This is a genomic window from Nonomuraea sp. NPDC050556 (assembly GCF_044457355.1).
Classification (GTDB): Bacteria; Actinomycetota; Actinomycetes; order Streptosporangiales; family Streptosporangiaceae; genus Nonomuraea.
In genome coordinates this window covers 567,191-621,364 of the sequence record NZ_JBITGU010000001.1, presented here as the reverse complement: position 1 = coordinate 621,364, position 54,174 = coordinate 567,191, and the positions used below count along the sequence as shown (strand labels likewise).

Genomic DNA, 54,174 nt, shown 5'->3' with positions numbered 1-54,174 from the left:
CCGCGATGGACTGGCCGGCCAGCCACTTCTGGCGGGAACAGGCGGACTTCTACCCGGACGCGAAGGTCATCCTGACCGTCCGCGAGCCGGAACGCTGGTTCACCAGCTTCCAGGGCCTCATGGACATGGGCCCGCGCCGGGCCTCACCGGAGGACATGCCCCCGGCGATGCGCGACTTCTTCGCGCCGATGGCCCGTCTCCAGCCGGTGTTCGAGCTGATGACCCGGAACACGTTCGGCAGCGACTGGACGCCGGAGAACCAGGACGAGAAGGTCGCGATCGAGGCCTTCACCACCCACATCGAGCGGGTCAAGGCGAGCCTGCCCGCCGACCGCCTGCTGGTCTTCGACGTCCGCGAGGGCTGGGGCCCGCTGTGCGAGTTCCTCGGCGTGGAGGCGCCGGACGAGCCGTTCCCGCACCTCAACGACGCGGCGTCGATGCGCAGGATGCTGGAGGACTTCGCCAGGGAAGGAAAGATGGCCTCCCCCTTCGACTAGGAACGGCAGGGCCCCGGCCGGAGCCGGGGCCCATGTCCCGCACTACGGCCGGACGTTGTGGTTGCCCGCGAACAGGTTGGCCGGGTCGTACTCGCGCTTGACCGCCGCCAGTCGCCGGTAGGTCTCCCCCGGGTACACCGCGGCCACGTCCTCCTCGGTGGCGGTCGCCATGAAGTTGGCGTAGGCGCCGCTCACGTGCGGGGCGAGCCGCGCCCAGAGCGCGTCCAGCACCGGGGCACCCGCCTCGACGACGGGCGCGGGACCTCCGGCGCTGGTCACGAACATCAGCTCCGCCTGCCGGTGCGCGTAGGCGGTGGCGTCGTCGGGAACGCGCGACACCGCGCCGCCGACGCTGCGGACCCCGATGAACGGCGCCCCGGCCGACGTCCCCGCCTCGGCGAGAATCCGCAGGACCGCGGGCACCGACTCCTTCTCGACGAACGCGCCCCTGGCGACCAGCCGGATGCCGGGCGGCGGGACCATGCCCTCCACGAGGACGTCCGCGTACGGCATCGGCGCGACGTCGTCGTCGATCACCGTGCCGAGCGCGCGGATCGGGTCGATGGCCCGCGCGGCCAGCTCCGGGTCGTCGCCGTCGAAGGCGACGTGGATCTCCAGCGGGGAGCTCGGCCCACCGGCCATGGGGTTGGCGAAGACCGCGATGGAGGTGAGGTCCTCGGTGGCGGTGCGGGCGTAGTCCGCCCAGCCCTGGAGGACGGTCTCCAGCTCGGCGACCGGGAAGACGACCTTTCCGTAGAAGATGTCCGTGGTCGGGTGCGCCTCGAACTCGAAGGCGGTCACGATCCCGAGGTTGCCGCCGCCGCCGCGGATCGCCCAGAACAGCTCGGGGTTCTCCGTCTCGCTGGTGCGTACGAGCTCGCCGTTGGCGGTGACCACGTCGGCGGCGACCAGGCTGTCCAGGGCCAGGCCGTACTTCCTGACCTTCCAGCCGATGCCGCCGCTCAACGTCAGGCCGCCGACGCCGACGCTCCTGGTGTCGCCGGAGGAGATCGCCAGGCCGTGCGGGGCGAGGGCGTCCGCGACCGGGCCCCAGGTGGCGCCGCCGCCGATCCGCACGAGGTGACGCTCCTTGTCGGTGATCGTCACGGTGTTGAGCCTGCTCAGGTCGATCACGACGCCGCCGTCGTTGGTGCCGAAGCCGGGAAAGCTGTGCCCGCCGCCGCGCACGGCCAGCGGAAGGCCCGCGCCTGCGGCGAACTTCACGGCTGCCTGCACGTCCTCGGCGCTCTCGGGCCGCAACACGTAGGCAGGGCTGCCGAAGGCCAGGACGGTACGGCTGGCCGCGTCGTACTCGGCCGCGCCGGGCTCGATGATGTCGCCGTTGAAGCCGTCAATAACTGAACTCATGATGATCCTCACTTATGCGAACTGGCCGGGCTGGTAGTCACCCGCGGGTTGCTGGACGATGACGTTCATCCGGTTGGTTGCGTTGATAAAGGCGATCAACAGCACCAATGCGGAAAGTTGTTCCTCGTCGTAGTGCTTTGCGGCGTTTGCCCAGATTTCGTCGGGGACGCCGCCCGCGGCGTCGGCGATGCGGGTGCCCTGCTCGGCGAGCTCCAGGGCGGCGCGCTCGGCGTCGGTGAACACGGTGGCCTCGCGCCAGGCGGCGACCAGGTTGACGCGCACCGGCGACTCTCCCGCGTGCGCGGCGTCCTTGGTGTGCATGTCGGTGCAGAAGCCGCAGCCGTTGATCTGGCTGGCGCGGAGCATGACCAGGTCCTGCAGCGAGGTCGGGAGCGTCGAGTCCTTGATGATGACTCGGGCGGCCGAGGTGAAGTACTTCATGGACTTGGTGGCTAGTGGGCTGGTGAAGATGTTCAGTCGAGCTTCCATGCACACAAGATGCCGACGGGCCGGTTTCTGTGACAGCGCCGGTCTGTGATGTGCGTCACGGCCGTGTCAGTGGTGGGCCTTGGGCTTGGTGGCGGGCTGGAACTTGAAGGAGATGGCTTCCATCAGGCTCTGGCGCTTGGTCTTCTGGATGGCGGCCACCCGCCACTGGCCGTCGGTGTCGCGGACGATCGTGTAGGTCTGGACTTTGCCGAGCTTCTTGGGCTTGCCCTTGAAGACGTCGCCGCGGGTGACGGCTACGGCGGTGTCGGGGCCGTAGAAGCGGATGTCGACGATCTCCATGTGCAGCTTGCTGCCCTTGAGGAAGCTGTCGAACAGCGCCTGGTGGGCGTCGCCGATCTCCTGGGCGCCGACATAGACGGTGCCGACGAAGGTGACGTCGGTGGCGTCCTCAGTGAAGGTCTGCCCGTAGGCGGCGCCGTCGCCGCGGTTCCAGGCGTCGCGGGCCTGCTCCAGGAGGGTGTGGATGGCGGTGATGTCGTTCATGTCGGCAACCCTTTCATGATAGCTTCTCGTAAGCAGTTTCTTCTTTGAAGATTTAGCTGCTCTGAAGAAGAGATTAGGGAAGGGCGGAGCCCGTGTCAACACTGCATGTGGTTCACCGGCGCTACCTGTGCGCGGTGATGCTGCACGGCCACGCCAGCGCCAAGGCGTGCAACCTGGGCGCGACCGACTTCTCCGCGCTGAACATCCTGGAGCTGGCCGGGGCGATGACGCCGGGCGAGCTGGGCGCCAGGACCGGGCTGACCACCGGGCCGACCTCGCGGCTGATCGACCGGCTGGAGGAGGCCGGTTACGTACGCAGGGTGCCGTCGGCCGACGACAGACGCAAGGTCATCGTCGAGCCGATGGGGTTGGACGCGGTGATGGCTCCCACCCGGGAGGCGATCAGCGGGATTCTCCGGGGTTACACGCCCGGGCAGATGCGGACGCTCATGGACTACTTCACCCGCGCGACCGACACCTACCGGCGGACCACCTAAGCTACGGCCCATGACGAGGTACGACCAGGTCAAAGCGACCTTCTGGGGCTCCGGCACCTACGGGCGTCAGGCGCCGCTGACCGACGCGGCGGTCGAGGAGGCAGAACGGCTGCTCGGCGTCGCCCTGCCCGCCGCGCTGCTGGACCTTCTCCGCGTACAGAACGGCGGCCAGGTCGCCGAGGACTGGGACGCGTTCCCCGTGGATCAGGAGACCTCCTGGGGTGAGGGTCACGTGCCCTTCGCCGACCTGATGGGCATCGGCCGGGCCGACGGGACGTCCTCCCTGCTGGACAGCCCCTACCTGGTCGAGGAGTGGGGAATGCCGTCGCCGCTGGTGCTGCTCAGCGGAGACGGCCACTACTGGGTCGGCCTCGACTACCGGCTCTGCGGCAGGCGGGGAGAGCCCGCCGTCACCTGGTTCGAGACGGACCTCGAGTCGGAGCTGACGCTGGCCGCGGACTTCCGGTCCTTCGTCGAGGGTCTGACAGCGAGCGGGTCATTCCTGGGCGAGTGACGGTCGCGGTAGGCCAGGACGGCTTGGACGCGGCGGTGGCTGTCCTTGGCGGGGGCCAGGTCGAGCTTGGCGAAGATGTTCGCGATGTGCTTGGCGACGGCCGCCGCCGTTATGTACAGGGCGTCGGCGACGGCGGTGTTCGACAGGCCGTCGGCCATCAGCGCGAGGACCTCGCGTTCACGCCGCGTCAGGCGCTCCAGCCCCTCGGGTTCCGTGATGTGCCCGCCCGTGGACCAAGTGCGCTCGAACAGGTCGACGAGCGCCGCGACGATCCCCGGCGAGGTGATCAACATCGCGCCGGACGCCCGGCGGCCGGGCGCGAGCTGGAGGAACGCGGCCGCCCGATCGATGATGAGCATCTGCTGCACCTGCTCGCCGATCGTCCGGTGCAGGTTGCCCGCCGCGTGCAGCTCCCTGATCAGCGCGGCCTCGTCCGGGTCGTCCAGCATGCCGTCACGGACGATCGTGCGCACGGTCACGCCCCTGCGCAGCGACTCGAGCGTGGCGAGCCGGTTCCGCTTCGCGTCGCGCCAGTCGTCCTCCACGGGCGTGGTGTACACCACGAAGATCTCGCGCGCCGAGGCGGTCGTCTCCTGGATCCGCCGCCAGCAGGCTTCGCCATCCTCGAAGATCTCCCCGGAAACCGACAGGTCGGAGCGCTGGGCGACGATCCGCTGCAGGTCCTCGGTGATGCTCCGCAGCCGCCCGGCCACGTCGGTGAGCCCGTCCTGTTCCACGCCACGAAATCTCGCAACAAGGACGTGATTGGTCAAATTGGTAGTGCTAGGGCTACCTCCGCTCCCCAGGGAATGTCGTCCCAGCACCCGTGTTTCCGCAGGCCGGCGCTGTTTCAATGATCGCCGTAACCAGCACGAGGAGAGCGCAGCAATGATCGACCGCACCACCGACCGTGAGGCCATCGTCAAGCTCATGGACGACATCGCCGACGCCTGGGACCGCCACGACCCCGAGGCGTACGGCGCGGCCTTCACCGAGGACGCCACCTACACCTCGTTCATCGGCACCGAGTACCGCGGGCGCGACGACCTGGCCGAGGGGCACCGGGCGGGGTGGGAGAAGTTCCTCAAGGGCACCAGGATGTACCACGACATCGTCGACCTGCGCTTCTACGGCCCGGACACCGCGATCATCACCACGCACGGCGAGGTGAGCAAGGGCAAGCGCCCGGCGAAGCTGCCCAAGGTGCAGACGATGACGGCCGTGCGCGAGGCGGACGGCCGGTGGCGCGTGGCGGCGTTCCAGAACACCAAGCACCAGACGGTGATGGAGGCCATTTCCTTCCTCTGGGCCCCGGAGACGAAGCCCGCAGCTCAGCAGTGAGGCGACGCACGCTGCTCTTCGGAGTCCCCCCGATCGCGCTGGCAGCGGCGACGGGTGGCTGGTTGTGGGCGGGGGCGGACACCAGCACGGCAGGCAAGGTGTCCTTCGTCAACCGGCTGGCGATCCCGCCCCTGGCCGCCTCGCGCCGCGACGCGGCCGGGAGGCGGGTGTTCGACCTGCGGGCCCAGCGGGGAAAGAGCTCCTTCCTGCCGGGGCCCGCGACCCCGACGTGGGGGTTCAACGGCGACTACCTGGGCCCCACGCTGCGTGCCGTACGCGGGGAAAGCGTGCTGGTCAACGTGACCAACGCGCTGGGCGAGGAGACCACGGTGCACTGGCACGGCATGCACCTGCCGGCCGCGATGGACGGCGGCCCGCACCAGCCGATCGCGCCCGGCGCCACCTGGTCGCCGACCTGGACCGTGCGGCAACCCGCCGCGACGCTCTGGTACCACCCGCACCCGCACGGCGCCACCGCCAGGCACGTCTACCGGGGCCTGGCCGGGCTGTTCATCATCGACGAAAAGGACGGCCTTCTCCCGCAAAACTACGGCGTGGACGACATCCCGGTCATCCTCCAGGACCGCAGTTTCACCTCGGACAACGAGCTGGACGAGACGCAGGGCTTCATGAACGACAGCGGCGTCCTCGGCGACACCATGCTGGTCAACGGCACGGCCGCGCCGTACCTGGAGGTCACGACCTCGCTGGTACGGCTCCGCGTGCTCAACGCCTGCAACGCCCGGGTACTCAACCTGGGCCTGGTGTCGGGAGCCACGTTCACGCTGGTCGGCACCGACGGCGGCCTGCTGAGCACGCCGCACCCCATGCGGCGGCTGCAGCTCTCGCCGGGCGAGCGGGCCGAGATCGTCCTGGCCCTCCCGCCGGGCAGCCGGGACGTCCTGCGCGGCTTCCCGCCCGACCTGGGCGCCGACCTGCTGACCACCCGTTTCAACGGCGGCGAGGACTCGTTCGACATCCTGCAACTGCGCGCCGCGCCGAAGCTGACCCCGTCGCCGCCCCTGCCAGCCACGCTGGCGGCGCCGCCCGCGCTCGGCCCGCCGGTGGCCACCCGCCGGTTCGAGATCGTCAGCTTCTCGATCAACGGCAAACCCATGGACATGGGCCGCGTCGACACCGTGGTGACCAAGGACACCACCGAGGTGTGGGAGATCACCAACATCGACGACCTGCCGCACAACTTCCACGTGCACGACGTGCAGTTCCAGGTGCTCACCGTGGCGGGACGCAAGCCGCCGCCCGAGCTGTCCGGGTGGAAGGACACGGTCTACGTCCCACCGCAGACGACCGTGCGGATCGCGTTACGGTTCGCCGACTTCGCCGATCCCCGCACGCCGTACATGTACCACTGCCACCTGCTGTGGCACGAGGACAACGCGATGATGGGGCAGTTCGTCGTGGTGTCAGAGGGCGGGGGGCAACCGCACCTCGAACACGGCGCCGGGACCGGGACCGGCGAGCACCACTGAGCCGCCGTGGGACCTGGCGATCTCCCGCACGATGGGCAGGCCGAGCCCGGTCCCGCCGCTGTCGCGGTCGCGCGAGGCGTCCAGCCGGGTGAACCGTTCGAAGATCCGCTCCATGTCCTCCGGAGGAACCCCAGGACCGTCGTCGGCCACGCTGAGGAGCACCTCGGGCGTCAGCGTGACCTTGACGGTCGAGGCCGCGTGGCGCTGGGCGTTGTCGAGCAGGTTGGTGAGCAGCCGAGAGAGCTGTACGGCGTCGCCGCGCACGCTCACGTCGGGCGCGAGGGAGAGCCTGATCGGCGCCCGCCGCCCGGCGATCGACTCGGCGACCAGCAGCGTCAGGTCCACCACCGCGTCGGACCTCGGTGCGTCCGAGTCGAGCCTGGCCAGGAGGAGCAGGTCCCCGGCGACGGCCTGGAGGCGCTGCGTGTCCCTGATGGCCTGCCGTACAGAAGCACGGCAGTCGATCTCGGGGTGAGCCTCGGCCACTTCCAGCGCGGCCAGCACCGCGGCGATCGGGTTGCGCAGCTCGTGGGAGGCGTCGGAGACGAACTGCCGCTGCCGGGAGACGGCGCGTTCGAGCCGGTCGAGCGTGCGGTTGACCTCCCCGGCGAGCTCGGCGACCTCGTCGCCCGCGCCGGGCACGGGCACGCGGCGCGACAGCTCGCTGGCGCTGATGCGGGCCAGCGACGTGGTGATCGCGCGGACCGGGATCAGGGCCGTCCTGGTCGCGTACCAGCTGGCCAGCGCCGCCAGGGCCAGCAGCACCGGCGCGCCGACCAGCATGGCGGCCAGCAGGAACCTGATCGTCGCCTCAGCCCTGCCGAAGGCGTTGTGCAGCGCGCCGAACAGCAGCCCACCCGCGACGAGCAGCGCGAGCGAGGTCACCGCCGTCACCGCGACGACGGCGCGGAACGTGATGGACCTAGGCATCGTCGTCCGCGATGCGGTAGCCGACGCCCCTGACGGTCTGGATCGAGCGCCGCCCGAAGGGCGTGTCGACCTTCTTGCGCAGCGAGCTGACGTAGACCTCGACGATGTTGGAGTCGAGCTCGCTCCCCCAGTCCCACACCTCGTCCAGCAGGTCCTGCTTGGACAGCACCTGCCCAGGCCGCTTCATCAGCGCGTGCAGCACGTCGAACTCCCGCGCGGTCAGCTCGATCGGCCGCTCCCCCCGCTTGACCCGTCGCGCCTGCGGGTCGAGCGTCAGGTCGGCCGCCTGCAGCGGCTCGCCGTCCCTGACGTGCCCGGTACGGCGGAGCAGCGCCCTGATCCGCGCGACCAGGACCACGTAGGAGAACGGTTTGGCCAGGTAGTCGTCGGCGCCGATGTCGAGCGCCTCGGCCTCGTCGTACTCGCCGTCCTTGGCGGTCAGCATGAGGATCGGCGTCCAGTCGCCCCGCTCACGCAGCGTCGAGGCGATCGTGTAACCGCTCATGCCGGGCAGCATGACGTCGAGCGTGATGACGTCGTAGTCGCGCGTCGTGGCCAGCTCCAGCCCGGTGTTGCCGTCGTTGGCGACGTCCACCCAGAAGCCCTCGGCCGTCAGCCCCCTGCGCAGCGAGTCGGCGAGCCCGTGCTCGTCTTCGACGACAAGTATCCGCACGTCAACAGCGTCGCACACGTTTCCTGAAGATCCCTTCAGGCTCTTCAGGAAGCCTTCATCGGGTCGGAGCGAAGCTGGGGGCATCGAAGGGGGAGAAATGTCAGAGACAACGCTCGCTCCGCCACCCGTGGGCACGACGGCGAAGACCGGCAAGCTCGGCCTGCCGCACGCCGTGGCCCTCGTGGTCGGCAACATCGTGGGAACCGGGGTGTTCCTGCTGCCCGCCTCGCTGGCCAAGTACGGCACGGTGAGCCTGGTGGCCATGGCCGTGGTGACCCTCGGGGCCATCGCGCTCGCCATGGTCTTCGGGAAGCTGGGCGCGCGCATCCCGGCGGGCGGCGGGCCGTACGCCTACGCCCGTGACGCCTTCGGTGAGTTTCCCGGGTTCTGGAACGCCTGGTCGTTCTGGCTGACGGCCTGGATCGGCAACGCCGCGATGGCGGTGGTGTGGGTCAACTACGTCAACTACTTCCTGCACTGGGAGAACCCGCTCGCCCAGGCCGCGCTGGCACTGGTGGCGCTCTGGATCCCGGCGCTGATCAACCTGACCGGCGTGAAGAACATCGGCGCCTTCACGATGGTCACGACGGTGCTCAAGTTCATCCCGCTGGTGTTCGTCGGGGTGGTGGGCCTGTTCTTCGTCAAGGCGGGCAACTTCGGCCCGTTCAACGCCACGGACGGCAACTGGCTGGGCGCGCTGTCCATGGCCGGGGCGCTCGCGCTGTTCATCTACTCCGGCGTCGAGAGCGTCACGATCATCGCCGACAAGATCAAGAACCCGGCGCGCAACATCGGCAGGGCCAGCTTCTACGGCGTGCTGATCTGCGCCGCGATGTACATGCTGTCCACGGTCGCCATCTTCGGCACCGTCCCGCACGACGCGCTGGTCAACTCCACGGCGCCGTTCGCCGACGCGATCAACAACATGTTCGGCGGCAGCGTCGGCGGCGGCCTGATGGCGGTCTGCGCGATCGTCTCCGGCATCGGCGCGATCAACGGCTGGACGATGCTGGTGGCCGAGATGCCGCTGGCGGCGGCCAAGGAGGGCATGTTCCCGAAGGCGTTCACCCGCGAGTCGCGCCGTGGCGCGCCGTGGTTCGGGATCGTCCTGGGCACCGCGCTGACCTCGCTGGTCGTGCTCTACAACTACTTCGGCACCAGTGACGGCTTCGAGATGATCCTGCTCATCGCGACCTTCACCACCGTCATCCCGTACTTCTTCTCCGCTTGCTCGCAGCTGTTCTGGCTGGTCACGGGGGCCAGGCGGGTGCACGGGACCAAGCTCGGCAAGGACCTGACGATCACCATGCTGGCCATGGCCTTCGCGTTCTGGATGACCTACGGCGCGGGCATGGAAGCGATCTTCATCGGCTTCCTGATGATGCTCGTCGGGGTGCCCGTCTACATCTGGGTCAAGGCCCGCCGCGGCGAGTACGGCCCAACGATTAACAAGGGGGAACTGTCATGACCTTCCACGTCGACTCGGAAGTCGGTCACCTCAAGCAGGTCATCCTGCACAAGCCGGAGCTCGCCCTCAAGCGCCTGACCCCGTCGAACAAGGACGACCTCCTCTTCGACGACGTGCTGTGGGTGCAGCGGGCCATGGAGGAGCACGACGAGTGGCAGCAGGTGCTGCGCGACCGCGGCATCACCGTCCACCTGCTCGCCGACCTGCTCAGGCAGACGATCGACATCCCCGAGGCGCGCAAGCACATCCTGGACTCGGTGGTGGACGAGCGCTGGTTCGGCCCGCTGGCCACCGACGCGATCCGCAACACCCTAGACGCCCTGCCCTCCGTACGGCTGCAGCCGTACCTCACGGGCGGCATCACGAAGCGGGAGATCATGGAGCTGGGCTGCGACCCGCGCTCCATCGCCTTCCACACCGTGGAGATGGACGACTTCGTCCTCGCGCCGCTGCCCAACCACCTGTTCACCCGCGACACCTCCAACTGGATCTACGACGGCGTCTCCATCAACGCGATGCGCAAGAAGGCGCGCATGCGGGAGACGGTCAACATGGAGGCCATCTACCGCTGGCACCCGCTGTTCGCCGCCGGGTACGGCACCGACTACCACGTGTGGAACGAGGGCACCGCGATGGCCCCGGCCACGATCGAGGGCGGCGACGTGCTGGTCATCGGCAACGGCGCGGTGCTGGTGGGGATGAGCGAGCGCACCCAGCCGCAGGCCGTCGAGATGCTGGCCAAGAGCCTGTTCGAGGCCGGTTCCGCGTCGAGCATCGTGGCGCTCGACATGCCGAAGGCGCGCGCGTTCATGCACCTGGACACGGTTATGACGAACGTCGACCACGGCGTCTTCACCCGCTACGCCGGGATGGGCGACCTGCGCTCGTGGACCATCGAGCCGGGCGACAACGAGAAGGAACTCAAGATCACCGACAACGCGCCGGAGCAGATGACGCGGGCCATCGGCCGCGCGATCGGCCTGGACGACGTCAGGATCCTCACCGCCGCCCAGGACGTCCACGCCGCCGAGCGCGAGCAGTGGGACGACGGGTGCAACGTCCTGGCCATCGAGCCGGGCGTCGTCGTCGCCTACGAGCGCAACACCACCACCAACAACTACCTGCGCGAGCAGGGCATCGAGGTGCTCGAGATCCGCGGCAGCGAGCTCGGCCGCGGCCGGGGCGGACCCCGCTGCATGAGCTGCCCCATCGAGCGAGAGGCGATCTGACCATGGCTTTCAACCTGCGCAACCGCAGCTTCCTCAAGGAGCTCGACTTCACGCCCGAGGAGTTCAGGTTCCTGCTGAAGCTCTCGGCCGAGCTCAAGGCGGCCAAGTACGCCGGGGTCGAGCGGCCCCGCCTGACCGGCAAGAACATCGCGCTGATCTTCGAGAAGAGCTCCACCAGGACCAGGTGCGCCTTCGAGGTCGCCGCCCACGACCAGGGCGCCGACGTCACCTACCTCGACCCGACCGGCTCGCAGATGGGGCACAAGGAGTCGGTCAAGGACACCGCCCGGGTGCTCGGCCGGATGTACGACGGCATCGAGTTCCGCGGCAAGAAGCAGGAGCACGTCGAGGAGCTGGCCGCTTACTCGGGTGTTCCCGTGTGGAACGGCCTCACCGACGAGTGGCACCCCACCCAGATGCTCGCCGACATGCTCACGATGAGCGAGCACAGCGACAAGCCGCTGCACGAGATCTCCTTCGCCTACCTCGGCGACGCGCGCAACAACATGGGCAACTCGTTGCTCGTCGCGGCGGCGCTGCTCGGCATGGACGTGCGGCTGGTCGCGCCGAAGTCGCTCTGGCCCGACGAGGACACCGTGGTCAAGCCCGCCCTCGCGATCGCCGACCGCACCGGCGCCCAGATCACCATCACCACCGACGTCGAGTTCGGGGTGCGCGGCGCCGACTTCCTCTACACCGACGTGTGGGTCTCCATGGGCGAGCCCGCTTCCGTGTGGGACGAGCGGATCGCGCTGCTGCGCGACTACCAGGTCAACCAGGCCGTGGTGGAGGCGACGGCGAACCCGCGGGTCAAGTTCATGCACTGCCTGCCCGCCTTCCACAACACCGAGACCTCGGTCGGGCGCGAGATCCACGCCAAGACGGGGATGGAGTCGCTGGAGGTCACCGAGGACGTCTTCGAGTCGCCTCGCTCCATCGTCTTCGACCAGGCGGAGAACCGGCTGCACACCATCAAGGCCGTCATGGTCGCGACCCTGGGAGCCTGATCATGAGAATCGTCGTCGCCCTCGGTGGCAACGCCCTGCTCCAGCGCGGTCAGAAGCCCGACGCCGCCCCGCAGCGGGAGAACGTGGCGACAGCCGTACGCGCCCTCGCGCCGCTGGCCGAGCGGCACGAGCTGATCATCACGCACGGCAACGGGCCGCAGGTCGGGGTCCTGGCGCTGCAGAGCGCCGCCGACGAGAACCTGAGCGGGCCGTACCCGCTGGACACGCTCGGCGCCGAGACGCAGGGCATGATCGGCTACTGGCTGCTCCAGGGCCTGCAGAACGCGCTGCCCGGCCGCCAGGTGGCCGCCATGGTCAACCAGACCCTCGTCTCCGCCGTCGACCCCGCCTTCGACGACCCGACCAAGTTCGTCGGCCAGGTGTACGGCCAGGCCGAGGCGGAGCGGCTCGCCGCCGAGAACGGCTGGACCGTCAAGCGGGACGGCGAGCACTGGCGGCGGGTCGTCCCGTCGCCCGCGCCGCAGCGGGTCGTGGAGACGAGGCTCATCCGCAACCTGGTCCGCGAGGGCGTGGTCGTGGTCTGCGCGGGCGGCGGGGGCATCCCGGTGGTGCGCAACGAGCGCGGCCAGTTGCAGGGCATCGAGGCCGTCATCGACAAGGACCTCACCGGCGCGATGCTGGCCGAGGCGCTGGAGGCGGACGTCTTCATGGTCCTCACCGACGTGCCTGCCGTCATCGACGGGTACGGCACGCCGCAGGCCAGGGAGATCGGCCACGCCACGCCGCACGAGATGCGCGCGATCGGCTTCCCCGCCGGCTCGATGGGGCCCAAGGTGGAGGCGGTGTGCCGTTTCGTGGAGACTACGGGCGACATGGCGGCGATCGGGCGGCTGGCGGACGCCGAGGACATCCTCATCGGCAAGTCGGGCACCATCGTCACACCGAACGCCACCTGGCCGCTGTCGAGCACCCTCTGACCCCTGCGCGCGACCGCCCGCTCCACACCATCCCGCCGCCGAGCCCGACCACCGCGTCGTAGAACCCGTCGGCGGGATCCCGGGGGTTCACCTGGTTGTGGAGTGCGGCCGTGTCGCGTCGCGGAATATCCGCCCATCGTAGGGTTGTGGGAATGGATCTCTTCTCGCAGTCGTGGGCGGCCTTGCTCAAGGCCGTCGCAGGGCTTTCCGACGAGGACTTCGCCCAGCCGTCCGGGTGCGCCGGATGGCTGGTGCGGGACCTCGTGTGCCATCTGGTCATCGACGCCCAGGACGTCCTGATCACCCTCGCCACCCCCGTCGACGCGGAACCGACCCGCAACTCCGTGACCTACTGGGAGGTCCTCGACGCCCCGCCGACCGGGGACGATCCGCTCGACGCGCTGACCGTCCGGCTGGCCGCCGCCTACGGGGAGCCCTGGCTGCTCAGGTTCCACCTCGACGACGTCGGCTCAGCCGCCGGTCGCGCCGCCGCGCTCGCCGACCCCGCCCAGCGGGTGGGCACCCGCGACGAGGTCCTCACCGCGGGCGACTACCTGGACGCCTACGTCCTGGAGTGGACGCTGCACCACCTCGACCTCGTCGCGCACCTTCCCGGTACGGCGGGGCCGCCCGCGGAAGGGCTGGCCCGCACGCGCGCGATGCTGGAGGAGATCGCCGGGACCCCGCTCCCCGCGTCGCTCTCCGACACGGACGCCCTGCTGGCCGGCACGGGACGGCGGCCTTCGGACGAGGTGGTCCCGCTCATCCTCGGGTGAGGATCGCCCGCGCCGGGCAGATGCGGGCCGCCTCCAGGACGTCGTCCTGGAGCTCGGGCCCCGGTTCGCCCTGGAGCAGCACGGCGATGCCGTCCTCGTCCCGCTGGTCGAACACGTCGGGGGCGATGAGCACGCACTGCCCGGAACCTGCGCAGGCGTCCTGGTCGAGGGTGATCTTCATGGCGTTTCTCCTTCGGTGTTTCACCAGGTGACGGGCAGTTCGCGGACGCCGTAGAAGACGGCGTGGTCCTTGAAGTCCAGCCGCTCCAGCGGTACGGCCAGCGCCAGGGTGGGGATGCGCCGGTAGAGCGTGCCGTACACGACCTGCAGCTCCACCCGGGCCAGCGGCTGCCCCAGGCACTGGTGCACGCCGTAGCCGAACGCGACGTGATGGCGGGCCTTCCTGCGCACGTCGAGCGTGCCGGGGCCGGGGAACGCCGCCGGATCCCGGTTGGCGACGCTCTTCACCACGACGATGCCCTCGCCCGCGCGGATCAGCTGCCCGCCCACCTCGAGGTCCTCCAGCGCGACGCGGCGGGCCTCGGTGTGCGTGATGGACAGGTAGCGCAGCAGCTCCTCGACGGTGTTGGCGACCAGCGCTGCGTCACCGTCGCGCACCGCGGCGAGCTGGTCCGGGTTCGCCAGCAGCGCGGCCGTACCCAGCGCGATCATGTTCGCGGTCGTGTCGTGCCCGGCCACCAGCAGGAGCTGGGCCATCGTGCGGATCTCCGGCCGGGTCATCGCGCCGCCGCCCGCCAGCCTGCCGAGGATGCCGTCGCCCGCCTCCTCCAGCAGGCCGTCGAGGTAGCCGTCCAGCTCCTCACTGGCCGCCACGGCGCGTGCCGGGTCGCCCTCGTCCATGACGAGCTCTCCCGCCACCCGCTGGAAGAAGGCCCGGTCACCGTACGGCACGCCGAGCAGCTCGCAGATCACCAGCGAGGGCAGCGGAAGCGCGAGCGCCTCCACCAGGTCGGCCGGGCGCGGCCCGGCAAGCATCGTATCGATGAGGTCGTCGACGAGCCGCTGGATCCCCGGCCGCAGCCCTTCCACCTTCCTGACCATGAAGTCGGCGGTCAGGAGCCGACGGTAGAAGGTGTGCTCCGGCGGGTCCATCTGCATGAGCGTCTTCATCCGCGCGTCGCGCCCTGCTCACCGCGTTGGTGTGCGGGAAGCCGGGCTGGGCGACGTCGACGCTGACCCGCGGGTCGGACAGCACGGCGCGGGCGTCGGCGTAGCCGGTGACCAGCCACGGCGTGCTGCCGTCCCACAGCCGCACGCGGGAGACCGGCGGCAGAAGGCCCATGCCGGGCGCGGGGTCGAACGGGCATGCGGCGTCGCGAGGCATCGGGAAGTCAGGCACGGTTCCCCCTGGCGGAGGTGAGGGCACCGACGGCGCAGACGGCGGCGAGGCCGAAGAACATGTTCCGCGCCGCGTCGAGCGTCGAGGCGCCGCCCAGGTTGACCAGGGCGCCCGCGACGGCTGTGCCGTACGCGATCGACAGGCTCGTGACGGTGGCGATCCCGGCGGCGGCCCGCCCACCCTCCTCCGGGTCCTGCGTGCTGGACATCGCGGCCACCGACAGGTGCGGGTAGGCCAGCCCGATTCCCGCCCCCGCGAGGAACAGGACCGGCACCCACACCAGCGGGTTCTCCCGCATCACCAACCCCTGTACGGCGAGGCCGGCGGCGAGCAGCACCGGGCCGAGCACGCGCAACCCGCGTACGGCCCGCCGCCCGGTCACCGACGAGCCCAGGATCTGCGTGAGCGACCAGCCGAGCGAGATGGCGGCGGCGAAGAACCCCGCCACCAGCGGCGGCAGCCCGGCCAGCCGCTGTCCGAACAGCGGCAGGAACGACTCGGCCGCCACGCCGAAGGCCAGCAGCCCCAGCGTCAGGTACACCCACTTCAGCGACGCCCCCCGCTCGTAGGTCGTGCGCGGGAAGACCCGCAGCTCGCTGCGGCGCTCGTGCGCGACGAACCCCGCCACCAGCAGCAGCGCGGCCGCGATGCAGCCCGCCTTCGCCGCCGTGCCGTCCACCACCCCGGCCACGCTCACGGCCCCGGCAGCCGCCGCGATCAGCAGCATCGACAGGGCCGGGATCGGCACCCGCACGCCCGCCCGCTCGCCGCGCGGCAGGACGCGGGGCACGATCGCCGCGCACCCGATGCCGAGCACCGCCATCGTCACGAACGCCACCCGCCACGATCCGAGCTGGGCGAACAGGCCGCCGAGGGCGGGCCCGGCGAAGTTGCCCACGCCGTACATCGCCGACATGAGCGCGGTGCCGCGCGTCCACAGCCGGGGCGGCAGCGCGGCGCGGATGACCGCGAACCCCAGCCCGGACAGCAGCCCGGCGCCGAGCCCCTGGACGCCGCGCGAGACCAGCAGCACGGCCATCGCCGGGCTCGCCGCGCAGGCGAGCGAGCCCGCGGCGAACGTGGCGAAGCCGATCAGGTAGGCGCCGACGTTGCCCCAGCGGGCCAGGTAGCGGCCGGTGAGCATGGTCGCGATCACCATCGCGACGAGGTAGACGGTCATGTTCCAGGCGTAGAAGCCCTCGCCGCCGAGGTCGGCCACCGCGCTCGGGAGCAGGCTCGCCGCCAGGTAGATGTTGATCGCGCCGACCAGCACCCCGCCCGACAGCACGACGGACGCGCCGAGGTATCGCTGCTTCCGCAGCTCCAGTTGATTGGTCATGACTTCAAGGCTGTCGTTGAACCGGTACCGGAGACTTCGCGCGGCCGGTGCTGGGACGATGCCCGGACGACCCTCAACGCGCGGTATATCGTGGGACAGGTGAGCAGTGCCCAAGCACAGCGCCTGCGCGACCTCGCCCTGCTCCGCCGCGTCCGCGACCGCATCGACCGGGAGTACGCCCAGCCGCTGGACGTCGAGGCGCTCGCCCGCGGCGTGAACATGTCCGCCGGCCACCTGAGCCGCCAGTTCAAGCTCGCGTACGGCGAAGCGCCCTACGGCTACCTGATGACGCGCCGGATCGAGCGGGCGATGGCGCTGCTGCGCCACGGGGAGATGACCGTCACCGAGGTGTGCTTCGCGGTGGGCTGCTCGTCGCTGGGCACCTTCAGCACCCGCTTCACCGAGCTGGTCGGCGTGCCGCCGAGCACCTACCGGCGCGAGGCGGCGCGCGCGACGGCCGGGATGCCGCCGTGCGTGGCCAAGCAGGTGACGAGACCGATCAGGAATCGAGAAGCGGCACCGGCGGAGGCGCATCTAGCGTGAACGGTATGGACATCACGATTCACTCGAGCTTCCTCCCGCACGACGACCCGGAGGCCTCGCTGACCTTCTACCGCGACGTCCTCGGCTTCGAGGTGCGCGACGACGTCGGCTACGACGGGATGCGCTGGATCAGGGTGGGCCCGCCCGGCCAGCCCAGCACGTCCATCGTCCTGCAGCCGCCGGTCGCCGATCCCGGCATCACCGACGACGAGCGCAAGACCATCACCGAGATGATGGCCAAGGGCACGTTCGCCGGGATCGTCCTGGCCACCACCGACCTCGACGCGACGTTCGAGCGGGTGCAGGCCAGCGGTGCCGAGGTCGTCCAGGAGCCCACCGACCAGGACTACGGCGTGCGCGACTGCGCGTTCCGCGACCCGGCGGGGAACCTGCTCAGGATCAACGAGATCCGCTGACCGCGCTCTGGATGCGCACCATGTTGCCCGACGGGTCGCGGAAGGCGCAGTCGCGCGGCCCGTAGGCCTGGTCGTGCGGCTCCTGCAGCACGTCGGCGCCCGACGCCCTGACCCGCTCGAAGGTCGCGTCGACGTCGTCGGTGCTGAACACGGTCATCGGCAGCACGCCCTTGATGAGCAGCTCCTGCAGGGCGTCGCCGTCCGCCTTGGACCGGCCCGCGTGCGGCTCGGACAGCACGATCTCGAGGTTCGGCTGGGCCGCGCTGCCGAGCGTGACCCAGCGGAAGCCGTCGGAGGCGACGTCGTTGCGCACGTCGAGGCCGAGCGCGTCGCGGTAGAAGCCAAGCGCCTCGTCCACGTCGTTGACGGTGATGTGGCAGTACTGGAGAGCGATGGTCATGGAGCCAACGTTAGGCCGCGTCGCGGCCGCGCGCCGGGCGGGTGCGCACCTTGGCCACGCACGCCGGCATGGCCGTGATCGCGTCGTGCTCCCTGCCGCGGTACGCGCTGGGCGTCTCCCCCACGATCTCGGTGAAGCGCGAGCTGAACGAGCCGAGCGAGGTACAGCCGACCGCCATGCAGGCGTCGGTCACGCTCATGCCGCCGCGCAGCAGCGCCATCGCCCGCTCGATCCTGCGGGTCATGAGATAGCTGTACGGCGTCTCGCCGTACACCGCTCTGAACTGCCGCGAGAAGTGCGCGGGGGACATGAGCGCGCGCCTGGCCATCGTGGGCACGTCGAGCGGCTGCGCGTAGTCGCGGTCCATCAGATCCCGCGCCCTGCGCAGGTGCGCGAGGTTGGCGAGGTCTTCTGGGGTCATAGGGGAATCTTACCCGAATTGACCAGACCGAGCAGGAATCGAGAAGCGCCTCTCACCGTGGCGCACCTAGCGTGACCGGCATGGAAACACAGGGAATCAAGACCGTTCTGCACCCCGTGACCGACCTGGAGAAGGCCAAGGCGGTGTACACCGCGCTGCTGGGCGTGGCGCCGAGCGCCGACTCTTCGTACTATGTCGGCTTCGACACGGCGGGCCAGCACATCGGGCTGGTGCCGGGTTCCGAGGACACCGGACCGGTGGACTACTGGCACGTGACCGACATCGAGGTGAAGCTGGCGGAGGTGACCGCGGCCGGAGCGACGGTGAAGCAGGCCCCGCGCGACGTCGGCGGCGGCCGCCTGGTGGCCACCTTCACCGACCCTGACGGGAACGTCCTCGGGTTGCTCCAGGACTCGTAAGCTGCGGACGTAGACGAAGGAAGGTTGGAGAACCATGCACGAGGCCGACAGCCACGATCTGATCCGCGTGTACGGCGCGCGGGTGAACAACCTCAAGGACGTCAGCGTCGAGCTGCCCAAGCGCCGCCTGACGGTGTTCACCGGGGTGTCGGGGTCCGGCAAGAGCTCGCTGGTGTTCAGCACGATCGCGGCGGAGTCGCAGCGGCTGATCAACGAGACCTACAGCGCCTTCGTGCAGGGGTTCATGCCGACGCTGGCCCGACCGGAGGTCGACGTCCTCGACGGGCTGACCACCGCGATCCTCGTCGACCAGCAGCGGATGGGCTCAGACCCGCGCTCCACGGTCGGCACGGCCACCGACGCGAACGCGATGCTGCGCATCCTGTTCAGCCGCCTGGGGCAGCCGCACATCGGCTCGCCCCAGGCGTTCTCCTTCAACGTCGCCTCGATCAGCGGCGCGGGCGCCGTCAAGATCGAGCGCGGCGGGCACACCGTGAAGGAGCGGCGCGAGTTCAGCATCACCGGCGGCATGTGCCTGCGCTGCGAGGGCCGGGGCAAGGTCAACGACATCGACCTGTCCCAGCTCTACGACGACTCCAAGTCACTGGCAGAGGGCGCGTTCACCATCCCCGGCTGGAAGTCCGACAGCTTCTGGACGGTCCGCGTCTACGCCGAGTCCGGGTTCGTCGACGCGAACAAGCCGATCAGCAAGTACACCAAGAAGGAGCTCAACGACTTCCTCTACCACGCGCCGGTCAAGGTCAAGGTCGACGGCGTCAACCTGACCTACGAGGGGCTGATCCCCAAGATCCAGAAGTCGTTCCTGTCCAAGGACAGGGAGGCCATGCAGCCGCACATCCGCGAGTTCGTGGACCGGGCGGTCACCTTCACCGTCTGCCCCGACTGCGACGGCACCAGGCTCAGCGCCGAGGCGCGCTCCTCGAAGATCAAGGGCATCAGCATCGCGGACGCCTGCGCGATGGAGATCCGCGACCTCGCCGAATGGGCGCGCGGCCTCGACGAGCCGTCGGTGGCGCCGCTGCTGGGCAAGCTGGTGGCCACGCTGGAGTCGTTCGTGGAGATCGGGCTGGGCTACCTGGCGCTCGAACGCCCGGCGGGCACGCTGTCCGGCGGCGAGGCGCAGCGCACCAAGATGATCCGCCACCTCGGCTCCGCGCTGACCGACGTCACCTACGTCTTCGACGAGCCCACGATCGGCCTGCACCCGCACGACATCCAGCGGATGAACGAGCTGCTCCTGCGGCTGCGCGACAAGGGCAACACCGTGCTCGTGGTGGAGCACAAGCCCGAGGCCATCGCGATCGCCGACCACATCGTCGACCTCGGTCCTGGGGCGGGTACGGCGGGCGGCACGATCTGCTTCGAGGGCACGCTCGACGGTCTGCGCGCCAGCGACACCATCACCGGCCGCCACCTGGACGACCGGGCGCAGCTCAAGGAGACGGTGCGGACGCCCAAGGGCAAGCTGGAGATCCGCGGCGCGACCCGTCACAACCTTCAGGACGTCGACGTCGACGTGCCGCTCGGGGTGCTGTGCGTGGTCACCGGGGTCGCGGGGTCGGGCAAGAGCTCGCTGATCCACGGCTCGATCCCGGCGAGCGCCGGGGTCGTCTCGGTGGACCAGGGCGCGATCAAGGGGTCGCGGCGCAGCAACCCGGCCACCTACACCGGCCTGCTCGACCCGATCCGCAAGGCCTTCGCCAAGGCCAACGGCGTCAAACCGGCCCTGTTCAGCGCCAACTCCGAAGGCGCCTGCCCCACCTGCAACGGCGCCGGAGTCATCTACACCGACCTCGGCATGATGGCCGGGGTGGCCAGCACCTGCGAGGAGTGCGAGGGCAAGCGTTTCCAGGCGGCGGTGCTCGACTACCACCTCGGCGGGCGCGACATCAGCGAGGTGCTGGCGATGCCGGTGAGCGAGGCGCTGGAGTTCTTCGGCTCCGGTGAAGCGCGTATCCCGGCCGCGCACGCGATCCTGGAGCGGCTCGCCGACGTGGGTCTCGGCTACATCAGCCTGGGCCAGCCGCTCACCACCCTATCCGGCGGCGAACGGCAGCGCCTCAAGCTGGCCACCCACATGGGCGACAAGGGCGGCGTCTACATCCTCGACGAACCCACCACCGGCCTGCACCTGGCCGACGTCGAGAACCTCCTCGGCCTGCTCGACCGCCTCGTCGACGCCGGAAAATCCGTCATCGTCATCGAGCACCACCAGGCCGTCATGGCCCACGCCGACTGGATCATCGACCTCGGCCCAGGCGCGGGACACGACGGCGGCAAGATCGTCTTCGAAGGCACCCCCGCCGACCTCGTCGCCGCCCGGTCCACGTTGACCGGCGAGCACCTGGCGTCCTACGTCGGCGCCTGACGGTCGAGGACGTCGGCCATGTGGTCCAGGGCCTGCCGGTCGGTGAGCGGCGGCCCTGGCTTGCTCTCGACGTCGGCGGTTATCAGGGTTCGTGCGGCCATGGCGCCGAAGTCGTTCCTGGTCTCCAGGTAGGCGAGCATGCGGCCAGCCTCCTCCGGCTGGCCCGCGGCGGCCATCATGTTGACGAACTCGATGCAGACGACGCTGGCGGCGATCACGTTGTCGGTGGTGATGAGCTCGTCCATGTAGGTGCGGAGGATGCGGAACGCGCGCCTGCGGTCGCCGCGGCGGAACGCCGATCTCGCCTGGACGGCCTTGCCCGCCGAGAGCGAGCCTTCCGGGACGTCCACGGTGGCGGCCTGGTCGAAGTACCGCTCGGCGTCGGCCTGCCGTCCCTGGAAGGCGGCGGAGTAGGCGAGGGTCTGCAGGGCCCAGTGCCTGAGCGTCGGGGGGCCGTCCAGGGCTGCTACGTAGCGGTCCACCTGCTCGAAGTGGCCGATGCCGAGGAGGGTTCCCGCCGCGTTCATCTCGACGAACGTCGCGACGTACGGCTCGCCCATACGGCGCAGCTCGGCCACGGCTTCGGGGAGCAACCGGCTGAGCGCGTGGCCGTCGCCTTCGACGTAGGCCCGGGCATAGGACTGCAGCGGTCCATCCTGGTCTGCCGGTTCTTTGTAGCCTTCGGGATTGCCGTTCTGGGTGTAGCGCTCTGCCACCCACAGCAGCCAGAAGGAGCGCAGGTCGGTCTCCTGCTCGGGGAGCATTTCGAGGATGCGTTCCGCCCAGTCGCCGATCTCCTGCTGGCCGCGGAGGGCCAGCTCGGTGGCGATCGGGCGGACGAGGGCGTCGGCCAGGTAGGGGTCGCCCGCCGTACCCGCCCAGGCTACGGCGGCTCTCAGGTTGGGCCACAGGTCGCGGAGGCGGGCTACGCCGGTTACCTCTTGGGGGCCTGCGAGTAACTGCCCTATGCGGGCGGTTTCGTCTGCGCACCAGGCTGCGTGCCGTACGGCCAGCGGGGCCCTGTCGGGGAGGAGGGCGGCGGCGAACTGGCGGATGGGTTCGAGGAGGCGGAAGCGGGGGCCGGGTTCCACGGTCACCATCGACCGGTCCACCAGGGCACTCAGGGCCTCGTCGTCGTCGGCGACCTTCGCCACGGCTTCACGGTGGAACGGGCCGTTGAAGATCGACAGGCACTGCAGGAGCTCCTGCTCGGGCGGGGTGAGCAGGTCGTATGACCATTGGATGGCGGCGCGCAGGCTGCGATGCCTGGGCTCGCCGGTCCTGCGCACGCCGACGTGGACGTTCGCCAGGAGTTGCGCCGGAGAGTGGCTCCGCACCCGTGCGGCTGCCAGCTCGATCGCCAGCGGGATCCCGTCGAGGCGGCGACACAACTCAGCGACATCGGCCCGGTCGTAGGTGTGGTCGGCGGCCAGCGCGCGGACGTGGAACAGCTCCTCGCCGGCGACCTGGTCCAGCGATCCGACCACGAACACACGCTCGCCGTCGACGTCGAGGCGCTCCCTGGAGGTGGCCAGCACCCGCACCTCGGGACACCCTCTGACGATCGCCTGCACGAGGCGGGCCGCACCGTCGAGCACGTGCTCGCAGTTGTCGACGATCAGCAACGCGGGGCTTGACCGTAGTGCGGCGACCACCGACTCGGTGACACTCCGCCCGGCCCGCTGCGCCACCCCGAGCGTGTCAGCCACCGCCCGCGCCACCTCACCGGACGAGGTCACCTCACCGAGCTCCACGAACCACACTCTCCCCACCACCACGCTCCGCACCTCGGCTTGCTCGACGGAGTGCGCTCGCTCGGCAACCACCCGCCGCCCGGCCGCCAGCGCGAGGCGGGTCTTGCCGATCCCGCCCGGCCCCACCAGCGTGACCACACTCGCCTCCGCGAGCAGCCCGTCGAGCGTGCGGAGCACATCGTCCCTCCCGATGAGCGGGCTCATCCGCCGCGGCAGATTCCCCTCCGGCCCACCCGAACCGCCATCCGGCTCGCGATCCCGCCCACCCTCCCCTTCGCCTTCGTCCTCGCGGAGGATCCGCGTTTCCAGGTTGCGCAGCCGTACCCCCGGCTCTATGCCGAGGTGCTCGATGAGGTGGCGTCTGGCCTGCTGGTAGGCGGCGAGGGCGTCGCCGCGTCGGCCGGCGCGGGCCAGGGCGGTCATCAGCAGCGCCCACACCCCCTCACGCAAGGGGTACTGCGCCGCCAGCTCGGTCAGCGCCGCGACGTCCATCCGGCGTTCGAGATCGACCTCGACCGCCCCCAGCCATTCCTCCGTGAGACCGTCCACCACCCCGGCCAGCCCCGGAGCGTCCACCCCCGCCAGCGGAACCCCCGTCCACTCGGCCAGAGCCCCCTCGACGTCCCCCTCACGCAGGCACCGGCGGAAGCGCAAAACGTCGACCGCGTCCGAGGCCACGTCGAGCCGGTAAGCCGCCCCCACCCGGCTGATCGGCAACCCCTTGCGCAACCGCGCCACATGCCACTGCAAGGTCTTCGTCACGGTACGCGGCGGCGCGTCCCCCCACACCAGCTCGATCAGCCGCGAGACCGGCACAGGCGACCCGGAAGACATCGCCAGCGCCCCCAGCAGCGCCTGCGTCCTCCCGGACCCGACGTCGATGGGAAGCCCGTCGTCGGTCTCGGCGCCGACGCCACCGAACACGCGGATCCGGACCACGAGAACTCCCCACCGGCAGCACACCGCCCGCACACCGCGCCGGGCCACGATCGCACCACATCAGGCCATACAGGAGGCAGAGTATGCGTACCCGGACGACGGCACGAGCCGTCGGTTCCCTTTTCATCATCGCGACGGCAGCGGGCGTGCTGAGCGTCGCGCTCCCCGGCTCAAAAGCAACCAGCGGACTCCTGGTGTTGATCATGGCGGCTGCCATGGCCATGATCCCGCCGCTGATCTTCCCGGTCCTGCGGCAGCACAGCGAGCAACTGGCCCTCGGGTACGTCGTCGCCAGGACGGTCGAGGTCGTTCTCGTCCTCCCCGCCGCCGTCGTCCCGCTCACGGGCGTCGACCTCGCCTACGACACCTGGGGGTATCCGCTCAGCTCGATCTTCTTCTGCCTGGGCGCCCTGCTGCTCAACTCCGCGCTCTTTGGTTCGCTCGCCGTACCCCGCCCGATCTCGGGCTGGGCGCTGATCGCCGTATTGCCGTACACGGCCGACGCGCTCCTGGTCATGTACGGCGAGCTGAACCTGTCCTCACCCCTGCACGCCGCGCTCATCGCCCCGCTGATGGTGAACGAGATGGTGCTCGCGGTCTGGCTACTCGCGAAGGGCTTCACCGCGGCAGAACGCCCGCCCGCGCGCTCCGCCGCCGTCCAGTGAGCGTCCCGGCAGTCGTCATCCTCGTCAGGCGCCGCAGGACCTAGTCGCGCAGGCCCTCGTAGTACGCCTGCATCGACGGGAAATAGTCGTTGAAGTCGGGCCGCGGCGCGTCCTCGCGGGAGGCGACGAGCTGGTCGAGGTAGTACTCCCAGCCCGGCCCGATCTCCCCGACGCCCTCCTCGCTCTCCAGGTGCTGCACGAACTCCAGTTGCGTCGTGCCGTCCGACTCCGACAGCAGCAGCTCCAGCCGCCACGTACCGTGGTCGTCGGTGGACGAGCAGGCCAGGCGGCGCGGCGGCTCGCAGGCGTCGATGCGCAGGTCCATCCACGGCCCCTGCTCCTCGAAGACCATCTGCACCTGGATCGTCCGGCCCGGCGCCGCGTCGCCCTTCCAGGGGCCGAACCAGCGGGCGGTGCGGTCGGACTCGGTGACGCTGGCCCACACGTCGTCGATGGGCGCGCGGAAGGTACGGGTGAGAACGAGCCTGCTGCCTGACTCGCCACGCAGCAAACGGCCGGTCGGGTTCATGCGGTCTCCTCCTGGGGCTGGTCCGCCGCGCCGCCGGTGCGGCGGTCGCGGCGGGTGCGGTAAACCTCTGTCTCCAGCGCGTCGAATCGGTGCTCCCAGGCGGACGGCCCGCCGAACTGCCCGAGCCAGGCGGCCAGGTCGAGCAGGCGGCTGGGGTCGAGCCCGTACAGCCGCTGCCGCCCCGCGAGCTCGTCGCGGACCAGCCCCGCCTCCCTGAGCACCCGCAGATGACGGCTTACGGCGGGCCTGCTGATCGTGAAGTGCCCGGCGATCTGCCCGGCGGAGAGCCGCCCGGCCCGGAGCAGCACCAGGATCTCCCTGCGCACCGGGTCGGCGATCGCCCCTGCCACCTCATCCACACCGGGAAGCGTAACACAATGGTTACGCTTCCCGGGATCGATACACCTGCCGCGCCCTCTCGTACAGCTCCAGGTGTGCCTCCAGCTGCTCCTTGTGCTCGAACCGGCCGCGCGACCGCAGCTCGTCCTCCAGCCGTTGCAACCAGGCCAGGCACCAGGCCACGTCCTCCGGTCTGGCCACGTGCTCGCCCGCCACGTCCAGGTAGACCGGGCTGGTGTGCGCGTAGGCGCCCATCCTGTGCAGGGACCGCTCGTGGGGCGGTCCGGCGGCGGTGGCGACGAGGTAGGTCGGTTCGGTGATCGTCAGCTCGGCGGTGAACCTGCCGGGCGGGCCGGTGATCGTCTCGGTCGCGGTGTGGATCTCCAGCCGCTCCACCTCGGGGCCGATCGAGGTGACCTCCACGCTGACCCGCTCTCCCGGGCTGAGCCGTACCGTGTCCCCCGGCCCGTGGCCGTTCACGCTGAGCTCCAGCCATGGCCCGGTCGTGGCGAAGGTACGGCCGGCCGCGACGGCCTCGCCGTACGAGCTCGCGGTGAGGGGGCCGTCGAGGCGGGCGTAGACGCGCGCCCAGCCCGGCGGGCTGGAGGCGGTGCCGCGGCGGGAGATCGACAGGACGATGTCGGTGCCCGCGGTGACGGCCAGCCGGTTGCCCGCGCCGATCAGGTGCCGGTAGACGGCCGCCGTGGCCTCCAGCGAGGAGTGGTTGAGCACGTCGAGGCTGTCGATGAGGCCCAGCGCGGCGTCGGCGACGATCTCCCTGGCGGCGCAGTTGCGCCCGTCGCCGAACTCGTCACCGGGGGTGTGGAACGGGTGACCGTACCCGGTGACGCCGCCGGCCGCGCGCAGGTCGGCCAGCGCCTCGGCGTTGGTGGGGTGGTCGGCGTCGACGAAGCCGCTGTGCCAGCGGCGCGGCGGCCTGGTCACGCCGAAGGCGGTGCAGTGGCCCAGCAGGTCGTTGCGGTACTCCACGCCCATGCGGGCCACGTGCGTGGCGTCCGACCACGGCAGGTCCCGGCCCACCCAGTGCTCGAACGCCTCCAGGTCGTAGACGCGCTCGCCCGCCACGTTGCCCGCCACCAGGTTGAGCACGTGCAGGTCCTCGCCGTGCTGGGCCCTGGCCGCCAGCTCCGGCGCGGCGGGCTCGTCGCCCATCCAGTTGAGATGCGCGTGCAGGTCCCCGCCGTACCAGCCGCGCGCGACGCTGTCGTAGATCCGCTCCGGGGCGAGCTCGACGCGGCGGTGCTCGCCCGGCGCGAGGGTGAGGCTGATTTCGTCGCTCGTGTACTCCATGCCCCTGGCCACCCTGACCGTCAGGGTCTCGGCGGGCACGTCGAGGGTGACGTCGTCACCGTGGAAGTACGGCCTGCGGTGCGCGTCCAGCTTGGGCGGCGCACCCTCCGGCCACCAGCCCTGGCCGTCGGCGGAGACCACTCCCCAGCGGCACACCATCCCCGCGCGCAGGGTCAGCCTGGCGGACTCCCGTCTCACCGTCAGGCTGGTGGTGTCGACGCCGTCGATCCGCGCGCCGGTGGTGGTGTCGACCAGCAGCGCGCCGCCCGCCGCCACCTCGTGAGGGACGCCTTCGATCGTGACGGTCGCCGGGGTGGGGAGGCTGGAGTCCAGCAGGAGGGTGATCGGGAGCGGGTCGTCGTCGAGCACCGCCCTCGGCCTGGTCTCCAGCCGGGCACCTTCGGGGGTCAGGCGCAGGACGGGCAGGTTGTCCAGGACGTCGCCCGCGAGCGCGTCGCGCACGGTCCTGGCGAGGTCGCGGTCCTGGCGGGCGTGGTCGCCGTAGCGGTAGGGGCGCATCAGGTAGGCGCTGGTGGCGACCTCGCCCAGATACCCCAGCCAGGACTCTCCCCAGCAGACGCCGTGACGCGCTCGCAGCGCCCGGTACTCCTCCAGCGCGGTGGTAACAGATTCGGGTAAGCCTGTATCCATAGAGTTATTAAATGGCATGAAATCGCGCCTTGTCCGCGTGCCGGGGGAACAATGGCCGGATGATCGAGACATCCGAGCGTGACGGCGTCGCCGTACTGACGTTGAACCACGGGCCAGTGAACGCGCTGGACCTGGAGGTGCTCTCCGCACTCCCCCACGTCCTGGCCGACGTCGCCGGGGCCCGGGCTGTGGTGCTGACCGGGAGCGGGCGTGCGTTCTCCGCCGGGGTGGATCTGAAGCGGATCGTCGACGGTGGGCGGGAGTACGTGGCGGCGTTCCTGCCCGCGCTCAGCGTCGCGGCGCTCAGCCTGTTCGAGCATCCCAAGCCCGTCGTGGCCGCGGTGAACGGGCATGCGCTGGCGGGCGGGTGTGTCCTGGCCGCGGCGTGCGATGTCCGGCTGATGGCGGGTGGCACCATCGGGCTGACCGAGCTCGCCGCCGGGGTGCCGTTTCCGACGGTGCCGCTGGAGATCATGCGGCACGCGGTGGGGGCGGCGTTGGACACCATGGTGCTCGGCGCCGGGCGGTTCACCGCCGAGCAGGCCGTACCGCTGGGCTTGGTGCACGAGGTTGTCGCACCCGATCAGCTGCTCGACGTGGCGTTGCGGCGGGCTGAGCTGCTCTGCGCGGCGCCCGCCGAGGTGTACGCGCTGTCCAAGCGCCAGCTCCGGAGGGGCGCGGTCGAGCGCATCGCCGTCCATCGGGAGGCCGACGACGCTGCGGTGCTGGAGATATGGAGCTCGGACCAGACCAGGCAGATCCTGAACGGCTACCTGGCGTCGCTCCGCCGCCGCTGACATTGCGCTATTGGCTAGGCACCGACTCGGGCTTGGTGTTCGTTCCCCCGGGAGCACCCGCCGCCCGCGCGCCGGGGCCCGCGTCCGCGTGGTCTGCGTCAGCATCGGTCCCGCAGGAGCTTGACGCCGTCGCCGTCCAGGTCGTCGCAGTACGGCGCGCGGCCCGTCATCGCCATCACCAGCGCCAGCGTGCCGCCGCTCACCAGCGGTCCCTCGCCGGTGGCGAACGGCCCGTCCGTCGCTTCGAGCCGGAGGCCTTCGATCCGGCCCTTGGCGAGGACTACCAGGTCGGAGCTGCCGTAGTACGCGGCGATCCGGGTGAGTGCCTCGATCGGGGGGTCGTGCTGGATGCCCAGGGGTCGTCTGATGTCCTGCCCGTGCACGATCGTCTCGCCGAGCATCGCCAGGACCGGGAGGGGCGGCTTGGTGGTGCTGGTGACGGACCGCCGGAACCTGGCGAGCGTCTCGGCCGGGGTGGCGCCCAGGTGCTCCGCCAGCCGCATGGCGACCATCCTGTCGAAGTCGAACCGGCAGCAGATCACGCCCCACATCCACCTCGCGGGGGTGAGGTTGGCGGACGCGGTGAGGTGGGCCAGCACCTCACGCACCGACAGCCCGGCGCACAGGGACGGCGTGGCCCATTGCTCGTCGGTCAGGTCGGCTAGATGGGCGGCGAGCGCGGCCCGCTCGGCGTGGACGAGCTGCCAGTCAGCCATGGGTCGGGCTCCTGTCACGAGTCACCAGGGTGGGTCATCGGTATGACTCGCCTTCAGGGGCAAAGTCATCGCCCTTCCCCTTTTCCCGGCCAGCCAGCAGTAAGACGGCCCGCTCAGCCTGCCGTACGGCGAAGCACCCCACCCCGCCCAGCCTGCCGTACGGCGGAGCGCTGCACCCCGCCCAGCCTGCCAGTAGACCTACCCGGCCTGGCGGACCGAGATGTTGAAGTCCGCTGGGCCGACCGCCTGATACAGCCGCAGCCACAGCGGCATCAGCAGCTCCGTCCCCCGCGCACTGGACAGGTCGCCCAGGTCCAGGATCTGGTCAGGCTCCCACCCGAACGACCCCAGCAACCCCGCCACCACCCGCTTCGCCTCCTCGTCGTCGCCGCTGAGGAAGACGTTGTGGTGGCCGGGGATCAGGCTGGGCTCGACCATGACGGTGTTCGTCATCGTGTTGAGCGTCTTGACGACCCGCGCCTCGGGAAACGCCTTCTGCAACTGCTCGGCGAGGCTGCCCCCGTCAGGCGTCGCCACCGACGGCGGGAAACCGTGAGACCAGTCGAGCGGGTTGGACACGTCAACCAGCACCTTGCCCCGCAGGTTGTCCGCCCCCGCCGCCTCGAGAGCAGCCAGGGAGACCAGGCCGCCGGTGGCGTTGACCACCAGCTCGGCTCCCTGCGCGGCGTCCGCGAAGGTGCCGTGCCCGCCACCGGTCTCAGCCGCCCATCGCGCCGCGTCGGCGTTGTCGGCCGTACGCGACCCGATGACCACCTCGTGGCCCAGGGAGACCAGCTTGGAGGCAAGCCGCCGCCCGACCTCCCCCGTCCCGAGCACCCCGATCTTCATCGCACGCCCACCCTCTCCATCACCAAGCTCCCCCATCGCCATTACAAGCCCAACCTCTCCACTACCAAGCCCCCGACCTGGGGTGCTGGCTCCATATCTTCCCCGCCACGCGCTCCGACAGCCGCGGATCAGGCCTCTCCCACGCCACGCGCTCCAACAGCCGCGGATCAGGCCTCTCCCACGCCACGCGCTCCGACAGCCGCGGACAAGGCCGCTCCCTCGCCGAGCGCGTCAGTGGTGCCGCGCCCCACCCCGCCTCTCGGCGGTGCTTCGACGTCGACGCGCCCACCTAGCGCTCCCGCGGAAGCGCCCCCACCGCCGAGCACTTCGGCGGAGGCGCGCCCGCTCTGCCCTCGGCCGAGTGCTTCGGTCGCGGCGCACCCGCCCTGCCCGCCGCCGAGCGCTTCGGTCGCGGCACACCTGCCCTGCCCACCGCCGAGCACTTCGGTCGCGGCACACCTGCCCTGCCCGCCGCCGAGCACTTCGGTCGCGGCGCACCTGCCCCGCCCTCTGCCTGGCGCTTCGATGGCGGCGGGCCCGTCCTCGCCACCGCCGAGGGCGCGGTGCTTCACTGGGCCAGTTCGCCTGCCACCGCGTCGGCGCCCAGGGCGATCATCCAGCTCAGCGGGAGCCCCGGAGCGTACTCCTGCATGAGCCTGTCGAGCTCGGCCTTAGCCGTCTCGCTCAGCGACGGCGCGCCCTCCGCCAGCCTCCTGACGACCTCTCGGTAGTACAGCAAGTACTGGCGCTGGGCGGCCAGCACCTCGACACCGGTCGGGGCGCCGTGGCCGGGCAGCAGCGTCCTGGCCTCCGCCAGGTCGGTGACCAGCGTGCCGAGCGCGTCGAGCCACAGCGCGCCGTGCCCGTCGGCCGTGTACGGGTGCGTGCCGTGGAAGGCCAGGTCGCCGATGAAGGCGGTCGGCTGCGCCGTACCCTCGGCTCGGGCCAGGTAGTAGCTGTCCGCGTGGCTCTCGGCCGGGCCGACGTGGTGCGCGGTGAAGGTGACACCACCCAGCTCGACCTCCTGGCGGTCGTCGAGCAGCACGGTCGGGTAGGCGGTGACCTTCGGCCATTCGTCGCCGTACACCGGGCCCCACTGCGCCCGCTTGGCGTCGGCGATCTCGTGGATGACCTTGCCTACGGCCTCCGTGGCGTACACGGGGATGTCGCGGTCGCCGACCAGCGCGTGTACGCCGTTGAAGTGGTCGGGGTGGGCGTGGGTGACGAAGACGCCGATCAGCGGCTTGCGGAGCGTGGCGATGCGGTCGGCCAGGGCGGCGATGTCGGAGTTGAGCAGGTTGCTGTCCACGACCACGAGGCCTTCTGCGGTCTCCACGAGGTAGGAGTTCACGAACAGGCCGGCTTCAGAGGCGGTGTGGGTGTGGATCGTCAGGTCGGACACGGGTTCTCCATGAGGTTCTGAGGGGTGAACGCCACGTAAGCTAGCGCATGTGTGAAGTTTTGTGAAGTCAATGTGATGAAACTTCACACCGCTACAATCTGCGGCGATGGAATTCGCGGAGATTGCCCTGCACAACGGCGCGCCTGAGGTGGCGCTCGCCGTCTTCAGCGAGCTCAGCGGGCCTGAGGCGCGGTACGGCGTGGCGCGAGCGTTGGAGGCGCTGGACCGGGTTCCGGAGGCGGCGGCTATCTACGAGGAGCTGTGGCGTCAGGCTCCGCCCGGGTCGCGGGAGCGGGCGGAGCGGGCTGTGGCGATGGTTCGCTGCCACGACGTGATGAGCGACCCCACGACTGCGATACGGCTGGGCGAGCAGGCTCTGGCCGAGTTCGCCCTCCCCGTCCTCTGGCCCTCCACCCGGATCACCAAGAGGCCTTCCCGCCCACCCATCGCAGAGCCCGTCCAGCCCTCTGGTCAGCCCGTCGCAGAGTCCGTGCGGCCCACCGGCCAGCCCACCCCACCCAGCGGCCAACCCGCCGCTGAGCCCACCCGCGCCTCCGGTGAGCCCGCTGGCGAGCGCTCCATCCGACGCTCCGAGGAGCCCCCTGGCGGGCATGCCCGCGGTTCCTTCGATGGGTCCTCCATCGGTGGGGCCTCTGACGAGTTCACTGGTGGCGGCTTTGGTGGGGGCGATGCTGGGCGCCTCGTTGGGGGCGGTGGCGGGAGCTTTGGCGGGAGCGATGCTGGTCGCTTTGGCCGGAGCGAGGGCGATCGCGAGCGCGGGGACGAAGGCGATCGCGAGCGCGAGGGCGAAGGCGAAGGCGATCGCGAGGGCGAGGGCGGTCGCGGGGGCGAGGGCGGTCGCGAGCGCGGGGGCGATGGTGGTCGCGAGCGCGGGGGCGATGGTGGCGGTTTTGGTGGGGGCGAGGGCGGGCTCGAAGGTGGGGGCGAGGCTGGGAGCGAGGGTGAGGGCTTTTTGGGGAGCGTGGGTGGGGGTGGATATCCGTGGCATGAGCAGGCCGTCCGGCTTGGGGTGACGCTCGCAGGGGCCTACAACCAGCGCGGTGAGCTGCGACGCGCCGATCGCCTGCTGCGCCGCCTTCGCACCGTCGCCGAGCACCTGGGCGCCCCCGGTGCCCTGGGCGCCGTCTGCTGGAATGCCGCGCTCAACGCCTACATGCTCGGCCGCCCCGATGAGGCCTGCGAGCTGTCCGGACGCGCCCTCGCCCTCTTCGGCGAGACCGACCACCACCTCAACCTCGCCACCGTCCGCGGCATCCACGGCAGGATGCTCGGCCGTGCCCACCCGGAACGCTGGCAAGAGGCCCTCGACCTGCTGCTCCGCGCCCACGCCGACCTGTCCGAGCTCAACCAGGGCTACCTCCTGATCGACTGCGAGACCGAGGTCGCCGACCTCCTGGTCCGCGCGAACGAGCCGGAACGTGCGCTGCCGTACGCCAGAACAGCGCTCGACCGCCCGCAGGCGCCGACGTCGGCGGCCCGCGCCGACACGCACCTGGTGCTGGCCGAGGCCCTGCTGGCCCTGGACGACCTGCCGGGCTGCACCGCCGAGATCGAGCGGGCGACCGCCATCCTCGCCACCCACGACCAGCAGGACCTGTACCTCGTCCGCGAGTGGCACCGCGCCGCCGAGCTCAACCGGGCGTGCGGCGCCGTCGAGGCCGCGCTGCACGCGTACGGCCAGGCGCTGCGGCTGGCCGGTCACCCGACAGCGACCTGGAGTTAGGATCCACTGACATGAACGCCGACGAGCAGGCCGGACGGCGCATCCGCGCCCTGCGGACCGCGAAGGGCCGCTCCCAGGCCGATCTGGCCGGGACGGCCATGTCGGCCAGCTACCTGTCGATGATCGAGTCCGGCGCCCGCGCCGCCTCGCCCGCCGCGCTGCGCCACCTGGCGGCCGAGCTGGAGACGACGGTCGAGTTCCTCGCCGTGGGGCAGGAGTGCGACGCGGAGGCCGAGGCGGACAGTACGGCGCAGTATGGTCTGCTGGCCCTGCGCGCGGGAGACGCCGAGGAGACGCTCGCCGTACTCGCCGATCTGGACGATCCGGCGGCCCGCAGGGGCCGGTTGAGGGCGCTGGAACGGCTGGGCCGCCTGGACGAGGCGACGGAGGGCCACGAGCAGCACCTGAAGCAGTCCGAGTCGGGTTCGCTGGCCTGGGCCGAGCACGCCGTCGACCTGGTCCGCTGCTACCTCCTCTGCGGCGACCTGATCCCGGCGGCCGAGCTCGGCGAGCAGGCCATGGCCGCGTTCGAGGAGCGCGACCTGCTGTGGTCGGACGACGCCGTACGGCTGGCCATGCTGCTGGCCGAGTCCCGCGCCCAGCAGCGCGACCAGCACGCGGCGTCTGAACTGCTCGCCCGCACCCGCGCGGCCGTCGAGGCGAGGCAGGGCGTCGCCGCCCAGGCCGACGGTTACGCGCGCGCCGCGCGCCGGGCCCGCGACGACGGCAGGTTCCGCGAGGCGCACACGCTGTCCGTGCGCGCCCTGGCGCTGTACGGGATGGTCGACAAGCAGGTCGACGAGGCGAACCTGCGGGCGCTGAGCGGCATGTTGCTGGCCGAGGCGGAGCCGGAACGCCTGGACGAGGCCGTCGGGCTGCTGCGCCGGGCCCGCGCCGACCTGCTCGTCCTCGACGTACCCGCCGATCTGACCCGGTGCGAGCTGGTCCTTGCCCGGCTGCTGGTGCGTTCCGGCGGCGCGGCCGAAGGCCGGACGCTGGCGTCGGCGGCGCTCGAGCGGGCGTCCGAGGCGCGGGAGGCGCAGGCGCACCTGACGCTGGCCGAGGCCGCGCTGGCCTTCGGCGACCACACCGAGGCGGCGGACGAGCTGTCCCTCGCCACCGGCGTCCTGTCCGACCTGCTGGTCCGTGACCGGCACGTCGTCGAGTGCTGGCACCGCGCCGCCGTACTCCACCAGGCACTGGGCGCGGGCGACGCCGCCATGCACGCCTACGACCAGGCGCTGCGCGCGGCCGGCCACACCACGCCCCAACCGGCCCGCGCCAGGACCCGCTCCTAGCCCTTCACAGGTCGCGGCGCTGGAAGGCGACGGCCGCCACCCCGAGGACGAGCGCCACCCACAACGCGCACCACGCCAGGTAGGCCAGGGTGGGCGGGGTGTCGCTGAGGAAGGGGAAACCGCCCTTCACGGCGGGTCCGCCGAAGCGGGCCAGCGCGCCCGGGTCCTGGAAGGAGTACATCGCCCCGCGCCACAGCCCGTCGGTCGGCAGGAGCATGCGGGACACGTCGCCGATGGCGATCACGCCGGGGTTGGCGAACACCTTCCCCACCCCGCCCACCACCCCGGCGATCCACGTGGCGCCGAACAGGCCGACCGCGACGATCCCCGACGCCATCGGCGAGATGACCGCCGACAGCAGCAGCCCCAGCGTCAGGAGCACCGTCGTCTGCGCGGCGAGCAGCGCCAGCCCGGTCACGGGCTCGCTCGGCCAGTAGCCGGTGGTCGCCAGGACGATGAGGCACTGCGCGAGCCCGGCCAGGACGACGAAGCCCCCGCCGAAGGCCACCAGCCCCAGCCACTTGCCCAGCAGGACGGCCGAGCGGCGGACCGGTCGCGCCATGACCGCCAGCGCGGCCCCCGACTCGATCTCCCCGGCCAGCGTCGGCCCGGCCAGGAACGCCGTGCCGAGCGCCGCGATCAGGCTCAGCCCGAACATCACCAGGTTGAGCAGCTGCGCGGCGACCAGCCTGGCCTCGCCGGTGGTGAGCTGGGCCCCGTCGAACTCCATCGAGACCAGGCTGGAGAACCCCCAGGCGCTGAGCCCCAGCAGCAGGAGCGTGAGTACGGCCAGCGCACGCAACACGCGCCGCCGCGCCGACTCGCGCAGCGTGAGCGCCGCGACGATGAACACGGTCATCAGTGCTCGCTCCTCAGGATGTCCAGCAGCCGATCTTCCAGGCTCATCCGCGCCGGCTCGACCGCGTGCACGCGCACGCCGAGCCCGACGAGGTCGGCCACGAGCTTCGGCACGAGCCCGTCCCTGTCGTCGGGCAGGGTGACGGTGTAGAGGTTCCCGTCGCAGGTGAGCGCGCCGTCGGCGGCCATGCGTGCCTGCGCCCGCGCGTCCACCCCGTCGAGCCGCAGCCGCAGCTCGCGCCCTCCGAGGAGTTCTGCCAGGGTGCCGGACGCGGCCACCTTCCCCCTGTCGAGGATGACGACCCGGTCGCAGACCCGCTCCACCTCGCCGATGAGGTGGGAGTTGAGCAGCACGGCGACCTGGCGGGCCTTGAGCGCCAGCAGCAGGTCGCGCACGTCAGCGCGGCCGAGCGGGTCGAGGGCGCTCGTGGGTTCGTCGAGGACGACCAGCTCCGGGCGGGCCACCAGCGCGACGGCCAGCCCGAGCCGCTGCTGCATGCCCTTGGAGAAGCCGCCCACCCGGTCGCCGGCCCGGTCCGCGAGGCCGACGGCGGCGAGGCATTCGCGCCGTTCGTGCTGCGGGACGTCGGCTCCTGCGAGCCGTACATGGAGGTCGAGCACCTCGGCGGCGGCGAGCCAGGGCTGGTAGCGGAACAGCTCGGGCAGGTAGCCGACGCGTGCCCGCGCCTTCGGGTCGCGTCCTGGACGGCCGAGCAGGAGCACGTCGCCCGCGTCCTGCCTGACCAGGCCGAGGAGGATCTTGATGACGCTGGTCTTGCCCGCGCCGTTGGGCCCGAGCAGGCCGAGGATCTCGCCGCGGCCGACGGTGAACGAGACGCCGTCGACCGCGACGTGCTTGCGGTACTGCTTGCGCAGGCCGGAACACCAGACGGCAGGGGATGTGGTCACCGGTCCCACCGCAGGTCGCGGGCGACCGAGAGGACCTCGTCGCCGCTCATGGTGCCTGCGACGGCGGTCACCGTACCCCCTTCTGTCCAGATCACGGCGGCCATGGTGCGGTCGCGGGTGATGAGCAGCGTGGCCGGTCTGCCGTTGACGTCGGCCGGGGAGCTGGTGGTCTTCTCCATCGCGGTGAACAGGGGCAGCGTCGTGCCGTCGCCGGAGAAGCCGCGTAGTTGCGCGGCGACGTTCTCCGGCAGGCCGGGCAGGGACAGGAGGTAGTCGCGGGCGGCGGCGAACGGGACGCCTGAGGACTCCACAGTGGGCGCGATCGCGCGGGCGACGACGAGCGCGGGGAAGGGGCGGTTCGCGGACCAGGCGGCGGCCAGCCCCGGGCCGCCGGTCAGGCGGAACCGGTTTCCGTCGAGGCCGGGTGGCGGGGGCGGGAGCTGTCCGCCGACGGTCTCGGCGGTCTTCTTCACGGAGAAGGTGAGCACGGCGCTCACCTTCCGGGCGACGTGGTAGGAGGGCTCTCCGGTGACGCCACGCGGGAGGGCGCTCAGCTTGGGGGTGGGCAGGCCGGTGGCCCTGCGTGCCGCTGCGGCGTCGGTGACGCGCCGGACGTCGATCTGCTGGAGGACCTCCAGCTCGCCGAGCGCCTCCAGCTCCGGGAGCTTGACCAGGTCGGCCGCCGGGGCGGTGACCGGGGCGACCTGCTCGGCGCGGAAGATCGGCAGCCAGTCGCCGGCGGCCGCGATCCCGGCCCCGGCGAGCAGGGTGAGGACGCCGACCACGGCGACCACCGGGCTCCGCAGCACCGTACGCCACCGTCTGGTCCGCGTGACGGCAACCGGGGGCTGGTCGGCGGTCACCGTACGCTCCAGTCTTTGCCAGGCGGCATCGACGTCCACGGACAGCTGCGCGTCGAGCAGCGCGCCCGCCACGGCCGCGTCGTCGCGGGCGGCCGCCAGCCCGGACAGGCACACCGGGCAGTCCGCGACGTGCACGCGGTCGGAGTCGGCGACGCCGGACGGCTCGTCCACGAGCCGTCGCAGCGTGCCGTCAGTCGGATGGCGCATGACGGTTCAACTCCTCGCGAAGGGCGGACTCGGCGCGCCGCAGGGTGGTGCCCACGCTGCCGACGGAAAGATCTAGGGCCTCGGCGACCTCGGCATAGCTGAGGCCGCTGTGCCGCAGGACGAGCGCGACGGCCTGTTTGCGCGGCAGCCGCGAAAGCGCGGCCCGCACGCGGCGCCGCTCGTCGCGGGTCACGACCGCGTCGGCGGCGTCGCCGTCCTGCGGTAAGTCGAGGGAGGCGCGTTCCTCCCTGGAGGTACGGCGGCGGCCGGTGCGCAGGTGGTTCAGCGCCGTGTGCGCGGCGGCGACCGACAACCAGCCCAGGGCCTCCCCCGGCGGCACCGACGAGCGGCTGAACGCGAGGAACACCTCCTGGGCCACGTCCTCGGCCTCGTCGCGCGCGCCGAGCACGCGGGCGGCCACCGCGACGACGCGCGGATAGGCGGCGCGGAAGACCTGCTCCAGGTCGGCCCGAACCGCCACTGTGCCGTCCTTCCGTTCGGCCAGACCAGCTAGGTTCACATCAGTAGAGCACCGCCGATGCCCGGCATGTGACACTCACGGGCAGGCGAGCTTGGCCAGATAGGCGTCCAGCAGGCGGACCTGCCGCTCGGGCGGGAACTCCTCGGGCCCGAACAGCGCCTGCACGATGAGGCCGAGGGTGAAGGACTGGACCGAGGCCGCGACGTCGTCAGGATCCCCGGCGGGCAGCTCGCCGAGGCGTTGCGCCGCCAGCACGTGGTGGCGGACGCGCTCGCGGGCCCGCGCGTACCGGGCCGCGTGCCCCGCCGTCAGGTCGGGGTCCGCCAGCGCGACGTCCCACGAGCCGACCCAGATCCGGTTGTCCGCGGCCGGCAGGACATCCAGCAGTACGGCACGCAGCCCGGCCAGCCCGTCGGGCTCGGCGGGTCCCGGCAGGGACGCCCGGCGCTCGTCGAGCAACGTCAGCGCGTGCGCGACCAGGTCCTTCTTGCTCGGGAAGTAGTGCGTGAGCAGCCCGGTGGTCGCGCCCATCTCGCTGGCCACCGCGCGCAGCGTCAGTCCGCCGAACCCGTGCGCGGCCAGCACCCGCCACACGGCCGCCGACACGTCGCGGCGCCGTGCGTCGTGGTCTCCCTTGTGGCGTGGCATGACGACAGGCTACATTCACACAACACTTGTTATGTAAATAGGGAGGATCCCATGTCCACCGACGTCAAGGCCGAGCTGGACCGGCTGATGGCCGCCCTCTTCGGCGCGTTCGCCAACACCGGCGGGAACGGGCCGCATCTGGAGGTCGTCCGCGAGGTGTTCATCCCACAAGGAATGATCATCAAGAACGTGGGCGGCGAGACCGTGATCTACGACCTCGACACGTTCATCGCGCCCCGACAGAAGATGCTCACCGACGGCACGCTGACCGAGTTCACCGAGTGGGAGGTGGCCGAGCGGACGGAGATCTTCGGGTCCGTCGCGCACCGGTTCAGCGAGTACGGCAAGTCCGGCTACCTCAACGGCGAGTGGTTCGAGGGCGCGGGCCGCCAGACGACCCAGTTCATCAGGACGAGCGACGGCTGGAGAATGAGCTCGGCCGCCTGGGACGACATCTGACAGCTCTTGAACTCCAGGTAAATATGTGAAATTTTACACGTCACATGTCAGATTTCACAATCTGGAGCCCGCCCCATGCGCACCCCCCTTGTCGGCGCCTTAGTCGGCGCGCTCATGGTCAGCAGCCTGTTCGCCGCCCCCGGCGCTCAGGCTCGCCAGCGCGTCACCCCGCCCCCACCCGCAGTTGAAGCGCCTACGCACCAGAAGACCCTCTCCCCCAGCCAGACACCGCCTCTGACCGGGACCGTCCGCGACGACCTGGACGCGGCGCACGCCACAGCCGAGTCGGCGCCGAGCCTGAAGGCGCTGGCCGCCTGCAGTACGGCCGACATCATCGGCAAGACCGGCGCCGCGCTGGTCGCCGCGGTCAAGGCCGCCGACATCAAGACCTGCCTCAACCCGCTGTTCGAGCTGACCGCGGCGGACGCCCAGCGCACCTTCACCGAGTCGCAGATGCTGGCCGTCGCCAGGGACCTGCGGACCAACGTCGCCTCCTACCCGGGCGACAACAGCACCAGCACCCAGCAGCTGATCGTGTTCCTGCGCGCCGGATACTACGTCCAGGGCACCCTTCCCGCCGGAACGATCCCCACCTACAGCTCGGTGCTCCTGACCGAGATCCGCGGCGTCGCCGACACCTTCTTCGCCGGTCCCAAGGTCTTCACCAACACCGACGAGAACGGCGCGGTGCTGAAGGAAGCCGTCTGGCTGATCGTCAACGCCCAGGACGAGATCCGCAACATCGGCGTGGCGATCCGCCTGCTCAACGCGTACAACTCCACCTTCGGCGTCAACATGCGCGAGGCGGTCAACCGGGGCTTCGAGCTGTACTGGCGCTCCCACACCCGCGGCAGCATGGCCGCCACGGCCCAGAACAACCCGGCCGTCCTCACCACCCTGCGCGACTTCGCCACCAGGAACCTCGGCCTGCTGTCCGGCGACAACTACTTCCTCGTCGCCAACGCGGGCAAGGAACTGGGCAGCTTCCTGAGGTACAGCCAGCTGCGGACCACCGTGCGTCCCCTCGTGCAGGATCTGCTGGGCCGTTCGCAGATCACCGGGCCGACCGCCGCGCTCTGGGTCTCCACCGCCCTGGTCGCCAACGAGCAGGACAGCGCCAGCTGCACCACCTACGGCACCTGCGACCTGACCAACAGGCTCACCAACGCCGCCCTGCCGATCACCCACGCCTGCTCGCCGAGCCTGACGATCAGAGCTCAGGAGCTCACCGCGGCGCAGCTGTCCAGCACCTGCGCCAGCCTGCTCAACCAGGACGCCTACTTCCACTCCATCGCCAAGGACAGCGGCCAGCCGGTCCCGGACGACAACACGGTGCGCCTGGAAATCTCGGTGTTCGACACCAAGCGCGACTACTCGTTCTACGCCTGGGGCATCTACGGCATCGACACCGACAACGGCGGGATCTCGCTGGAGTACGACCCCTCCCAGCCGGGCAACGTGGCGCGCTTCATCTGCTACGAGCAGGACCGCGAGAAGCCGCTGTACTGGGAGATCTGGAACCTCAACCACGAGTACACCCACTACCTCGACTCCAAGTACGACATGCACGGCGACTTCGGCGAGGGCATGTCCACCCCGACCGTCTGGTGGGTGGAGGGGCTGGCCGAGTACATCTCCTACAGCTACCGCAAGTTCGCCTACACCGCCGCCATCACCGCGGCGGGGCGCCACACCTACAAGCTGAGCCAGCTCTTCGACACCGTGTACGGCGACAACACCCGCACCTACAACTGGGGCTACCTCGCCGTCCGCTACATGCTCGACAAGCACCCCGCCGACGTGGCCAGGATGCTCGGCTACTACCGCACCGGCGACTGGGCCACGGCTCGCACGTTCCTCAAGGGCCTCAACTACGACGCCGACTTCGACGCCTGGCTGACCGCCTGCAACACCGGCGCGTGCAAGGCGAGCGACGAGAACATGCTCCCCACCGCCGACTTCACCACCACCGCGAGTGGCACCGCCATCACCTTCACCAACACCGCTGCCGACCCCGACGGCACCCTCGCCCAGTACCACTGGGACTTCGGCGACGGCACCACCTCGACGTCCCCCAACCCGGTGAAGACCTACAGCTCCCCCGGCGCGTACACCGTCAAGCTGGTCGTCCTGGACAACAAGGGCGCCCCGTGGGGCGTCTACAAGCCCATCACCGTGCCCGCGGGAACCACCACGACCGTCCCGGAGTGCACCGGGACAGACACCCGGGTGCTGGGTAAGAACTGCCGGCGCAGCAACATCTCCGTCGCCCAGGGCCAGTACGCGTACATGTACATCTACCTGCCCGCGGGCGTCACCACCCTGACGATCGCCAGCAGCGGCGGCACCGGCGACGCCGACCTGTACTACAACGCCGGCTCCTGGGCCACGACCTCGTCCTACACCCAGCGCGCGACCGGATCCGGCAACGCCCACACCCTCACCGTCAGCAACCCGGCGGCCGGCTACCGCTACATCTCCCTGTACGGCACAGCCGCCGCCGGCGGCGTGACCGTCACCACCTCCTACTGACCCTCGGGGGTTCGTGCTCGGACGCCATCGCCGAGCACGAACCCCCACACCCTCTACAGGGATCAGCGCATGCAGGCCATGCGGGTCGGGCTGACGAGTCCCCAAGCATCGCGGACGAATGCCGGAATCACGGCTGGAGGTCCGAGGTCCGGGCGGTCTGGGTGTCGTTCCACTGGTCCATCATCTGGTGCATCGTGGTGCTCACCAGCTGCAGGAACTCGGCGGCGACGTCGAAGCGGGCTCCGGCCGGGGTCGTGGGACCGAGGATCTCCGCCGCGCGTTGTGACGCCACGACCAGGGTGTCGTTCATGGTCAGCGCCGCCTGGGTGGATCGGACCCAGAGTTCGTCGTCCACGACGTAGTGTTCGCGACGGCCGCCGGGTTCCCGTTCTCGCTTGATCAGGCCCTGCTGTTCCAGAAAGCCCACGGTCTGGGAGATCGAGGCCGGGCTGACGCGGAGTCGCTGGACGAGGTCGGCGGCCGTGAGGGTGCCGGAGTCCGCGACGTACAGGCAGGCCAGGACCCTGGCTGCCATCTTGGGCATGCCCTGCTGCTCCAGGAGCGTGGCGAAGGACTCGGTGAGGTCCTGCACCGCCCGGGGATCGCGCCCGTGGCTGCTGTCGCCCATCGGCCGGGGCTGCGCCTGCGGCTTCCTGGTTCGTCGCGCGCGATTTCTGGTGGCCTCCTGTGCCTGATGTGCCCGGTAGCCGTCGGGGCCGCCGTTTCGGCTGACCTCGCGCATGACGGTCGAGGCGGGCCGCCCGAGACGCCGGCCGATCTCGGCGAACGCCAGCCCCTCGGCCAGCCCAGCGGCGATCTGCTGGCGGTCCTCGTCGGTGAGCCTGTCTCCGGGCATCGGTGCTCGTCTCCCATCTGTCGACCTGCACAGTATGCATTCATTCGCTCTTCATTGCAACGTGATCATTGCATTCAGCCTCATATTCATTGCAAAGCTGCCTATTGAACTGGTGAAAGCATGTTGACTGATTTATGAATGCAATGTAGTTTCGTCACATGTTCAGCGATCGCTGAACATGACCGTGAGGAGATTTCTGATGAGGCCAAGCAACAGGCTGCGTGAGGTTCTGGCGAGGTATGTCGACTCCGGGAGGATTCCCGGACTGGTCGCCCTGGTCAGCCACCGGGGTGAGACGCACGTCGAGGCGCTCGGGACGATGCGGCACGACGGCGGCGCGCCGATGAGCCGCGACACCATCTTCCGCATGGCCTCCACGACCAAGCCGGTCGCGGCCGCGGCGACGATGGTGCTGCTGGACGAGTGCCGGTTGCGGCTGGACGACGCGGTGGACCGCTGGCTGCCCGAGCTGGCCGACCGCCAGGTGCTCAGGCGCCCCGACGGCCCGCTGGACGACACGGTTCCCGCGCTGCGGCCGATCACCGTCCGTCATCTGCTGACCTCCACCCTCGGGCTCGGCATCGACATGACGGCGAAGGACTCCCCGATCCTGGGCGCGCTGTTCGAGCAGGGCGTGTACGGCCAGGCCGACGGCTGGCTGCTGCCGGAACCCGGGCCGGACGAGTGGATGCGCCGCCTGGGCACGCTCCCCCTGGCCTACCAGCCCGGCGAGCGCTGGCAGTACAACCTCGGCGACGACATCCTCGGCGTGCTCGTCGCCCGGGTCACCGGCCAGCCGTTCGAGACCTTCCTGCGCGAGCGGATCTTCGAGCCGCTGGGCATGAAGGACACCGGGTTCCACGTGCCCGCCGACAAGATCCACCGGTTCCCGCCGCTGTACGCCCCCAACGCGGAGACCGGCGAGTTCACCGTGGAGGACCCGGCGGAAGGGGGACACCACAGCAGGCCCCCGGCGTTCCCGTCCTCGGGCGGCGGGCTCGACTCGACCGTCGACGACTACCACGCCTACTTCCGCATGCTGCTCAACGGCGGCATGCACGGCGATCAGCGCATCCTGTCCCGGCCCGCCGTACAGCTGATGACCACCAACCAGCTCCCTCCCGAGCAGCGCGCCGCCCGGGAGGCGTGGGCGCGCGAAGCCGCCCACCTGGGGTACGGCCTGGCCCAGCACGGCGGCTGGGGCTTCGGGATGGCGGTGCGCACCTACCGCGGCGACTACGCCCCCGTCGGCCAGTTCGGCTGGGACGGCGGAGCCGGGACCACCACCTACGCGGACCCGGAAAACCAGCTCGTCGGCATCCTGCTCACCCAGACCGGCATGTCCACCCCGGACTCGGCGCAGGCCATCCACGACTTCTGGACCACCGTCTACCAGGCGATCGACGCCTAGTCGCGGTGACGGAAGTCCCTGGGAGCCATGCCGTACGCCGTCCGGAAGGCCCGGCTGAAGTCGGCGGCGCGGGTGAATCCCCACCGGGCGGCGATCGCGTTGATGGGACGCCCGGCCAGCGCGGGGTCGGCGAGGTCGGTACGGCAGTGCTCCAGGCGACGGTGCCGGATCCACTCCGTCAGCGTCGTCCCCTGCCGCTGAAATAACAGCTGCAGGTAACGCACCGAGATGTGGTGCCGCTGCGCCACCGCGCGGGGCGTCAGGTCCGCGTCGCCGAGATTGTGCTCGACGAACGCCCGGATCTGCGCCATCAGGGCCAGCTGCCGCGTCTCGGGCTGCAGGCGGTCGTCGGCGTTCAGCAGGTGGGCCAGGAAGGCCAGGGCGAGGTCCAGCGTGGCCGCCCCCAGCTTCCTGGCCTCCTGCAACGCCATGGACGGCGCCTCGCGCACCAGGGTCCTGAGGTAGGCGGCGAGGATCGCGCCGATGCCGCCGCCCGCGGGCATCCTGCCGGCCACGAGCGTGTCGACCTTGCCGGACGGCAGGGGCAGCCCGGACCTGGGCAGATGCACGATGATCGCCTGCGCGGGGGCAGGGCCGTCGAGCGCGCCGCCCTCGTAAGGGTGGGAGGTCTCCCACATCACCAGGTCACCGGCGCCCATGAGGGTGTCGTTGCCGCCCTGGGAGATCCACATCTCGGCCCCCACGATCAGGGCGAGCTCGTACCGCTCCGGGTCGGAGCTGCGGATCAGCGCGGGCGTGCGGGCCGAGCTGAGGGCGGGGAACTCCATGGTGGTCAGCTGGACGGTGTCCAGGTCGATCGCCCCCGCTGAGGCGCGGAAGTCGGCGGCGTGGTCGCTGGTCACGCGGACGGGCGCCACGTCGTGGCTGATCAGGTCGCACCACCAGTCGAAGCGCTGGTCGGGCGGCAGGTCCGTGCTGTGCAGCGTGACGAAGGTGGGTGGCGTCATGTCAGGAGGGCGCGCCAGCGGTCGGCGGACTCGATCATGTCCAGGCTGATCCGCTCCAGGAACGTCGCCGCCCTGGCCAGCCGCCGCCCCACCGGGCTCTCCATCCCGTACGCCTCGGCCGCCGCCATCGAGACCTGCGCCGTCTCCAGCGTCTGCATGCGGCTGGTCACGATGGAGTTGTACCAGGCCTCGTCCTCGACCACGTAGACGTCGCGGCGCCGGTGCTGGTCGCGCTCGCGCCGGACGAACCCCTGCTCGACCAGGAAGTTCACGGCCACGGAAACGGACGCCGGGCTGATCTTCAGCCGCTGGGTCAGCTCGGCCGCCGTCCGCCTGCCCTCCTCGGACAGCAGCAGGTCGAGGTGCACGCGGGCGGTCATCCTCGGCAGCCCGGTCCTGACCGCCATCTCGACGAGCGCCTCCTCGATCATGCCGTCCGGCGATCCGGTCGCCCGTGGCGGTGCGGGGGTGCCGCGCCTGGCGCGCTGGACCGTCGCCTGGTGCGCCTGCTGGGGCCGGTAGCCGCTGGCGCCGCCGTTGCGCCCGATCTCCCTGGTGATCGTCGAGGTCGGCCGCTCCAGCCGCCTGGCGATCTCGGCGTAGGAGAGCCCGTCGGCGAGGCCTGTCGCGATGCGCTGGCGGTCCTGCTGGGTCAGTCGTCCTCCTGGCATGCCGCCAGTATTGCCTTCGAGGCCATCCATTGCAACTCATCGTTGCGTTCGAGTGCAGCGTCATTGCATCAATTTAGCGGCGTTCACCTGGGTGTAAGACTTTCTGAACATTGACCAGATTCTGAATGCAACGTAGCTTTCGAGATGTTCCGAACACGTACTATCGTGAAGCGAGGATGCATCATGGGTAAGTCACTCAAGGTCGCGGCGCTGGCTGCCGCGTTGCTGGCCGGCTCCGCCGTACCCGCCATGGCGGCCACCCCCGGGCAGGACCGGCCCGAACTGCAGAAGGTCATCCAGGACGTCGTCGACCTCGGGCTCGCCGGGGTGCAGTTGCGCGTGCACGACGACAAGGGCGACTGGGCGGGCAGCGCGGGGGTGCGCAAGCTCGGGCAGCCCGCCAAGCCGCCGACCAACGGCCGGTTCTGGACGGGCAGCGTCAACAAGCCCCTCACCGCGACCCTGGTGCTGCAGCTCGTGGCCGAGGGCAAGGTCGGGCTCGACACGCCAGTGGCCGACTACCTGCCCAAGCTCGGGCTGGACCGGCGGATCACCGTGCGGATGATGTTGCAGCACACCACCGGCCTGTTCAACTACACCGGCGACTTCGACGCGGAAGGCACGTGGGAGACCGGCATTCCAGGCAAGGGCAAGGAGTGGCTGGACAACCGGTTCAAGTCCTACACCGCGGAGGAACTGGTACGGGTGGCGCTGTCCAGGAAGCCCCGCTTCGAGCCGGGAGCCGACCAGCGTTACGCCAACACCAACTACACGCTGGCCGTCCTGCTGATCGAGAAGGTCTCAGGACACTCGTACGCCGAGGAGATGAACCGGCGCATCCTGCGGCCGCTCGGGATGCGCAGCACCGTCGTGCCGGGCAACCGGTCGCAGCTTCCCGGGCCGTACGCGCACGGCTACTTCCGCTACCAGGAGGGCGGGCAGTGGAAGGTGGTCGACGTCTCCCGGCAGAACTCCTCGCTGCTGACCGGCGCGGGGGCGCTGATCTCGACCACCCAGGACCTGCAGACGTTCATTTCGGCGCTGATGGGCGGCAGGCTCCTGCCCTCCAGCCTGATGGCCGAGATGCGCAAGCCGTACGGCAAGCTCGGGTACGGGCTCGGGCTGTTCGTGCAGGACCTGGGTCCGAGCTGCGGCGGCACCGTGTACCAGCACAACGGCAGCCCGCCCGAGGGCTACGGGACGCTGATGTACAGCTCGGCCGACGGCAGGAAGACCATGACCGTCTCGCTGACCACCGGCGACGCGGCCGTCGACCCGGCGGCGCTGTATCCGAAGCTGGTGGGGACGCTGCTCAGCAAGGTGTTCTGCGACGGAAACCAAGAAACGGCAAGATCGTGAAGCAGCGGGGCCGACTTCGCGGGAACCGCGCCTAGTGTGCCGATGGTGCGTGACTACTACTTCCATCCGGACGAGGCGGATGTGCGGCTGTTCGTCATCCCCGGCGGCGGCGTCCTGCGCGCCGACGCCGAGTCGGTCGTCTGCGAGGCCGGGTACGGCTACTTCGCCATGCGGCGCTACGCCTTCGCCGACCGGTGGTTCAAGGTCAACGTCACGGTCGACCTGCACGGCGAGCCACTCGACACGGCCGGGTTCGCCTACACGTGCGACGTCGCCAGCCCCATGGTGCGGCAGGGCGACGGCGTCTACGCCATCAGCCTCCTGACCACGGTCCGGGTACGCGCCGACGGCGCGTCGCACGTCGTCACGGGCGCCGACACGTGGGATCAGGCGGTCGAGGCGGGCTGGATCTCGCAGGCGGAGGCCAGGGGCGCGCGGCGCGGCCTGACGGACCTGCTCGACCTCGTCGAGAACGGGCGGCTCGAGCCCTTCCTCGCCGAGGTCTGCCCCTTCGGCCCGCCGACGGCGCCCGAGGCCCAGCGCCTGCGCCGGGTGCCGCTGGCCGACCTCCCGCTGCTCCAGCCGGGACGAAGGGCGAGCTGGCGACACGGCGCCCGCCCAGGAGGGTAGGCGCCGTCGCTGCTCACAACCGGTCGAGGATCTTCCGCATCTGGGCGACCTCGGCCTGCTGCGCCGTCTCGATGGCCTTGGCGAGCGCCTTGGCCTCGGGGTCGGCGCCCTGGGCCTGCTCGGTGCGCGCCATCTCGATCGCGCCGTTGTGGTGGGCGGTCATGAGCTCGGCGAACTGCCTGTCGAACGCCGTGCCCTCGGCCACCTCCAGCTTCTTCATGTCCTCAGCGGACATGATGCCGGGCATATCGTGACCCATGCCGCTCATGCCGCCGGACGGGGCGGGCTTGCCCCAGGCCGACAGCCAGCCCTTCATGGTCTGGATCTCCGGATCCTGCGCGCCCTTGATCTTCTGCGCGAGATCCTTGATCTCGGCGTCCGAGGCGCGGGTCCCGGCCAGTTCCGCCATCTCCACCGCCTGCTCGTGATGCGGGATCATCATCGTGGCGAAGGTGACGTCCGCGTCGTTGAAGGACTGCGCGGCGGCGCTGGGTTTGTCCACCGGTGCGCCGCCACCGCAGGCGGTGAGCACGAGGGCGGCCGCGACGCCGGTGGCGGCGGCGATGAATCGGTTCTTACGCATGGTTGTTCTCTCGTTCGTCGGGTCTGCTGGCCTTTCGCTGGTCGGAGCGGGGCCTATATGCGCAGAACCACGAGCGAACGGGTCCGCCCCGGCGGCGCCCTGGCGACGCCGGGGACGGAGGCCCGGGCACCGGTCCCGCCCGCCGCCGCGCGCCGCGAACGTCCTGCGAGAGCGGCGACGAAGAGGATCAGAAGGGAGGTGAGGACGGCGAGGCAGACCGCTGTCGGGTCGAGGTCGGGCGCCTTCTCCCCCATCCCCGAAGCCTGGTCGTGGACGGCATGGCCGGAGGCGACGTGACCCAGGGAGTGCATCCCGCAGACGCCGAGGGCCAGCGCGACGAGCAGGAACCAGCGGGCGACCCGCACCCTCCACCTCCCCTCGCCTACCGACCCACGCATATTACTATGCAAGATAGTAGGACGAGCGCCATGTCGATCGTTTCCGGCCATGGGAGCTACGATCCGAGATAGGATTGTCACATGATGCGCGGTCTAGGCGAGCTCGAGTCCACGATCATGGATCGCCTGTGGTCCTACCACAGACCCGTGTCCGTAAGAGAGGTCCTGGAGGACCTCAGGCAGGAGCGGGAGATCGCCTACACGACCGTGATGACCGTGATGGACAACCTGCACACCAAGGGCCTGCTCACGCGCAAGCCCGTGGGCCGGGCCTACATCTACGAGACGGTGTCCACCAAGGAGGCCCACACCGCCGACATCATGCGCGACTCCCTCGCCGGCAGCGGCAACCAGGCCGCCACCTTGGTGCACTTCCTGGAGCGGTTGACGCCCGAGGAGGCCGGAGCGCTGGAGGCGGCCCTGCGGGTGTTCCCGCCGAAGGGGCGCGGCGCATGATCGACGCAGCCGTCCTGGGCCTGTACGCGACGCTCGCCGCCGTCCTCCTGCCCCGCGCCGTCGGGCGCGCGCAGTGGGTCGAGCGGGCGCCGCGGCTCGGGATCGTCGTCTGGCAGGCGGCCAGCTTCTCGGTGGTGGTGTCGGCCGTGCTGGCCGTGCTCGCTCTGGCCGTGCCCGCCGATGTCGTCGGCCACGGGCTGGCCGGGCTGTTCGCGGCATGCGCCGCCCTGCTGTCCGACGGGGCCGGTCGCCCCACCACCGGCACGTGGGCAGGGCTGGTCGTGGGCGGGCTGCTCGTCGCGCGGGTCGCCTACACCGGCGGGGCGGTCCTGCTGCGGGCCAGGCGGGAGCGGAAGCGCCACGCGGAGGCCCTGGTCCTGCTCGGCCGCCACGACGGTGACCTCGGGGCGCTGGTGGTCGACTACGACGAGCGCCTCGCCTACTGCCTGCCCGGCAGGAACGGGCAGACCGTCATCACGACCGGCGCGCTGCGCTCGCTCGCCCCCGAGCAGGTCGCGGCCGTGCTCGCGCACGAGCGGGCGCATCTGCGGGGGCGGCACCACCTGGTGCTCGCGGGCGCCGAGACGCTGCGCCGGGCGTTCCCGCGCGTGCCGCTGTTCGAGCGGGCGCGCGTCGAGGTGGCGCGGCTGGTGGAGCTGGAGGCCGACGACGTCGCCGCGCGCCGCCACCCGCGCATCCACATCGCCGCGGCGCTGGTCGGGCTGGCCACGGGGCGCGTGCCGTCCTTCGCGCTGGGCGCGGGCGGCGAAACCGCGCTGACCCGGGTGCGCCGCATGCTCAACCCGGAGGCTCCCCTCAGCCGCCGGGAGCGCCTCGCCGGGGTGTTCGCCGTCGCCCTCATGCTGGCAGGACCAGCCACCGTGGCGGCCGTTCCCGGCGTCAGCGTGTTCCTCGCCCACCACTGCCACTCGCTCTTCAGCTGAGAGCCCATCCCCCGTGCGCTCGTCCTCCTACCGGTGACCACCCGGTCGTCGGTCTGCGAACCACCCGGCCCGACGCGCGGATCGCGGACGGCCGGAACTGATCGGGATCCGCGCCTGGATCAGGTCCGCCAGCGACAGCGGCATCCCCTTGGCCAGCGGATGGGCGCGGGCCCAGTAGGCCTCCGCCCTGTCCTCCTCGGCGAGGGCGTGGCAGACGTGTGCCAGCCCGTCCAGCGCCCTGATCTGGTCGTAGAGGTCGCCCATGCGCTCGGCCAGGCCCAACGCCTCCTCGTAATGGTGCCTGGCCTCGGCCGGCTCGTGGGCGTGCAGCAGCAAGGCGCCGAGGCAGATCCTGATGTCGCATTCGTCCACCGGCGAATCCAGGTCCCGCACGATCGCGAAACCCTGGCGCGCCGTACTCAGGGCCTCGTCGTGACGGCCCGCGCGGTGCAGAACGTCGGCGTGCGCCGAGTGCAGCCGCACCTCGCGGGGCACCAGCCCAGCACGGCGGGCGGCGGTCAGCCCGCTGTCGACGTGGGCGAAGGCCTGGTCGTAGTCGTCCAGCCCGCCGGCGGCCCAGGCGGCGGAGGTGGCGGCCGAGGCCAGGGTGTCGGCGAGGTCCAGGTCGGTGGCCAGGCGGATCGCTTGTTCCAGCGGGGCCAGCGCCTCCCGGTTGTGCCCCATGAGGGTCAGCAGATCACCGTAGTAAGCGAGGCAGATGGTCTCCGTGTACTGGTCCCCGGCCTCGCGGGCCATGTCGATCACGTGCAGGAACCCTTCCGCCGCCTCGGTGAAGCGGCCCGCCCGCACGTACAGGGAGGCCAGGAAGCGGCGGCTGGACCTCTCCAGTCCCAGCTCCTCGAGATCCCGGGCGATCGCCCACGCCTGTTCCGTCAGCTCGATGGCGTGGGCGACGTGGCCGCTGTGGGAGTGCGAGGACGACAGGTTGAGCAGGCTCAGGGCGAGCAGGCGCCGGTCAGGCAGGCGGCGCGCGATGTCTACGGCCGCCTCCTCGATGCCCAGGATCTCGCTGACGTGACCGGCCTTCATGCAGTAGACGCCCAGTTCACGGGTGATGTGCCAGGCGGGCCAGTCCAGGCCCAGCGCCGTCGCCCGGTGCACCGCGGCCGTCAGTGTCTGCCGCTCCTGGTTGAGCCACCGCATCGCCTCTTTGGCGTCCGCCGGGGTCGGCGCGTCAGCGGGGACGTGCTCCAGACGCAGGTCCAGTGCCATCCGGCCGGGCTGGAGCAGGTCGGCCGCCCGGCGAGCGGCCAGGGAGTAGAAGTCCAGGGCTCGCCGTACGGCGGAGCCCCGCTCGGCCTCCGGCTCCTCGGTCATGGCACGGTCGGCGGCGTACTGCCGCAGCAGGTCGTGCAGAGAGTAGCGGTTCGCGGCGGGCTGCTGGAGCATCTGCGCGTCCAGCAACGCCTCCAGCAGCGCGTCGGCCCGCTCGACGGTGACGCCGGCCAGCGCCGCCGCCGCGTACACGTCGACGTCGACCCCCGGGTGCAGGCCCAGGAGCCGGAACATGCGCCGCTGACCGTTGTCCAGCTGGTCGTACGACAGCGTGAAAGCCGCCCCCACGCTGCGGTCCTGGGCTGATAACTCGGCGAGGCGGCGCCGCTCGTCGCGAAGGCGGCCGACCAGGCCCTCCACGCTCCAGCGCGGGCGGTTGCCCAGCCGGGCGGCGGCGAGGCGGATCGCCAGCGGGAGCCGTCCGCACAGCTCCACCGCCTCGGCCACCGCCTCGGGTTCGGCCAGCGCGCGAGCCCCGACGATGGCGGTGAACAGCGCCGCGGCTTCCGCTGCGGGCAGCACGTCCAGGGTGAGCGCGTGCGCGCTGTCCAGTTCGAGCAGCCTGCGTCGCGAGGTCACCAGCACCAGGGACCTGGCCGAGCCGGGCAGCAGCGGGCCCAGCTGCTCCGCGCTGGCGGCGTTGTCGAGGACGACGAGCACGCGGCGGTGGCTCAGCTCGCTGCGCCACAGGGCGGCTCGCTCCTCCAGGTTCTGCGGGATCAGGTCGCCGTCCACGCCGATGGCGTGCAGCAGCCGGGCCAGCGCAGCGGCAGGATCGGTGGGCCGGTGTCCCGCCGTGTGCGCGTGCAGGTCGATGAACAGCGTGCCGTCGGGGTACCACTCGGCCAGCCGGTGCGCCGCCCGTACGGCGAGCGCGGTCTTCCCGATGCCCGCCATGCCGTCGATCGCGGTGATCACCACGACCCCGTCGCTGGTCCTCGCCTCGTCGATGTGGCTGAGGATCCGGGCGAGCTCGGCCTTGCGTCCGGTGAAGTCGGCGATGGTCCTGGGCAGCTGGGCCGGGCCCGTCCGGGTGGACGCGGGAAGGGCCGCCTGCGCGTCGAGGACCGGGTCGCGGCGCAGGATCCGCTCGTGGACCTGCGTCAGCTCGGGACCGGGATCCAGGCCCAGCTCGTCGTCGAGCAGCTTCCTGGTCCTGGTGTAGACGTCCAGCGCGTCGGCCTGCCGTCCGGACCGGTACAGCGCCAGCATGAGCTGGCCGGCGTAGCGCTCGCGGTAGGGGTGGGCGCGGGTGAGCGTGAGCAGCTCGGCGGCGACCTCGTCGTGCAGCCCCAGCGCGAGGTCGGCCTCGATGCGGTCGGCCAGGGCGGTGAGCCGCAGCTCCTCCAGCCTGGTCACCTCGTGCCGCAGGCAGGGTTCGTCGGCCAGCTCACCGTAGGCGGGGCCGCGCCACAGCGACAGGGCTTCGCGGAGCTTACGGCTCGCCGTGCCGTACTCGCCGGCCGCGAGCGCGCGGGATCCGGCCTGGGCCAGGCCGGCGAAGCGGTGGGCGTCGATCGCCGACGGTTCGACGGCCAGCGCGTAGCCCTCCCGCCCCCGGCCGGTGATGGCCTGGGCGCCCAGCACCCGGCGCAGCTGGGAGATGTGCACGTAGATGTTGTCGACCGCGGAAGCGGGGGCGTTGTCGCCCCACAACGCCTCCACGAGCGTGTCCACCCCGACGGGCCGGCCTGCCGAGCACAGCAGGACCGCCAGGAGCAGCCGCCGCTTGGGCGGGCCCAGCGGCACCGCCTCGGTCTCGAGGTTGGCACGGACCGGCCCCAACACCGCAAACCTCATTGTTGCTCCAGCGCCTGTACCCGCACCCCGATGGATCAAGAGCATCTATACACCCACGTGTCAGGACAGGTCCACGGCGACCTTGATGTCGTCGTGGCCGCTCCGCCCGGTCCAGCGGGATCCGCCGCGTCACCAGCCCGGCCGGCCAGGACGGGTCGGCACCGGCGAGCGCCCGCGCCGCCTGCTCGTCGTGGCGCCGGTTGGCGTTGACCGAGCCGAGATGAGGTGCTGACGCGGTCGATCTGCTCCCAGGCCTGGGCCACCACGGGGGGTCGGCTCCATCAGCACGCCGGTCCGGCCGAGCGCGGGGTCGAGCTTGACCACCAGGCCACCTGGTGCGAAGCCGTTCCCGTCCGGAGCCCAGCCGTAGTCGCCGCCCATGATCTCCCGGTAGGTGCCGCAGACGCCCTGGACGAGCAGGTCGTCCGGCCCCGGGACGGGGTCGGGGGCGTCGGCGACCTCGAGGGAACCTGACTTCTCGGGAATGATCGTCAATGCACGCCTGGATGATTTATCCCCATATGAGGGATTTATCAAGATCGGGGATGGGCAGAGTCGGTCGACACGGCCCCGATGCTCAGCAAATGTGACTGTGTGTGATGAACTCATCGCATGGCGTCAGATATCGAGGAGCTGTTCCTCAAGACGGGGCGATTCTTCCGCAGGTCGCCGGAGAGCGATGACCTGCGCCAGCTCTTCTTGACCGGCGGCCGCGAAGGTGACGTCTTCTACCGGGACCGGTGGAGCCACGACAAAGTGGTCCGTTCCACGCACGGGGTGAACTGCACGGGCTCCTGCTCGTGGAAGGTGTTCGTCAAGGACGGCATCATCACCTGGGAGACCCAGCAGACCGACTATCCCAGTGTGGGCCCCGACCGGCCCGAGTACGAGCCGCGCGGCTGCCCCAGGGGCGCCGCCTTCTCCTGGTACACCTACTCCCCCACCCGCGTCCGCTATCCCTACGCGCGCGGCGTGCTGGTGGAGATGTACCGCGAGGCCAGGGCCCGGCTGGGCGACCCGGTCGAGGCCTGGCGGGAGATCACGACAGATCCGGACAAGAGACGGCAATATCAGTCGGCGCGCGGTAAGGGCGGCCTGGTCAGGGTCACCTGGGACGAGGCGACGGAGATGATCGCCGCCGCGCACGTGCACACCATCAAGGCCTACGGCCCCGACCGGGTCGCCGGGTTCTCGCCGATCCCGGCCATGTCGATGGTCTCCCACGCCGTCGGCTCCCGGTTCATCTCGCTCATCGGCGGCGCGATGTTGTCGTTCTACGACTGGTACGCCGACCTGCCCGTCGCCTCCCCGCAGGTGTTCGGCGACCAGACCGACGTGCCCGAGTCAGCCGACTGGTGGGACGCCGCCTACCTGCTCCTGTGGGGCTCCAACGTCCCGGTCACCCGCACCCCCGACGCGCACTGGATGACCGAGGCCCGCTACCGGGGCCAGAAGGTCGTCGTGGTCGCCCCCGACTACAACGAGGCGGCCAAGTTCGCCGACCACTTCCTCGCGGTCAACCCGGGAACCGACGGCGCGCTGGCCATGGCGATGGGCCACGTGCTGCTCAGGGAGTTCTTCGCCGACCGCCAGGTGCCCTTCTTCACCGACTACGTCAAGCGCTTCACCGACCTGCCCTTCCTGGTACGGCTGCGCGAGCGGGACGGCGTCTTCCTGCCGGACAAGTTCCTCACCTCAGCCGACCTCGGCGACGGTGAGGAGGGCGCCGAGTGGAAGACGGTGTTCCTTGACACCGCCGGCGACCCGCACGTGCCGAACGGCTCGCTCGGCTTCCGCTGGAACGAGTCCGGCAAGGGCAGGTGGAACCTCAAGCTCGACGCCG

At 70.7% G+C, this 54,174-nt stretch carries 57 protein-coding genes and 1 pseudogene (2 of these 58 only partly in view); 26 read left to right on the top strand and 32 right to left on the bottom strand.

Translation table 11 applies throughout. From position 1 onward, the window contains the following. Positions 1–497, top strand: the 3' portion of a protein-coding gene (locus tag ACIBG8_RS03120; protein WP_397340806.1) for a sulfotransferase family protein. It extends 193 nt beyond the left edge of the window; 497 of the gene's 690 nt are visible here — the last part of the coding sequence; its start codon lies beyond the left edge, outside the window; it ends in the stop codon at positions 495–497. A 42-nt stretch (positions 498–539) separates the two neighbouring features. On the opposite strand, the gene ACIBG8_RS03115 is transcribed toward ACIBG8_RS03120, so the two are convergent. From ACIBG8_RS03115 to ACIBG8_RS03105, 3 genes are all read right to left on the bottom strand, one after another. After that, positions 540–1,865 carry an FAD-binding oxidoreductase gene (locus ACIBG8_RS03115; RefSeq protein ID WP_397340805.1) on the bottom strand — a complete coding sequence of 442 codons (1,326 nt, stop codon included), beginning with the start codon at positions 1,863–1,865 and terminating at the stop codon, positions 540–542. Between the two features lie 12 nt (positions 1,866–1,877). After that, positions 1,878–2,354, bottom strand: a complete 477-nt coding sequence (locus ACIBG8_RS03110) for a carboxymuconolactone decarboxylase family protein (protein ID WP_397340804.1) — start codon at positions 2,352–2,354, stop codon at positions 1,878–1,880. Positions 2,355–2,420: 66 nt separating this feature from the next. Then, entirely contained in the window at positions 2,421–2,858 is a 438-nt protein-coding gene (locus ACIBG8_RS03105) for an SgcJ/EcaC family oxidoreductase (protein WP_397340803.1), read from the bottom strand. A 92-nt stretch (positions 2,859–2,950) separates the two neighbouring features. Between ACIBG8_RS03105 and ACIBG8_RS03100 the strand changes: the two genes are divergently transcribed. After that, complete coding sequence (locus ACIBG8_RS03100) at positions 2,951–3,355, top strand: MarR family winged helix-turn-helix transcriptional regulator (RefSeq protein WP_397340802.1); 405 nt, start codon at positions 2,951–2,953, stop codon at positions 3,353–3,355. A 10-nt stretch (positions 3,356–3,365) separates the two neighbouring features. Then, positions 3,366–3,773 (top strand): annotated as a pseudogene (locus ACIBG8_RS03095) (SMI1/KNR4 family protein); the annotation flags it as partial. Here ACIBG8_RS03095 and ACIBG8_RS03090 read toward each other — a convergent pair. Further along, positions 3,731–4,606, bottom strand: coding sequence for a LuxR C-terminal-related transcriptional regulator (locus ACIBG8_RS03090; RefSeq protein WP_397340801.1), 876 nt, complete (start codon positions 4,604–4,606; stop codon positions 3,731–3,733). The pseudogene ACIBG8_RS03095 and the gene ACIBG8_RS03090 sit on opposite strands and share 43 nt — an antisense overlap. Before the next feature lie 151 nt (positions 4,607–4,757). Here ACIBG8_RS03090 and ACIBG8_RS03085 point away from each other — a divergent pair, with 151 nt between their 5' ends. Both ACIBG8_RS03085 and ACIBG8_RS03080 read left to right on the top strand, forming a co-directional pair. Next, entirely contained in the window at positions 4,758–5,210 is a 453-nt protein-coding gene (locus tag ACIBG8_RS03085; RefSeq protein WP_397340800.1) for an SgcJ/EcaC family oxidoreductase, read from the top strand. Beyond that, positions 5,207–6,700 carry a multicopper oxidase family protein gene (locus tag ACIBG8_RS03080; protein ID WP_397340799.1) on the top strand — a complete coding sequence of 498 codons (1,494 nt, stop codon included), beginning with the start codon at positions 5,207–5,209 and terminating at the stop codon, positions 6,698–6,700. Before ACIBG8_RS03085 ends, ACIBG8_RS03080 begins: the two co-directional genes overlap by 4 nt. Here ACIBG8_RS03080 and ACIBG8_RS03075 read toward each other — a convergent pair. Both ACIBG8_RS03075 and ACIBG8_RS03070 read right to left on the bottom strand, forming a co-directional pair. Further along, positions 6,635–7,630 carry a sensor histidine kinase gene (locus ACIBG8_RS03075; protein WP_397340798.1) on the bottom strand — a complete coding sequence of 332 codons (996 nt, stop codon included), beginning with the start codon at positions 7,628–7,630 and terminating at the stop codon, positions 6,635–6,637. The two genes, ACIBG8_RS03080 and ACIBG8_RS03075, sit on opposite strands and share 66 nt — an antisense overlap. Next, positions 7,623–8,303 carry a response regulator transcription factor gene (locus ACIBG8_RS03070; RefSeq protein WP_397340797.1) on the bottom strand — a complete coding sequence of 227 codons (681 nt, stop codon included), beginning with the start codon at positions 8,301–8,303 and terminating at the stop codon, positions 7,623–7,625. Before ACIBG8_RS03070 ends, ACIBG8_RS03075 begins: the two co-directional genes overlap by 8 nt. Before the next feature lie 97 nt (positions 8,304–8,400). Here ACIBG8_RS03070 and ACIBG8_RS03065 point away from each other — a divergent pair, with 97 nt between their 5' ends. The 5 genes from ACIBG8_RS03065 (at position 8,401) to ACIBG8_RS03045 (ending at position 13,721) form a co-directional block, all read left to right on the top strand. Next, positions 8,401–9,771 (top strand): amino acid permease, encoded by a 1,371-nt coding sequence (locus tag ACIBG8_RS03065; protein WP_397340796.1) that lies wholly within the window; start codon positions 8,401–8,403, stop codon positions 9,769–9,771. Next, positions 9,768–11,000 carry an arginine deiminase gene (locus tag ACIBG8_RS03060; RefSeq protein ID WP_397340795.1) on the top strand — a complete coding sequence of 411 codons (1,233 nt, stop codon included), beginning with the start codon at positions 9,768–9,770 and terminating at the stop codon, positions 10,998–11,000. Before ACIBG8_RS03065 ends, ACIBG8_RS03060 begins: the two co-directional genes overlap by 4 nt. Before the next feature lie 2 nt (positions 11,001–11,002). Then, entirely contained in the window at positions 11,003–12,007 is a 1,005-nt protein-coding gene (argF, locus tag ACIBG8_RS03055; RefSeq protein WP_397340794.1) for an ornithine carbamoyltransferase, read from the top strand. A 2-nt stretch (positions 12,008–12,009) separates the two neighbouring features. Further along, complete coding sequence (gene arcC / locus ACIBG8_RS03050; protein ID WP_397340793.1) at positions 12,010–12,945, top strand: carbamate kinase; 936 nt, start codon at positions 12,010–12,012, stop codon at positions 12,943–12,945. A gap of 152 nt (positions 12,946–13,097) precedes the next feature. Beyond that, positions 13,098–13,721, top strand: coding sequence for a maleylpyruvate isomerase N-terminal domain-containing protein (locus ACIBG8_RS03045; RefSeq protein ID WP_397340792.1), 624 nt, complete (start codon positions 13,098–13,100; stop codon positions 13,719–13,721). Here ACIBG8_RS03045 and ACIBG8_RS03040 read toward each other — a convergent pair. The 3 genes from ACIBG8_RS03040 to ACIBG8_RS03030 form a co-directional block, all read right to left on the bottom strand. After that, positions 13,708–13,902: a ferredoxin gene (locus ACIBG8_RS03040; protein WP_397340791.1), complete on the bottom strand. Its 195-nt coding sequence runs from the start codon at positions 13,900–13,902 to the stop codon at positions 13,708–13,710. The two genes, ACIBG8_RS03045 and ACIBG8_RS03040, sit on opposite strands and share 14 nt — an antisense overlap. A gap of 20 nt (positions 13,903–13,922) precedes the next feature. Then, a complete protein-coding gene (locus ACIBG8_RS03035) occupies positions 13,923–14,852 on the bottom strand; it encodes a cytochrome P450 (RefSeq protein WP_397340790.1) in 930 nt (309 codons plus the stop codon). Positions 14,853–15,073: 221 nt separating this feature from the next. Then, positions 15,074–16,420, bottom strand: coding sequence for an MFS transporter (locus tag ACIBG8_RS03030; protein ID WP_397340789.1), 1,347 nt, complete (start codon positions 16,418–16,420; stop codon positions 15,074–15,076). A 99-nt stretch (positions 16,421–16,519) separates the two neighbouring features. Between ACIBG8_RS03030 and ACIBG8_RS03025 the strand changes: the two genes are divergently transcribed. Both ACIBG8_RS03025 and ACIBG8_RS03020 read left to right on the top strand, forming a co-directional pair. Further along, complete coding sequence (locus tag ACIBG8_RS03025) at positions 16,520–16,963, top strand: helix-turn-helix transcriptional regulator (protein WP_397340788.1); 444 nt, start codon at positions 16,520–16,522, stop codon at positions 16,961–16,963. A 5-nt stretch (positions 16,964–16,968) separates the two neighbouring features. Next, positions 16,969–17,379: a VOC family protein gene (locus ACIBG8_RS03020; protein ID WP_397340787.1), complete on the top strand. Its 411-nt coding sequence runs from the start codon at positions 16,969–16,971 to the stop codon at positions 17,377–17,379. On the opposite strand, the gene ACIBG8_RS03015 is transcribed toward ACIBG8_RS03020, so the two are convergent. Both ACIBG8_RS03015 and ACIBG8_RS03010 read right to left on the bottom strand, forming a co-directional pair. Beyond that, positions 17,363–17,779, bottom strand: a complete 417-nt coding sequence (locus ACIBG8_RS03015; protein ID WP_397340786.1) for a VOC family protein — start codon at positions 17,777–17,779, stop codon at positions 17,363–17,365. The two genes, ACIBG8_RS03020 and ACIBG8_RS03015, sit on opposite strands and share 17 nt — an antisense overlap. A 10-nt stretch (positions 17,780–17,789) precedes the next feature. Then, positions 17,790–18,200 (bottom strand): helix-turn-helix transcriptional regulator, encoded by a 411-nt coding sequence (locus tag ACIBG8_RS03010; RefSeq protein WP_397340785.1) that lies wholly within the window; start codon positions 18,198–18,200, stop codon positions 17,790–17,792. Positions 18,201–18,280: 80 nt separating this feature from the next. Here ACIBG8_RS03010 and ACIBG8_RS03005 point away from each other — a divergent pair, with 80 nt between their 5' ends. Together ACIBG8_RS03005 and ACIBG8_RS03000 are read left to right on the top strand one after the other, a co-directional pair. Continuing rightward, the gene (locus ACIBG8_RS03005) at positions 18,281–18,619 is read left to right on the top strand and encodes a VOC family protein (protein WP_397340784.1); all 339 of its coding nucleotides are present in this window, start codon (positions 18,281–18,283) and stop codon (positions 18,617–18,619) included. 34 nt (positions 18,620–18,653) lie between these two features. Continuing rightward, the gene (locus ACIBG8_RS03000; RefSeq protein ID WP_397340783.1) at positions 18,654–21,008 is read left to right on the top strand and encodes an ATP-binding cassette domain-containing protein; all 2,355 of its coding nucleotides are present in this window, start codon (positions 18,654–18,656) and stop codon (positions 21,006–21,008) included. On the opposite strand, the gene ACIBG8_RS02995 is transcribed toward ACIBG8_RS03000, so the two are convergent. Then, entirely contained in the window at positions 20,993–23,701 is a 2,709-nt protein-coding gene (locus ACIBG8_RS02995) for a BTAD domain-containing putative transcriptional regulator (protein WP_397340782.1), read from the bottom strand. The two genes, ACIBG8_RS03000 and ACIBG8_RS02995, sit on opposite strands and share 16 nt — an antisense overlap. Before the next feature lie 83 nt (positions 23,702–23,784). Here ACIBG8_RS02995 and ACIBG8_RS02990 point away from each other — a divergent pair, with 83 nt between their 5' ends. Further along, positions 23,785–24,366, top strand: a complete 582-nt coding sequence (locus ACIBG8_RS02990) for a DUF4386 family protein (protein WP_397340780.1) — start codon at positions 23,785–23,787, stop codon at positions 24,364–24,366. A 40-nt stretch (positions 24,367–24,406) separates the two neighbouring features. On the opposite strand, the gene ACIBG8_RS02985 is transcribed toward ACIBG8_RS02990, so the two are convergent. From ACIBG8_RS02985 to ACIBG8_RS02975, 3 genes are read right to left on the bottom strand one after another with little or no spacing between them, the layout of a single operon-like run. Continuing rightward, positions 24,407–24,895: an SRPBCC family protein gene (locus ACIBG8_RS02985; protein ID WP_397340779.1), complete on the bottom strand. Its 489-nt coding sequence runs from the start codon at positions 24,893–24,895 to the stop codon at positions 24,407–24,409. After that, a complete protein-coding gene (locus ACIBG8_RS02980; protein ID WP_397340778.1) occupies positions 24,892–25,254 on the bottom strand; it encodes a metalloregulator ArsR/SmtB family transcription factor in 363 nt (120 codons plus the stop codon). The genes ACIBG8_RS02985 and ACIBG8_RS02980 overlap by 4 nt, the downstream gene beginning before the upstream one ends. A gap of 22 nt (positions 25,255–25,276) precedes the next feature. After that, entirely contained in the window at positions 25,277–27,196 is a 1,920-nt protein-coding gene (locus ACIBG8_RS02975) for a CehA/McbA family metallohydrolase (protein ID WP_397340777.1), read from the bottom strand. Between the two features lie 59 nt (positions 27,197–27,255). On the opposite strand from ACIBG8_RS02975, the gene ACIBG8_RS02970 reads away from it, so the two are divergent. Next, positions 27,256–27,993: an enoyl-CoA hydratase/isomerase family protein gene (locus ACIBG8_RS02970; protein ID WP_397340776.1), complete on the top strand. Its 738-nt coding sequence runs from the start codon at positions 27,256–27,258 to the stop codon at positions 27,991–27,993. 98 nt (positions 27,994–28,091) lie between these two features. Here the strand turns inward: ACIBG8_RS02970 and ACIBG8_RS02965 are convergent, their stop codons facing one another. From ACIBG8_RS02965 to ACIBG8_RS02945, 5 genes are all read right to left on the bottom strand, one after another. Continuing rightward, a complete protein-coding gene (locus tag ACIBG8_RS02965) occupies positions 28,092–28,709 on the bottom strand; it encodes a maleylpyruvate isomerase family mycothiol-dependent enzyme (RefSeq protein ID WP_397340775.1) in 618 nt (205 codons plus the stop codon). A 198-nt stretch (positions 28,710–28,907) separates the two neighbouring features. After that, a complete protein-coding gene (locus ACIBG8_RS02960) occupies positions 28,908–29,558 on the bottom strand; it encodes an NADPH-dependent F420 reductase (RefSeq protein WP_397340774.1) in 651 nt (216 codons plus the stop codon). Between the two features lie 167 nt (positions 29,559–29,725). Further along, positions 29,726–30,130: a hypothetical protein gene (locus tag ACIBG8_RS02955; RefSeq protein ID WP_397340773.1), complete on the bottom strand. Its 405-nt coding sequence runs from the start codon at positions 30,128–30,130 to the stop codon at positions 29,726–29,728. Further along, the gene (locus ACIBG8_RS02950; RefSeq protein WP_397340772.1) at positions 30,127–30,960 is read right to left on the bottom strand and encodes an MBL fold metallo-hydrolase; all 834 of its coding nucleotides are present in this window, start codon (positions 30,958–30,960) and stop codon (positions 30,127–30,129) included. The genes ACIBG8_RS02955 and ACIBG8_RS02950 overlap by 4 nt, the downstream gene beginning before the upstream one ends. A 91-nt stretch (positions 30,961–31,051) precedes the next feature. Continuing rightward, positions 31,052–31,969, bottom strand: a complete 918-nt coding sequence (locus ACIBG8_RS02945; RefSeq protein ID WP_397340771.1) for a hypothetical protein — start codon at positions 31,967–31,969, stop codon at positions 31,052–31,054. A 21-nt stretch (positions 31,970–31,990) separates the two neighbouring features. Between ACIBG8_RS02945 and ACIBG8_RS02940 the strand changes: the two genes are divergently transcribed. Together ACIBG8_RS02940 and ACIBG8_RS02935 are read left to right on the top strand one after the other, a co-directional pair. Beyond that, positions 31,991–32,704, top strand: coding sequence for a hypothetical protein (locus ACIBG8_RS02940; protein WP_397340770.1), 714 nt, complete (start codon positions 31,991–31,993; stop codon positions 32,702–32,704). Positions 32,705–32,715: 11 nt separating this feature from the next. Next, positions 32,716–34,002, top strand: a complete 1,287-nt coding sequence (locus ACIBG8_RS02935; RefSeq protein ID WP_397340769.1) for a helix-turn-helix domain-containing protein — start codon at positions 32,716–32,718, stop codon at positions 34,000–34,002. A 4-nt stretch (positions 34,003–34,006) separates the two neighbouring features. Here the strand turns inward: ACIBG8_RS02935 and ACIBG8_RS02930 are convergent, their stop codons facing one another. The 5 genes from ACIBG8_RS02930 to ACIBG8_RS02910 all read right to left on the bottom strand — a co-directional run bounded on the left by ACIBG8_RS02930 (position 34,007) and on the right by ACIBG8_RS02910 (position 37,968). Next, complete coding sequence (locus ACIBG8_RS02930; RefSeq protein WP_397340768.1) at positions 34,007–34,861, bottom strand: ABC transporter permease subunit; 855 nt, start codon at positions 34,859–34,861, stop codon at positions 34,007–34,009. Continuing rightward, entirely contained in the window at positions 34,861–35,769 is a 909-nt protein-coding gene (locus ACIBG8_RS02925; RefSeq protein WP_397340767.1) for an ABC transporter ATP-binding protein, read from the bottom strand. The genes ACIBG8_RS02930 and ACIBG8_RS02925 overlap by 1 nt, the downstream gene beginning before the upstream one ends. Next, positions 35,766–36,839, bottom strand: coding sequence for a hypothetical protein (locus ACIBG8_RS02920; RefSeq protein ID WP_397340766.1), 1,074 nt, complete (start codon positions 36,837–36,839; stop codon positions 35,766–35,768). The genes ACIBG8_RS02925 and ACIBG8_RS02920 overlap by 4 nt, the downstream gene beginning before the upstream one ends. Then, on the bottom strand, positions 36,823–37,320 hold the full coding sequence (locus tag ACIBG8_RS02915; RefSeq protein WP_397340765.1) for a sigma-70 family RNA polymerase sigma factor: 498 nt from the start codon (positions 37,318–37,320) through the stop codon (positions 36,823–36,825). Before ACIBG8_RS02915 ends, ACIBG8_RS02920 begins: the two co-directional genes overlap by 17 nt. A 75-nt stretch (positions 37,321–37,395) precedes the next feature. After that, positions 37,396–37,968, bottom strand: a complete 573-nt coding sequence (locus tag ACIBG8_RS02910) for a TetR/AcrR family transcriptional regulator (RefSeq protein WP_397340764.1) — start codon at positions 37,966–37,968, stop codon at positions 37,396–37,398. A 51-nt stretch (positions 37,969–38,019) separates the two neighbouring features. On the opposite strand from ACIBG8_RS02910, the gene ACIBG8_RS02905 reads away from it, so the two are divergent. After that, positions 38,020–38,427, top strand: a complete 408-nt coding sequence (locus ACIBG8_RS02905; RefSeq protein WP_397340763.1) for a DUF4440 domain-containing protein — start codon at positions 38,020–38,022, stop codon at positions 38,425–38,427. A 75-nt stretch (positions 38,428–38,502) separates the two neighbouring features. Next, positions 38,503–40,959, top strand: a complete 2,457-nt coding sequence (locus ACIBG8_RS02900) for a collagenase (protein ID WP_397340762.1) — start codon at positions 38,503–38,505, stop codon at positions 40,957–40,959. Positions 40,960–41,086: 127 nt separating this feature from the next. Here ACIBG8_RS02900 and ACIBG8_RS02895 read toward each other — a convergent pair whose 3' ends face one another. Next, on the bottom strand, positions 41,087–41,815 hold the full coding sequence (locus tag ACIBG8_RS02895; RefSeq protein WP_397340761.1) for a MarR family transcriptional regulator: 729 nt from the start codon (positions 41,813–41,815) through the stop codon (positions 41,087–41,089). Between the two features lie 199 nt (positions 41,816–42,014). Here ACIBG8_RS02895 and ACIBG8_RS02890 point away from each other — a divergent pair, with 199 nt between their 5' ends. Beyond that, a complete protein-coding gene (locus ACIBG8_RS02890) occupies positions 42,015–43,226 on the top strand; it encodes a serine hydrolase domain-containing protein (RefSeq protein WP_397340760.1) in 1,212 nt (403 codons plus the stop codon). Here ACIBG8_RS02890 and ACIBG8_RS02885 read toward each other — a convergent pair. Both ACIBG8_RS02885 and ACIBG8_RS02880 read right to left on the bottom strand, forming a co-directional pair. After that, positions 43,223–44,194: a helix-turn-helix domain-containing protein gene (locus ACIBG8_RS02885; RefSeq protein ID WP_397340759.1), complete on the bottom strand. Its 972-nt coding sequence runs from the start codon at positions 44,192–44,194 to the stop codon at positions 43,223–43,225. The genes ACIBG8_RS02890 and ACIBG8_RS02885 overlap by 4 nt on opposite strands. Then, positions 44,191–44,865, bottom strand: coding sequence for a helix-turn-helix domain-containing protein (locus ACIBG8_RS02880; RefSeq protein ID WP_397340758.1), 675 nt, complete (start codon positions 44,863–44,865; stop codon positions 44,191–44,193). The genes ACIBG8_RS02885 and ACIBG8_RS02880 overlap by 4 nt, the downstream gene beginning before the upstream one ends. Before the next feature lie 183 nt (positions 44,866–45,048). Between ACIBG8_RS02880 and ACIBG8_RS02875 the strand changes: the two genes are divergently transcribed. Together ACIBG8_RS02875 and ACIBG8_RS02870 are read left to right on the top strand one after the other, a co-directional pair. Continuing rightward, positions 45,049–46,224, top strand: coding sequence for a serine hydrolase domain-containing protein (locus ACIBG8_RS02875; RefSeq protein ID WP_397340757.1), 1,176 nt, complete (start codon positions 45,049–45,051; stop codon positions 46,222–46,224). A gap of 42 nt (positions 46,225–46,266) precedes the next feature. Further along, a complete protein-coding gene (locus tag ACIBG8_RS02870; protein WP_397340756.1) occupies positions 46,267–46,854 on the top strand; it encodes a hypothetical protein in 588 nt (195 codons plus the stop codon). Between the two features lie 13 nt (positions 46,855–46,867). Here the strand turns inward: ACIBG8_RS02870 and ACIBG8_RS02865 are convergent, their stop codons facing one another. Both ACIBG8_RS02865 and ACIBG8_RS02860 read right to left on the bottom strand, forming a co-directional pair. Next, positions 46,868–47,437, bottom strand: a complete 570-nt coding sequence (locus ACIBG8_RS02865) for a DUF305 domain-containing protein (RefSeq protein WP_397340755.1) — start codon at positions 47,435–47,437, stop codon at positions 46,868–46,870. A gap of 53 nt (positions 47,438–47,490) precedes the next feature. Continuing rightward, positions 47,491–47,802 (bottom strand): hypothetical protein, encoded by a 312-nt coding sequence (locus ACIBG8_RS02860; RefSeq protein WP_397340754.1) that lies wholly within the window; start codon positions 47,800–47,802, stop codon positions 47,491–47,493. A gap of 114 nt (positions 47,803–47,916) precedes the next feature. On the opposite strand from ACIBG8_RS02860, the gene ACIBG8_RS02855 reads away from it, so the two are divergent. Both ACIBG8_RS02855 and ACIBG8_RS02850 read left to right on the top strand, forming a co-directional pair. Next, complete coding sequence (locus tag ACIBG8_RS02855) at positions 47,917–48,291, top strand: BlaI/MecI/CopY family transcriptional regulator (RefSeq protein WP_397340753.1); 375 nt, start codon at positions 47,917–47,919, stop codon at positions 48,289–48,291. Next, a complete protein-coding gene (locus tag ACIBG8_RS02850) occupies positions 48,288–49,235 on the top strand; it encodes a M56 family metallopeptidase (protein WP_397340752.1) in 948 nt (315 codons plus the stop codon). The genes ACIBG8_RS02855 and ACIBG8_RS02850 overlap by 4 nt, the downstream gene beginning before the upstream one ends. 27 nt (positions 49,236–49,262) lie before the next feature. Here ACIBG8_RS02850 and ACIBG8_RS02845 read toward each other — a convergent pair whose 3' ends face one another. Beyond that, the gene (locus tag ACIBG8_RS02845) at positions 49,263–52,331 is read right to left on the bottom strand and encodes a BTAD domain-containing putative transcriptional regulator (protein ID WP_397340751.1); all 3,069 of its coding nucleotides are present in this window, start codon (positions 52,329–52,331) and stop codon (positions 49,263–49,265) included. Positions 52,332–52,460: 129 nt separating this feature from the next. Further along, positions 52,461–52,826, bottom strand: coding sequence for a hypothetical protein (locus ACIBG8_RS02840; protein ID WP_397340750.1), 366 nt, complete (start codon positions 52,824–52,826; stop codon positions 52,461–52,463). 117 nt (positions 52,827–52,943) lie between these two features. On the opposite strand from ACIBG8_RS02840, the gene ACIBG8_RS02835 reads away from it, so the two are divergent. Further along, on the top strand, positions 52,944–54,174 hold the start of the coding sequence (locus ACIBG8_RS02835; RefSeq protein WP_397340749.1) for a nitrate reductase subunit alpha. It continues 2,309 nt past the right edge of the window; 1,231 of the gene's 3,540 nt are visible here — the first part of the coding sequence; its start codon is at positions 52,944–52,946; its stop codon lies off the right edge, out of view.

Coding starts and splice junctions, on each gene's coding strand:
- ACIBG8_RS03000 (WP_397340783.1), top strand. CDS start 18,654: ATGCACGAGGCCGACAGCCACGATCTGATCCGCGTGTACGGCGCGCGG.
- ACIBG8_RS02985 (WP_397340779.1), bottom strand. CDS start 24,895: ATGAACCCGACCGGCCGTTTGCTGCGTGGCGAGTCAGGCAGCAGGCTC.
- ACIBG8_RS03005 (WP_397340784.1), top strand. CDS start 18,281: ATGGAAACACAGGGAATCAAGACCGTTCTGCACCCCGTGACCGACCTG.
- ACIBG8_RS02920 (WP_397340766.1), bottom strand. CDS start 36,839: ATGCGCCATCCGACTGACGGCACGCTGCGACGGCTCGTGGACGAGCCG.
- ACIBG8_RS03040 (WP_397340791.1), bottom strand. CDS start 13,902: ATGAAGATCACCCTCGACCAGGACGCCTGCGCAGGTTCCGGGCAGTGC.
- ACIBG8_RS02930 (WP_397340768.1), bottom strand. CDS start 34,861: ATGACCGTGTTCATCGTCGCGGCGCTCACGCTGCGCGAGTCGGCGCGG.
- ACIBG8_RS02990 (WP_397340780.1), top strand. CDS start 23,785: ATGCGTACCCGGACGACGGCACGAGCCGTCGGTTCCCTTTTCATCATC.
- ACIBG8_RS02890 (WP_397340760.1), top strand. CDS start 42,015: ATGAGGCCAAGCAACAGGCTGCGTGAGGTTCTGGCGAGGTATGTCGAC.
- ACIBG8_RS02875 (WP_397340757.1), top strand. CDS start 45,049: ATGGGTAAGTCACTCAAGGTCGCGGCGCTGGCTGCCGCGTTGCTGGCC.
- ACIBG8_RS02970 (WP_397340776.1), top strand. CDS start 27,256: ATGATCGAGACATCCGAGCGTGACGGCGTCGCCGTACTGACGTTGAAC.
- ACIBG8_RS02880 (WP_397340758.1), bottom strand. CDS start 44,865: ATGCCAGGAGGACGACTGACCCAGCAGGACCGCCAGCGCATCGCGACA.
- ACIBG8_RS02960 (WP_397340774.1), bottom strand. CDS start 29,558: ATGAAGATCGGGGTGCTCGGGACGGGGGAGGTCGGGCGGCGGCTTGCC.
- ACIBG8_RS02870 (WP_397340756.1), top strand. CDS start 46,267: ATGGTGCGTGACTACTACTTCCATCCGGACGAGGCGGATGTGCGGCTG.
- ACIBG8_RS02895 (WP_397340761.1), bottom strand. CDS start 41,815: ATGCCCGGAGACAGGCTCACCGACGAGGACCGCCAGCAGATCGCCGCT.
- ACIBG8_RS02845 (WP_397340751.1), bottom strand. CDS start 52,331: ATGAGGTTTGCGGTGTTGGGGCCGGTCCGTGCCAACCTCGAGACCGAG.
- ACIBG8_RS02975 (WP_397340777.1), bottom strand. CDS start 27,196: ATGGATACAGGCTTACCCGAATCTGTTACCACCGCGCTGGAGGAGTAC.
- ACIBG8_RS02905 (WP_397340763.1), top strand. CDS start 38,020: ATGTCCACCGACGTCAAGGCCGAGCTGGACCGGCTGATGGCCGCCCTC.
- ACIBG8_RS02865 (WP_397340755.1), bottom strand. CDS start 47,437: ATGCGTAAGAACCGATTCATCGCCGCCGCCACCGGCGTCGCGGCCGCC.
- ACIBG8_RS03035 (WP_397340790.1), bottom strand. CDS start 14,852: ATGAAGACGCTCATGCAGATGGACCCGCCGGAGCACACCTTCTACCGT.
- ACIBG8_RS03015 (WP_397340786.1), bottom strand. CDS start 17,779: ATGACCATCGCTCTCCAGTACTGCCACATCACCGTCAACGACGTGGAC.
- ACIBG8_RS02885 (WP_397340759.1), bottom strand. CDS start 44,194: ATGACGCCACCCACCTTCGTCACGCTGCACAGCACGGACCTGCCGCCC.
- ACIBG8_RS02945 (WP_397340771.1), bottom strand. CDS start 31,969: ATGCCACGGATATCCACCCCCACCCACGCTCCCCAAAAAGCCCTCACC.
- ACIBG8_RS03105 (WP_397340803.1), bottom strand. CDS start 2,858: ATGAACGACATCACCGCCATCCACACCCTCCTGGAGCAGGCCCGCGAC.
- ACIBG8_RS03065 (WP_397340796.1), top strand. CDS start 8,401: ATGTCAGAGACAACGCTCGCTCCGCCACCCGTGGGCACGACGGCGAAG.
- ACIBG8_RS03060 (WP_397340795.1), top strand. CDS start 9,768: ATGACCTTCCACGTCGACTCGGAAGTCGGTCACCTCAAGCAGGTCATC.
- argF (WP_397340794.1), top strand. CDS start 11,003: ATGGCTTTCAACCTGCGCAACCGCAGCTTCCTCAAGGAGCTCGACTTC.
- arcC (WP_397340793.1), top strand. CDS start 12,010: ATGAGAATCGTCGTCGCCCTCGGTGGCAACGCCCTGCTCCAGCGCGGT.
- ACIBG8_RS02855 (WP_397340753.1), top strand. CDS start 47,917: ATGATGCGCGGTCTAGGCGAGCTCGAGTCCACGATCATGGATCGCCTG.
- ACIBG8_RS03045 (WP_397340792.1), top strand. CDS start 13,098: ATGGATCTCTTCTCGCAGTCGTGGGCGGCCTTGCTCAAGGCCGTCGCA.
- ACIBG8_RS02910 (WP_397340764.1), bottom strand. CDS start 37,968: ATGCCACGCCACAAGGGAGACCACGACGCACGGCGCCGCGACGTGTCG.
- ACIBG8_RS03010 (WP_397340785.1), bottom strand. CDS start 18,200: ATGACCCCAGAAGACCTCGCCAACCTCGCGCACCTGCGCAGGGCGCGG.
- ACIBG8_RS03030 (WP_397340789.1), bottom strand. CDS start 16,420: ATGACCAATCAACTGGAGCTGCGGAAGCAGCGATACCTCGGCGCGTCC.
- ACIBG8_RS02850 (WP_397340752.1), top strand. CDS start 48,288: ATGATCGACGCAGCCGTCCTGGGCCTGTACGCGACGCTCGCCGCCGTC.
- ACIBG8_RS02900 (WP_397340762.1), top strand. CDS start 38,503: ATGCGCACCCCCCTTGTCGGCGCCTTAGTCGGCGCGCTCATGGTCAGC.
- ACIBG8_RS03075 (WP_397340798.1), bottom strand. CDS start 7,630: ATGCCTAGGTCCATCACGTTCCGCGCCGTCGTCGCGGTGACGGCGGTG.
- ACIBG8_RS02965 (WP_397340775.1), bottom strand. CDS start 28,709: ATGGCTGACTGGCAGCTCGTCCACGCCGAGCGGGCCGCGCTCGCCGCC.
- ACIBG8_RS03110 (WP_397340804.1), bottom strand. CDS start 2,354: ATGGAAGCTCGACTGAACATCTTCACCAGCCCACTAGCCACCAAGTCC.
- ACIBG8_RS02935 (WP_397340769.1), top strand. CDS start 32,716: ATGAACGCCGACGAGCAGGCCGGACGGCGCATCCGCGCCCTGCGGACC.
- ACIBG8_RS03115 (WP_397340805.1), bottom strand. CDS start 1,865: ATGAGTTCAGTTATTGACGGCTTCAACGGCGACATCATCGAGCCCGGC.
- ACIBG8_RS03020 (WP_397340787.1), top strand. CDS start 16,969: ATGGACATCACGATTCACTCGAGCTTCCTCCCGCACGACGACCCGGAG.
- ACIBG8_RS03085 (WP_397340800.1), top strand. CDS start 4,758: ATGATCGACCGCACCACCGACCGTGAGGCCATCGTCAAGCTCATGGAC.